This is a genomic window from Bacillus sp. FSL K6-0268 (assembly GCF_038005425.1).
Taxonomy (GTDB): Bacteria; Bacillota; Bacilli; order Bacillales; family Bacillaceae_G; genus Bacillus_A; species Bacillus_A thuringiensis_S.
On record NZ_JBBOTF010000001.1, the window covers coordinates 2,249,191 to 2,306,861 of the forward strand.

Here is a 57,671-nt window from a genome sequence, read left to right on the forward strand (position 1 = left end):
CACCTAACTTCTTTGCTTTCGCTGAATTTTGATGTGTGCGTCTTACTGCCCGGTAAATAGCGGATAAACAAAAAAAGAATGGGGATGATTCCCCCATCCTTTCACACTTCGCCTTCCTTCACAAAATACACTCTCTCATAAGCAGGTCTTAATGTTGATTCCTCTTTTTTATCAATCTCTTTAAAACAAGGGCTCCCTTGTTTTTTCCTACGATCTTCATATTCAGTACGCAATTTCGCTGTACGATTTTGTTGATTTTCAAAACTAGTTTTTGATATTTCTAATTTCACAGCAAAGCCATTTATAAACCTAATAATAAGATTTCCATCTTTTAATTCTTTATTACCTTCAATATAAAAATGAGACAACCAAGCGCACTCTTTTCTAGAGTAAGAATAGGTAGGGAAAAAATAAAGTTGATCTGTAGGACTAATCGCAATCGGTGCTTTATGTGTAATATGAGTTAATTCTTTCGTTCCTTCTTTTCTGCCTAAGAAACTAGAACCATGCTTTCGGCAACTTCTTTCTATAATATCTAGTGGTTTTTGAAATACGAAAAAAGAATCATTCATTTCAACGACTCGCGTAACAATTTTCTTTTCACTTAGAATAACAGGAAGTAAGGCCATCGTATTTTTCGTTACAACATAATTTTCGACATAGCGTTCCACTTTACTTTCCATACTCTATTATCTCCTTTTTTCCATTTATATTAGCAGCTGCATATATAATTTTAGCACCTATGAAAAGAAAACGGATTGCACATTCTACTATTTTACATTAATTTATTATTTATCAAACATTCTTCAAATTTCAAAATAAATATATAAAAATAACAAGATGGCATTGTGCACAAAAAAGCATTTATACTGCTATAAATATTTGAAATCACTTCCTCATTTCACATCATTACAACAATTAACGTAACTACTCAGCTTCCTCACGGAGGCTTTTTTCATTTACTAGTCTGATATGTACTTTTTGTGTGAATACTAGATATATCAGACAAGGAGGTGGTATTTATGTTGAAAAAACAAGAAATTCTAGCTGTCTATCAAAAGGGACCTCAAGCTATTTACGATTTTGTTCATCAATTAGAAAGTCAAATACAGAATTTAAAAGAGCGTATAGAAGAATTAGAAAATCGTTCAAAAAAAAACTCTACAAATAGTCATAAACCACCCTCTACAGATGGTTTTCGTAAGCCTATTACAAAAAGTTTGCGAAAATCATCCCAGCGTCAAACCGGTGGCCAGTTGGGCCACAAAGGACATACACTTCATTTGACAACGACTCCTGACAATATGATTACCTATTCTCCTACGCATTGTATTTGTTGTCACACGTCCTTAAAACATGAACCTGTAAAAGGATACCGCATTCGCCAAGTGTATGATTTACCACCTATCCTGATAGAAGTCACAGAACATAAAGTGGAACAAAAAGAGTGCCCACATTGCCATTCTATCCAAGAATCCCAGTTTCCCTCTACTGTCTCTCGTCCTGTTCAATATGGTCCAAATATAAAAACACTGATTCCTTATTTAACACATTATCAATGCCTTTCTTTGAAACGAACAAAAGAATTCTTTCAAGATTGTTTTGGACATTCGATAAGCGAAGGGACGTTAGTCAATCATACCCATGCTTTTTCTGCTCAATTGCGGCCGTTTCTCGAAGAAGTAAAAGAACAGATTCTGCAGTCTTCTGTTGTCCATTTTGATGAAACCGGTATGCGAGTAGAAAATAAAACACAATGGTTACATACTGCGAGTACACCGGAGGGTTCTTTCCCGTATTAGTTGAAATTGATATAATGACATATAAAATAGGGAAAAGGTATGGGGGATATTCGATGGAAAATATTTTAAGTGTATTAGATTCTAACATTCAATATGTAAAACATGAATTTATCGACGATCAAATTGTTTTTCAAGCTAAAACAAAATATATAAAAGCTATATGCCCATATTGTATGATGGAATCAGACAAAGTACATTCAAAATACTATCGAGTTTTTCAAGATCTTCCTGTTTCAAATTTTGAAACCCTTATTCATCTAGAGCTGCCTAAATTTTTTTGTATAAACGCTAGCTGCTCTTATACGACTTTTAGCATGCCACTTCCTTATATCGAGCCGAAGGCACGCAAAACAAAGCGTTTACAAAAGGAAATTTTGGCTCTTTCTTTAGAAATGAGTTCGATTAACTCTGCTAAAAGGCTCCATCAACAGAAAATTAAAATTAGTAAAAGCACCATTTGCCGTTGGATTAAAAAAAAGAAATCATAATCGATAAAAGTAATATTACCAAGGTCTGTATTGATGATTTCGCTATTAAAAAAGGGCATCGATATGGAACGATTATGGTAAATATTGAAACGCATAAAATCGTCGATTTAATCCCTTCTAGGGATTTAGAAGATGTGACTGTCTGGTTGAAAACATTTCCCCATCTAGAAATCGTTTCTAGAGACGGTTCTGTCACTTTTCGAAATGCAATTACAGCGGCACACCCTACAGCTATTCAAGTTAATGACCGCTTTCATTTAGTAAAAAACGTAATGGATTATATAAAAAAATATTTTCAACGATTACTACCTACTTCTATACAAATTAATAGCCCATTAGTGGACGAAATAAATCCAGCTTACTCTTTGCTTACCAGAAAAGAAAAAATTGTGATCGCGCAAAAATTACAGAAAAAAAAGATACCTATTTCTAGGATTGCAAAAGAATTAGCAATGGACATTCGTACGCTTCAAAAGTATATTCATCTGCCTAAACATCAATTGTCTACTCTTTTCATGACTAAATTTGAAAGGGAAAGATTTGAAAACATACAACGAAAAAAGCAGATAATCAAACAGGTGAAAAAACTTCATTCCGAAGGAATGAGTATCAGAAAAATTGCTGTATACGTACATTTAGATCGACGAACGGTACGAAGGTATATAAAGGAAAATTTACGAACAATCAGTGTACAAACCCGTTCTGGTCGAACTACAAAAATCAATTCTTATTTGGAGCACATGATTACATATATGCAAAAAGGATACTCCTCAAAGAAAATTCATGATCATTTAGTTTTGCAAGGATACACAGGCAGTGTTTCTACAACTCGTTACCATATCCGATTGCTCAAGAAGCAACAGAACATCAAGAAACCATTTTTTCATTCTATTCCTAGACAAAAAATTATTAGATTGATCTTTAATCCAGCAGGGGATCCTGCATTGAAGAGTCAACAGATAGAAGAAATTTTTGAGCTTTATCCATCTGTTCAGGAATTGTTAACTTTGCTATACCAGTTTCAAACTATACTGGCAGAAAAACAGTATGAAAAATTGTCTGAATGGATACTTAAAGCAGAAAAACTTTCTATTCCAGAAGTAGACTCCTTCCTACATGGAATAAAACGAGATTTTGAGTCTGTACTCCATGCTTGTAAATATCCCTATAGTAATGGTTTAGCGGAAGGCAGTGTGAATAAAACAAAGCTCATCAAACGGATTATGTATGGCAGGAATAATTTTGATATTTTGCGAAAAAAGATTCTATTACGAGAGTTCAACTAATACGGGAAAGAACCCACCGGAGGTGACATTTCAACATATTCATGAAAAACGCGGAAAAGAAGCGATGGATGCAGGTGAAATCTTGCCTTCTTTTTCTGGAATTGCTATGCATGATGGGTGGAAACCGTATGATGTGTATACAGATTGTCGTCATGTTTTATGTAATGCCCATCTCTTGCGAGATTTGCAAGGGATTATAGATAGTACCGGAGAAACATGGGCACAACAAATGAAAGAATTCCTTACACAAGCTTTGACAATAAAAAAGCAATACAAGGGAAATATTCCAGAAATAGAGAAAAAGAATCTGTTTGCCGCATACCAGGCCATATTGAAAGGCAAACAGGTGCCTTCTGCAGAACAAAAAAAGAAAAGAAAACAGACGCCTTCTCAAAATTTATGGAATCGCTTTGCTAAGTATGCGGACAGAATTCTAGCGTTCTTAGAAAGTCCAGATATTCCATTTGATAACAATCAAGCGGAGCGAGATATTCGGATGACGAAAGTCAAACAAAAAGTGTCTGGGACGTTTCGAAGTAAGGAAGGTGCAGAATCATTTTGCCACATACGTAGTTTTATGAGCACCATGAAAAAACAAAATCAATCAGTATTACAAGCGATAAGTCAGGTGTTAAAAACCGGAACGGTTCCTTGGAATACCACTCTTTCGTAAGAGAATGTTTCTATTTCATATAGATTCTTTCTCTTATCGGAGTGTGTTCTTTTTCATGTTTTCGAACAGGAAACATGTATTTGGCATGCTTTTTTGTTTAACTAAGCTGAGTAGTTACCAATTAACTTTGTTATAATTAAAATGTAAATCCAATATATGGAGGGCCACTATGGAAGAAAAAGAGATCCAACCATCGATTCAAATGAAAAATAGTAGCGTCATTATCGTGAAAAATTCAGCTAGTATTATATTCGGTTTATTTTTTATTCTGCTATTCTTTGCCAAACCGTTTCGTAAATCAAAATGTACAGAATGTAAAAAACGTGAGAAGAAAAACGTAGCGAAAAAAGAGTAAAAGGCCTTCCTTTTTGGAAAGCCTTTTTACATTTGTAGTATCATTTTATTTATTCTTCTTCACCCTTAGAAAAACAACTATATTTTCTTCCAAGGTTCTCTACATCTTTTTTGATTTGTAATATGATCCTTATATAAAACATGAGAAAGAGTATTTGTACTTGTTACCCGCTTTAAATTTTTACTAAAAAATTTAAATTTGTACATCTTTTTCCATCACTAACAATTCGTCAATTAATTAACTTTGTAATATAAGTTTTGTATATAATGTCATTCAAAAACACAATATATATAAGTAGCTATTTATAATTACATTGCTTTTTATCGAATTCTAAAAAGGAGTTGTATACTATGGATAAAGAAAATCTATTAAGTCAGCAGGTTAATAGCATCCCCTCAGATGCTCTGAATACTCCTAGCAAGGAACAAGAACAACTGTTAGAAACATCATCTCAAAACGTACAAAATTCCAATAACAATACTAACAAAAAAGATGAGACTCAAGGTCTATCTGGAAAAGATTCCCCTATTTCAATAAAGAATACAAACTTATAGTTATTTACTATCATACGCAGCAAATGCTCTTGCTGAACTAATTCTTATACAGAAACTAATACGCATTCCCGATAATTTTTTACCAGTTGTAACATAGAAAAAGAGATTTAGATATAAAAACAGGCTCTGAAAAAAATTTCTGCACAACCTAAAAAAAAAGGATGGCATTAGCCATCCTTTTTTCCATCATCAACTATAAAATTATAGTTTGATTACGTTTTTAGCTTGAGGTCCACGGTTACCGTCTTCGATTTCGAAGCTAACTTTTTGACCTTCTTCTAAAGATTTGAAACCGTCAGTTTCGATTGCTGAGAAGTGTACGAATACGTCGTTTTCGCCTGGAACTTCGATGAAACCGAAACCTTTTTCGTTGTTAAACCATTTTACTTGTCCTGTTACTGCCATAATTATTTCCTCCTAAGAAAATACAAATTTTAAATTTTTTAGTCTTCCTGTCTAAAAAAAGAATCCACACATTATCAAATACGAAACATAAACTAGTTCTCACATACTTTTTCTCGTTCGTTTTCAGCACTTGATAACATATGGATTGCTTAATTTAACTATTCAACTGACATCATCATAGCACATTAAAATAAAATGTACAATCTTTTTCTAAAATGGAATTTCTAATTTTTAGTATTTCTTATAAAATATAATTATCTCTATTCCAAATAAGGAGGAATTTATGAACAACAAAATTCCTAGAAAAACATTAAAAAGAATCGAAGAGGATATTGAAAATAATAATCTTGGAAAAGCAAGAGACAGATTGCACGGCCTCATCTTTACATACCCAAATGAATTACATCTTCGAAAACAACTCGGAGATATTTATTATAATATCCAGAAATGGCTGGACGTTACTGGTATCTAGAGGAGCATAAAACAGATATTATGCATGAATCATGTTTATTATTTGAGAAATCAATGGGAAATAACCCTCATCATATTGCACGCGCTTTAAAGTTTAAAGGCGATTCTAACCATATAAAAGCTTTGTATAAAGATCAACCTTTATCTTCAGTGCAGAAGAAAGTAGCAGAGGAGTTAATTTATGAGTATAAAGAAACATGGCAAGATAAGCTAGTTCCTTTTGGCTGTCTAGCATTCCTTGCTTGCCTTCTCTTTTCTGCCATTGTTGGTCTATTCACTATTTGGAATTGGATTTTTTAATTATAGGGGGAATTTTTACATGTCAAACTACGATAACGAAGAAAAGCTAACAGGCGGAAACGTTTCGAACGTATATCGTTCTGAAAATACTGTTCGTCGAGAGTTAAAGCCAGATAGCGCAAAAATCCATAAGCTATTACAACACTTAGAAAACAAAGGATTTCATTATACTCCAAAGTTTTTAGGTGTAGATGAAGAAGATAGAGAGGTTTTATCCTTTATTGAAGGAGAAGCTGGGAATTATCCTTTAAAAGAATATATGCGATCTAATGATGTATTAAAAGGAATCGCAAAGATGCTCCGCCTTTACCATGATGCTGTAAGTGATTTTCCGTTATTAGATGATTGGAAACCGATGGATCACACGCCAAATAACATTGAGGTTTTATGCCACAATGATTTTGCCATATATAACATTATTTTTAATAATGAGAAGCCAGTAGGGATTATTGATTTCGATGTTGCTGCTCCTGGTCCAAGACTATGGGATATCGCTTATACACTTTATACTTGTGTGCCTTTAAGTAGAGTGTATTATACAGAATCTGGTGAAGCCATTCATTATGAATCATCGCAACATGCAGATCGTATTAAAGAGAGAGTGAAATTATTCGTTCAGTCCTATGGTAAAAATATGGATGAAGATTACTTAGGAATGGTGTTGCTACGATTAGAAGGGTTATGTACATATATGAAACGAAAAGCGCAAGAAGGCGACTTGAATTTCCAAAGAATGATTGATGAAGGACATCTAGAGCATTATGAGAAAGATATGAAGTTTATTCGTAATCATAGGGCTGAGTGGCGTTGATTTAGTAATAAAGAAAAGTTAGTATCGTTTTTTGCCGATAAATTGATATCTCTTTTCGAATCGTTCACAAAATAACAAGGGGCCCCCTTCAAACAGGTGCCCCTTCCTTTTATTTCGTAAACTGTGCTTCTTCTGTAGATCCTTTTAACGCTGTCGTTGATGAAGTTCCGCCTGTAATCACTTGTGCAACTTCATCAAAGTAACCTGTTCCTACTTCGCGTTGATGACGTGTTGCAGAGTAGCCGTGTTTTTCTGCTGCAAATTCAGCTTGTTGTAGTTCAGAGTATGCTGCCATGCCGCGCTCTTTATAGCCACGTGCTAGTTCAAACATACCGTAATTTAATGAATGGAATCCAGCAAGTGTTACGAATTGGAACTTATAACCGTAAGATGCGATTTCCTTTTGGAAGCTCGCAATTGTTTTTTCATCTAGTTTTTGTTTCCAGTTGAATGAAGGTGAACAGTTATATGCAAGTAACTTTCCTGGATGCTCCTTATGAATTGCGTCCGCAAATCGTTTTGCATCTTCTAAATTTGGTTCCGACGTTTCACACCAAACGAGGTCTGCATACGGTGCATACGCTAAACCGCGCGCAATCGCTTGATCAAGACCTGCATTCGTACGGTAAAATCCTTCTGGTGTTCTTTCTCCTGTAATAAATGCTTTATCAACAGGATCGATATCGCTCGTAATTAAATCAGCTGCATCTGCATCTGTTCTTGCAACGATAATTGTTGGCACTCCCATTACATCTGCTGCAAGACGTGCAGAAATTAAATTACGTACCGCTGTTTGCGTTGGTAGTAGTACTTTTCCACCTAAATGGCCACATTTTTTCTCTGAAGATAATTGATCTTCAAAATGCACACCTGATGCACCTGCTTCAATCATACCTTTCATCAGTTCGAATACGTTTAATTGTCCACCAAATCCAGCTTCTGCATCTGCTACAATCGGTACGAAATAGTCTGTATCATCGCTTCCTTCCATATGTTGAATTTGATCCGCACGTTGAAGTGTTTGATTAATTCGTTTCACTACAGCAGGTACGCTGTTCGCTGGATATAAACTTTGGTCTGGATACATATGTCCAGAAAGGTTTGCATCAGCTGCCACTTGCCAACCACTTAAGTAAATCGCTTTTAACCCAGCTTTTACTTGTTGCATCGCTTGATTTCCTGTTAATGCGCCAAGTGCGTTAATATAGTCTTCTGTATGAAGCGATGTCCAAAGCTTCTCAGCACCGCGGCGCGCTAATGTATGTTCAATATCAATTGATCCGCGCAGGCGAATTACATCTTCTGCCGAATATGGACGTGTGATCCCTTTCCAACGCTCATCTAATTCCCAGCTTTCTTGTAATTTCTCGATTCTTTCGTTTTTCATTTATTCCATCCCCTTTTCATTTTTTATAAAATTTCATAACCTGGTAATGTTAAAAATGGTACGAATTCATCATTTCGAACGAGATTTGTAAACAACATTGTCGCCTCTTGGAATCTCCCTTTCTTAAAGGCTTCCTTACCAATCTCTCTTTCTATTTTTGCTAATTCTTCTTCTTTTAGCTCTTCCATTAATTCAAGCGTAATATTACGACCATCATTTAGTTTTCCACCTTCATGACGAATCCATTGCCATACTTGTGCTCTTGAAATTTCAGCAGTTGCCGCATCTTCCATTAAGTTATAAATGGGTGCTGCTCCCCGTCCGCTTAACCAAGATGCAATATATTGAATACCTACGCTAATATTCATGCGAAGGCCCTCTTCTGTAATCGTTCCCACCGGTACCTCTAGTAAATCGTTTTCTGTTACACATATTTCTTCACGTTTTCTGAAAATTTGATTTGGTGTTTTCATAATGTGATTAAATACTTCCATTGCAACCGGTACAAGTCCAGGGTGAGCAACCCAAGTCCCGTCATGACCGTCTAAAGCTTCGCGCTCCTTATCAGCACGCACTTTTTCAAAAGCTGCTTCATTCGCTTCTGGATTATTTTTAATCGGAATTTGTGCCGCCATTCCTCCAATTGCTGGTGCATTACGGCGGTGACACGTTTGAATTACTTTCAAAGAATACGAACGCATAAATGGCGCTGTCATCGTGACTTGTGCTCTATCTGGTAGTAAGAATTTATTATGATTACGGAAACTCTTTAAAAAGCTAAAAATATAATCCCATCTTCCACAGTTTAAGCCAGCAGAATGATCTTTTAGCTCATACAAAATTTCATCCATTTCAAACGAAGCGTGAATCGTTTCCAGTAACACAGTTGCTTTAATCGTTCCATTTGGAATGCCGATATATTTTTGAGCAAATACGAATACATCATTCCATAATCTCGCTTCTAAATAACTTTCCATTTTCGGTAAGTAAAAGTATGGGCCGCTCCCTTTTGCTAAAAGAGCTTTCGCATTATGGAAAAAGTACAAGCCGAAATCTACTAAGCTACCTGACATATTTTCCCCATCAACTTGCATATGCTTTTCCTCTAAATGCCATCCTCTTGGACGTACAATGAGTACAGCTGTTTTCTCATTTAATCTATATTCTTTCCCTTTATCATTTTCATGTGAAATCGTTCCCTTTACTGCATCTCGTAAGTTGATTTGACCTTCCACTGCATTTTCCCAAGTTGGTGAATTCGAATCTTCAAAATCCGCCATAAAAAGATGCGCTCCTGAATTTAAAGCGTTAATGACCATCTTTCTATCTACCGGTCCAGTAATCTCTACGCGGCGATCCTCTAAGTCTTTTGGCAGCTTGGCAATTGTCCAATCCGCTTCACGTATGTGTTTTGTTTCTTCTAGAAACTTCGGAAACTCCCCTGCATCAATTCTCTTTTGTTTTTCTACACGTTTTTGTAAAAGTTCTATGCGGCGCTCATTAAAATTCTCATGTAGTTCCTTCAAAAAACTAAGCACCTCAGGTGTCAATATTTCGTTGTACGCTGGTAACATTTCTCCAACGAGTGTAACCCGTGAAGTTTGCGTCGACATATTAGCATCCCCTTCTTAAACTGTTTTATAACAGATTTGATTTCATGTTTTATATTATATAACAAATCTTCAGAAAAGGAAGTTTTTTTTGAAAATTCACTTCATTTTTTTTCAAAACGCCATTCTTTCGCGCTTTATTTCATACAAAAAAGGCCGCTGTTATACAACAACGACCTTTTTGTATTATTTTTAAATTTCACTTTGACTAGTTAAACTTTATTACTGCCCTTGTTCCATATCATGCAATATTGCTCTATGTAAAAACTGTGCGTATTGTTCTCTCGTTACCTTCATAGACGGACCAAATTTACCTTCTCCGATTCCCATTGTAATACCATTTGTTTGTACTGCACTAATTGCATTCGTTGCCCATGAATTTGCTGAAACATCATTAAAGTTATGAGATCCCTTTGCCTGTAAGTCAAAAGCATTCGTAAGAACTTGTGCCATTTCCGCACGCGTTAACGTCGCCTTCGGTCTAAAGTTTCCATTCTCGTCTCCCTGGAAAATTCCCATTTCCGTTAAAGCCAATATTTCCTCGATAAAGCTTGTTGAATTTTCATCGATATCTCCATATGGGGTTTCATATTCATCTTGTTCTTCCATATCAAACACACGGTAAATTAAAGCTGCAACTTGCTCACGTGTTACATTATCCCCAAAACCGAATATTCCATCGCCATATCCCAAAATAATTTCTTGTTCCGCTAAATCATGAATCGCCTCATATGCCCAATGCCCTTTTGGTACATCTTTAAATACAATTGTATTTGTTTTTTGCAACGGTGCACTTTCCGCTTTTACATTGTTACTCTCTGCTGAGAATAACACCCCACCCATAATTGTTAATGCTGTAGCTGTTTTTAATAATTTTTTGCTCATTACATTTCCTCCCCAATATGTATATGTTTTTTCAAATATACATAACAAATAGTATAGTAACAATATATTTTCCGACACATTTCGTGACGGTTTTGTGAATCATATTACACATCATGTCTTTTTTATGGGGTTGATTATAAAGCTTATGTATAACATTAAAAATACATAAAAACGAATAATAATTCTTTTTTAAACAAACAAAAAAGCACAAATATTTCTATTTGTGCTTTCATATTTCACTCTATCTCCAATCCTCTTTCAAATGATAATTAATAATCGCATTATTAATAAATTGAGCATATTGTTCTCTAGGTACAGGGCGATTTAATTCATACATGCCATTCCCAGTTCCTCTTACAACATTATTAGATTGTAGCGCACTAATTGCATCTTCTGCCCAGTGGCCTTTTGGAATATCTTTAAATGTATGTTTTTGCTTCGTTTCAAAAGTAAATGCTCGTTTTAAAATGACAGCCATTTCCGCTCTAGAGACTGGTGCTTTCGGCCTAAAGTTCCCTTGCCCATCCCCTGTAAAAACACCACGTTTTGTTAACGCCAAAATTTCCTTTTTAAAAGTTGTTGTACTATCAGAAATATCTTTATACGGATTCGCTACTGATCCTTCTTCTTTCATTTCAAGTGTTCTGTAAATAATACCAGCTACTTGTTCACGTGTTGTAAGATCACCAACACCATACTTCCCGTTTCCATACCCTAATATAATTTTATGATATGCTAAATCCATAATAGCGTCATATGCCCAAAACCCGTATGGAACATCTTCAAACACAATCATTTGTGGATACTCTTCCGCTTTTACAGGCGTCACATTCGTCCCTGCAAATATCCCTCCTGCCATTGTCGCAATCATCATTACACCCAATATTTTTTTCTTCATCGTCCTCTCTCCCTATTTCATTCAAATAAAATGAACTTCATTGTTTCAGGAGTACTATTTTTTGGTGAATGTAAGATAAAATGCAAATCTTCTAGAAGAAATATTTCCACTACCTTTCTGCTTTATGCCTCCTTCTTCCTTTTTCAAAAAGGAAGTTGTCACATCTAAGGTGTTATATACTAAAACATTCTACAATCTCTTTATAAACTCCTTTTCACTTTACAACTTCCCTTTATTGGCGCGTAAAGGAGATGCCTAATGAAGGTTACTATATTCATGATTTATATTTCAGAGGTAGCATTCCTCTCCACTGATAACTCGCCTTCTCTTCCCTTGCGAAAAGTTAGCGCCATCCCTACAAATATAAGGATAATCCCTACTACTTGCATACTAGTTGGTCTAAATCCGGTAAAAACAGTATCTAATAATATTGCAACAGCAGGATCTAAAAACACTAATACAGAAATAATTCTCGTCGATAAATGTCTTAAACTGTCAAAAAATAAGTAATATACAAATCTAGTATGTACAGATCATCACCTTGAAAATGCTCGAAATCTAAAAATAGTAGTAATAAAAAAAGCATCCTTTTTTCTTAAAAGAGGATGCTTTTTTATATTTATTAACACTCAAATATGCTACTACTTTTGAAGAGTAAATTGGGCAACTATTTGTTTTAATTTTCCTGCTGCGTTATGCATATGTTCAATTGAAACCGAAATCTCTTGAACAGATTTTTCTTGCTGTTGAATAGACTCTTTTACCCTATCAGTTCGGTCAGATGATCTTTGGGAAATTTGAGCCATGTCTTCTGCAGAAGCCGAGATTTCCTCACTACTCGCTGCAATTTCATCTGTAGACATAGATACCGTTTGAATTTGCTCAGATACTTGCTGTACTTTTTCTGTAATTGTTCCAAATACTTTTTCTGTGTGCATTACTACTTGTGTACCTGCCTGTACCTCATTATCTACTTTCCCCATCATATGTACCGTATGGTTCGTTGTTCCCATAACTTGAGTAATAAGATTCTCAATTTGTTTTGCAGAATCACTAGATTGTTCTGCTAATTTCCGCACTTCATCTGCCACAATTGCAAATCCTCTACCACTTTCACCAGCACGTGCAGCCTCAATTGCGGCGTTTAATGCTAATAAGTTAATCTGAGAGGTAATACCTTGCATAACATCAATGATTTTAACAATTTCTTCTGATTGTTCTTTCATAGTCTCTACTTGTTTCACACCGCTATGTACCGAATTTTGGATTGTATCCATCTGTTGAATCATTTGTTTCATTAATTTGTTACCATTCTCTGCATCTAATGCTGATTGAGCAGACAATTCATTTACAGAGGACGATGTATTGACTATACTCTGCATTCCTTGTGTCAATTCTTCCATCGCACCCGCAGTTTGTTCCATTGCTTGCATTTGACTCTCTGCACCATTTGCAACTTCTTCAATATCCATAGTGATTTTCTTCGCTGCACTACTAGATACTTCTGATGCAGATGCTACTCCGTCTGCATGTTGGAATAAAAGCTGAATATTATTCTCTACTTCTTGCATATTTGTTCTTAGCCCTGCAATCATCTCGTTAAAATTACTTACTAATACACCTAATTCATCCTTAGCATTATAATCACCATGTACAGTTAAATCTCCTTCTTTCGCTCTTTCCATCATACGACTAACCGTTTGTAACGGAGCAACTATAAGCCTACTAATAATATAACTTACTATACATATAACGATTGTAGTAACTACTACAAGAATGATAAAAGTAATAACGGATCGATCAATCATTTTTTGAGAATCTTTAAACACTTGATCAGCTAAGTTTGAAACATACGATTCTAGATCCACTGCATAACCAGCTAACTCTATTCCCTTCGGTTTTAATTCCTTCTGAAATTCATGTACCATTTGTGGCTCGTTTGTTGCCTTCGCCTTTTCAAATAATTTTTTATATGTATCTTTATAACTTGGTAAAGATTTCTTCATCTTCTGAAACAGTTCATCCTCTTGCTTACTTAAATTAAAACCATCATCATATTCTTTTAATAAAGAATCATATTTTTTAAGATCCTTTTCAATATTATCAATTATTCCCTCTTTATTTGCTACTTCATTTTGTGATGCCGTAATTAACTCTAATAAGTTATATTCTAGTGAATTTTGTGTGCGAAGCATTCCTTCTAATAAAATTGCAGAATATTGATAATCATCTACTACAACCTCTGTATCGTGTTTAATCTTATTAATAGAATGAATTGCTACACTGCTCATAATTACCATACCTAAAACTGCTAATGAAATAAGCGATAATAATTTATATTTCACTTTTAAATTTTGTAAAAAATACATTTTTCCACCTTTATTCCTTTATATATAGATTTTTAGAATTTTATAGCTTATTATTTACAAAATCGCAATAAAAAGCAATGATAAATATTCCCAATATCAAACTTATATCTCTATAAAAAAAGAAGTAGCTATCATGCTACTCCTTTTTGCTTTGTTTCTCATATTGTTCAAACGTGTGAATTCTTTCAAAAATTGGTGGGTGGGTGTATAAGAAAAACTTCACTAACGCAGGCGGATTTACTTGGCTTAAACTTGTTTTTGATAAATATTGAAAAGTTTTCACACCAGATTTCCCGTCCTTCGTCATATTTAAAGCATATTGATCTGCCGCTCTTTCTTCTATACGTGAAACGTAGTTTGTTGCTGGTTGTGCTGCAAAAGAGAGTATAGAAGAAATTAAGAAAAATAAAGGTAAAATGGAGAAACATGCCACTTTTGAAATTTGCAATGTATCTCCCCATTTGCGAATACACATATTTATAATACGACTAATTAAAAACATACCTATAAACGATAGCAACACATAACTTGCAACGCCAAAGTATATATGCTTCATAACATAATGTCCCATTTCATGAGCCATGATAAATAATATCTCTTTATCTTTTAACTGCTTAAGCGTTGTATCCCACATTACAATACGGGCGTTAGGACCAATTCCTGTTACGTAAGCATTTAATGCATTCGTTTTTTCTGACATATTTACTTCATATACGTGTTTAGCAGGAATGTCAGCTTTGTCTGCTATCGCTAAAATTTTCGTTTCTAATTCTTTATTTTTCAGCGTTGAGAAGTCGTTATAAAGCGGATCAATAACGACAGGCTGTATGAATGTTAAAAAGATTGTAAATGGAACAGAGAGCGCCCACCCTGCTAGCCACCACCTCTTCGGAAATTTACGGATAAGCCATAATAGAACGGTAACTACAATTAACATAGTCGCATAACTTTCCCAAAAACCGATAACATGATCTTTTATCCAGCTTTGTATACTTTGTGTTGAAATGCCGTAATCAACGGATACTTTCCGGCCAATCCATTGCATCGGTAAGGCAAGCACTGTTGTCAGTAATGATAAATAAAAGAGATAAATCGCAACTTGCAAGACACTTATTTTAGTCGTTTCCTTCGACCATTTCTCAAACTTTCTTGAAATACCTAGCACAAGTACAAATAATAAAATAATCCATTCAAGAGGCGTCGCTAAAAAGTATAGTAAATTTTTCACGCGCGAATAATCTTGGCTTAGCGTAAGCTCTCTAGCACTCATAAACGTTTCTGGATCTGCACTTGTTCCTTTATACATGTCCGGAATAAGTTCATGATTCCATCCAAATAAATACCAATATATAAGTAACGCAAATCCAACGTACAAAAAAAGCGACCAACCAATAACCTTCCTCACGCTATTCCCTCCTCTATGCTGCCTGTCTATTATTATTGTAAGTTCGTACACGCTAAATTAGAACAAGCTTATTATGTGAATTGCTCTGGATCTTTTTATTTACATAAAAAAACTCTTCTACATAAGAAGAGTTTTACCTATCTTTAAACACTTTCTTCGGTTCATAATCCGGAAGCACTTACAAACCAACGCCTTTTACATATCAAATATACTCATAGTCTTGAAAGAATAGCGTCGTTATAATAAAGCGAAACTTTAATCAGTGGGGTCTTACTGCCCGACAAATAGCGGGATAATCTTAAAAAATCCGATTAAAACTAGTACGTACCCTACTTGCTTTTTAGATAACATAAAGAGCCTCTTTAAGGAAGTACATCTATTAATAAACTAAAATCTTGTAAAGAGAAGGAACTATATTTCATAATACCCTGTACAGCTAAAAGTAAAATAAGACCGATCACACACATATAGTTAACGCTTTCTTCACTCTTTTTTTCAGTAACGACTCCACCACTTATACATAAAATCCCCAACAAATGGAGCGCTAAATACATGAAAAAGTAAGCTTCCTCCCAGCGCAAAATAACATTCACTGTCGTTATTAACACTAGACTAAGTAAAATCAAATAAAAAAACTTATTTGATGATATCGTTTCATTCATATAATTTTATACATCCCTTTCAAATTTAGAATTAATGATGTTTCAAAGCTATAAAGTAAATGATTGTTTTCATACTATAAAACAAAAGGAAAGCCACTATTACTTTCTCGAATACTTTATGAACCCACATATACTTCTCTCCATTTTTTCTGAAGATGCGCTTCATCATTTCTTCTACAATTAGACCAAATATTAGTACAACTCCTAATACAATAAGAAGAGAAATAATATTTTCTTTTAAATGATTACTAGAAAACAAATACTACAGGTTGAATCCAATTACAAAAGCTTTTATCACACATATCTGCAATAGACGTAGCATCTATAATTTCTTTTAATATTTTTTCAACCGTCTTCTTCATCTTATTTACTCCCGACTACATCTGAAAAGCTCTTTTCCTGCTCTGCATATATAACTGGCACTTCTTTACTCCAATACTTGCGATTAACAAATAAAAAGATAAGTACTAAGTTTAATCCCGTTATAAATATAATAAGTCCAGGAAAGAATGTCGTATAATTTGAGAAGTCTGCAAAACTCATAATTTTTTCTCTACTTATTAAAAAAGACGCGCCCATTACAAATGCATTGTTTAACATATGTATTGCAATTGGCATGAGTAAACTTTCCGTACGAATATATACGATTGACAATACGATGCTGAATATGGCTGCACCGAGGAAATCAACATGTAACAATGCAAACAATATTGCTACAACGATGGTCGCTATGCTCGTTCCCCATTTTGTTGCAAAGCGTTGAAGTAAAAATCCGCGAAAAACAAACTCCCCGATAATTGGTGCGATGAATACAACCCTAATGACTTGATATACATATCCCCCAGTACTATCTATAATCGGTTCATGCAATGCATTCATAATAAAGTCTGGTGTGATCCATGCAAAACTATACATATACAAAATAAGATACCCGTAACTAAATATGCATAACATAACCGTAATGTATAAAACTTGCACCAAGTTAAATGTTTCATTTTTATTAACAAACAATGAAAATGAAATGCGATGCTTTTTATACTCATAAAAAATCCATACCATCGGAAGGATATAGAATATAAGGATATTTATAAAAGAAGAATTTTGTATATGAAATATACTTGTTAGCAAATCGCCACTACTTCTCGCTATTAAAATTAATAGTGCAAATACAATTAAAAAATATCTAGCTCGCATCACTTGAAACGGATTCACACTCATCTCCTCCCCTATGTTACTTTTATCATATCATTTGATTCTTAATTTTTTGCGAAAGAAAACCTTAAAATTTCCTTAAAAATTCCATAAGTTACAAAAGGATGATATGATATTCGAGAAAATTAGGAGGGATTTTTATGTACCAAGCAAATATTTTACTCGTTGATGATGAAACAGCAATTTTACAATTACTAACTACCATTCTTGAAAAAGAAGGTTTTTCTCATATTACAACTGCAACATCAGCTGAAATAGCTTTATCTCTAACTAAGGAAAACAATTACGATTTAATTATTTTAGATGTAATGCTTCCTGGACAATCTGGTTTTGATATTTGTCCAATCATTCGCCAACAAACAGATTGTCCCATTTTCTTCCTATCAGCAAAAGCATCTGATTTAGATAAAATATCTGGATTTTCATACGGTGCGGATGATTATATTACGAAGCCCTTTAATCCATTAGAAGTAGTAGCACGCATGAAAGCACAGCTTCGGAGACATATGAAACAAGCAGTACCGCACGAACAAAAATCACACTCGATTTCATTTGGAAGATTTGAAATTGATCAACACTCTGCAGAACTGACAGTGGATGGTCACATTGTCGAATGTTCCGCTCAACTCTTTCAACTACTACTCTTCTTTTGCGAGAATCCGAACTACGTATTTTCGAAAGAGGAAATATACGAAAAAGTTTGGGGAGCACCTGCCTATAATGGCGATGACAACACTGTTATGGTCCACATTCGAAAACTACGTGAAAAAATTGAACACGATCCAAGTAAACCAGAATATATAAAAACTGTTCGCGGCCTTGGTTATAAGTTCGTTACAAAGTAGGGTGAAGATATGAATTTTAATAAACGACTTATTATTCAATTTATCATGCAACACGTTTTTGTTTTAGTTACATTACTTATCGCTGTAGTTGCTGCTTTTACTTATTTAATTTTTCTTCTTACTAGTACTTTATATGAACCTAACATTCCAGATTCTGATAGTTTTACGATTTCAAGATACATCTCTTCAGAAGATGGGCATATTTCATTACAATCTGAAGTGCAAGATTTAATAAAGGAGAAAAATGATTGGCTCCAAGTTGTAGATGAAAACGGAAAAATCCTCTACCACTTTAATACACCAAATGATGTTCCGAATGCTTATACGAAGACATCTTTAGTCGCATATATACAACATCATATCGAAAGTAATTATAAATTTACATATTGGGAAATTGAATTAGAAGAAAAGAAAGTACTTGTTATTTATGGTGGTATGTTAAAAAGCAATGCTTTACTAACAGCAATTCAAAAGGAGCATTCCTCTTTAACAATGGATTCGTTCACATTAACAGATCAAGAAAAACAGTTACTGTCTAAAGAAAAAGCAGCACTTCAAATATTTAATCAAAATGGCGAAGAGGTTTTTTCTTATACAACCGGAAAGAAAAAAACATTTTCAGCAATACAAATCGCCCTTAATGAAAAAGAACCTTGGAATCATAAAGAAAACACCTCTAGCTTTTACGATGCAAATAGTGGCAACCTTCTCGTTGTAACTGCAAAAAATGATCACTACTACCCAGATGACGAAATTGAAGATGTATTTACTAAGAAGTTTCTCATTGGATGCGGATTAATCCTTCTTATCGTATTTGTTTATTTAGTCATTCTTTCTATTTGGTATGGTAATAAATTCGGGAAACCGTTATTACATGCGATGCGCTGGCTTAAAAATATCGCTGGTGGAAAGTATGAAGAACCTATTAGTAAAAAAGGAAAGCCTGTCAGGTTCCGGCGATCTGGTAAAGAAAAATGGTCATTCCGTTTGTTTAGAGATGTGACAAGTTCACTAGAACACCTTTCTATTACACTCAAGAAAAATGATGCGATGAGGCAAGTACTTCAGCAAACACGAGAAGAATGGATTACCGGTCTAACGCATGATTTAAAAACACCACTTAGCTCTATATATGGCTACGCATTATTACTAGAATCGAATCAATACAACTGGACCGATCGTGATATTCAACAATTTGGTAGTGTTATGAAAGAGAAATCTCAATATATGACGACATTAATTGATGATTTAAGCTTAACGTATCAATTAAAAAATAATAGCCTTCCTGCACAGCACGTAAACGTTGAAATCAATCAGTTCGTCCAAAAAGTATTATTGCAATTTATTAATAATCCAACACTTCAAAATCAAAATATTGAATTCGTACCGAGCTCAAATAAAATTCAATATTTCATTGAAGAAAAATGGTTCCAGCGTATTATCGAAAACTTACTCGTAAATGCTGTAAAACATAATAACGAAACAACTACTGTCATCGTAAAACTATCACAAAACGCCAATTCCTTTATACTCTCCATTTCGGATGACGGAAAAGGAATGGATGAAAAAACGAAAGAACTTCTATTTGAACGATATTACCGCGGAACAAACACAGAAGAAAGCAACATCGGAACTGGACTTGGCCTAGCCATTACAAAACAGCTCGTTCATGCTCATAACGGGACAATTTCCGTTGATAGTGCACTCGGAAAAGGAACGACGATTATTCTTGTGTTTCCGTTTCGTTCGTAGGAAAGACGCTATGTGGCGTCTTTTTTCTTTTCTAGAAGAATTTTGCGGTAATTGAAATTATGTGGATCGTTTTTTTGAGGTGTTTTAGCGGTATATGAAATTATATCAGCGATTTTTTGAATATATCAGCGATTTCCGAAATATATCGACTTACCGACAAAAATTGACAATACTAACCTACTTCCTCTACTACTATACAAAGTAAAAATGACCTTTCATAACTCACTATGAAAGGTCACTCCATATTTCAGCTATTTCCCTACTAACACAAACACATTCTCATCAGGTGCTTCCATCACTGCAACATGTCCTGATTCTGTTGGAAATGGTTCGCGAATCCACTTTACATCTTTATTATCTTTTAAACTTTCATACGTTTGTTGTACATCTTCTACTAATACTTCGACTTCCGTAAAATTAATATCCGGATGATTGCTTATTACTAACTCCGAACTTTTCTCATCTGGAAACTTCAATCCTATTAACGTCCAAATAACCCCTTCCTCTAATTCTCTTTCTATCATCCAGTTTTGCTTCATTCCCATTTCTTTATAGAAAGAAACTGATCTTTCTATATCTTTCGTATGTATAGATACACATTCTAGTTTTTTGAACATTTTCCTATTTCCCCCTTCATGAAAAAGCGAACCATCTCCCAATGATTCGCTCTTACCCTATTATTTTTTCTTCACCGGTATCCAAAGCTCTACTTGTGCAAACTCACTCTTATCTTCGTGGCAACGCTCATCGTACAGTTCAAACTCTGTAACTCCGCAATGTTCATATCCTGAATGCGGGAACCATTCTGAGAATACTGCATTCCAAGTTTGGTGAATAGACGATACCATTTCTTCATGAGGAACTTTCGGCGTTGTAAATACTGCATATGTTGCTGCCGGGAAAGTACGCTTTGCAATTTCATTTGGTACATTTTCAAAATCTGTAACTTCCATTCCGATAATATAAGTGAAGTCTCCTGTTTCTAAATTAAAATCAGTACATAATCCAAGCTCTACCCATTGGCTCGTATCTTTACGATTCGGAATCGTTGTCCCAAGATCTTTTTGTAAATATTCTTGCCAAAATACTGGAATGTCTTGATGGTTTTTCCCTTCTTTACTTGTCGTCTTCAATTCATAACCCGCCACTAAAAATTCTGGTTTATTTACAATACGATATTCCATTTGTATGCCCCCTAAATACGGATTTAATTTTCTTTGCTTTACATTCACTCTGTAATACATCGGTGTTTCGATTTCTTGTTTTCGATATTCACTCGGTGTCATTTTAAATAATTTTTTAAAGGCTCTCGTGAACGTTTCGTGAGATTGAAAGCCATGTTCAAACGCGATATCAATAACTTTTTCATCCGTATGAGAAAGTTGATAAGCTGCCCGGGCTAACCTCCTCTTTCGAACATACTCCATTACTGTATCACCTACTAATGCCTGAAATACACGGTGAAAATGCGACTCAGAAAAACCTGCAATGCGAGCTAAATTACGCAGCGTTTGTTTTTCCATTACATCTTCCTCAATATAATCAATTGACCTTTGAATTTGTGTTTCATAGCTTTCCATCTCTGTTCACCCGCCTTATATGTATTATGATAAAAGAGAACGCAATCCAATTCTTGACGTTTTTTACTATAATTCCATAAAAAATTGTAACTTTTTTATATGTATTTCGTTGTTATGTATGAAGGGAGGGAAATTAGTGAAACGCAAACAATCATTAGAAGATATTTATTCAGATCATATGCGTGATTTATTTCGCTATCTTCTCTCCCTAACCGGAGATTCTCACTGTGCGGAAGATCTCATGCAAGAAACCTTTTATCGCATGCTCGTCCATATTGATTATTACAAAGGCGAAGAAATTAGGCCGTGGTTATTTACAATTGCCTACAACGCCTTTATCGATTGGTATCGAAAAGAAAAAAAATATAAAACAACTACAGTGGAAGAATTCCATTTACCAAACGCGCCAAGTACAGAACATGAATATTTCGTAAAATTTGAGATCGCTAGTTGGTTAGAAAGTTTATCTTCTCTTCCGCTCGAAAGACGAAATGTCCTGCTACTACGAGATTACTATGGATTCTCGTATAAAGAAATAGCAGAAATGACCGGTCTCTCATTAGTGAAAGTGAAAATTGAATTACACAGGGGACGGAAAGAAATGAAAAGCATAAAGGAGTGATACGGATGGGGTGTACAGAATTTAAAAAACTATGGAAGAAGTATGAAAATGGAACGCTCACGCATGATGAACAAGAACTGTTAGAAAGTCATATTGAGTCATGTGAAGAGTGTGAAGCTTACTTAGATGAGCTGTTAACAAAAACAGAACCAATTAAGAAAAAGTTACCTCCAAAAGATCTTAAAGTTCCTTTTTGGAGGATTAAGTGGAAACATCGTTTACAAACGTTTGGTTTTATATTATCAATTTGCATCGTTATCTATATAATCGGCGGGGTATTATCAGCCTTTTATTTTCAAGCTAATAATGATAAAAGGCTAGAAGAAATTAGAGAGGTTCCTTCGCTTGCACTTGAAGCAACGATCCCAAATAGCCGTGTTATGGGGGGCGGAACAAGTGTAGAAGCTTTTTTCCGTACGAATAGCCAATTTGATTTAGTACGAACCGTCGGTAAAAAAGAAATGCCCCTCGGTACAATAGAAACAAAAAGCTTCTTATCATCTGTAGATGTTACGAAGCGAACTTGGATGAATCCGTTCTATCAACCAAAACTCTTCTTTGTTCACCCAAAAACAGAGCAGGGTGATTATTTAAAGGATTCATCAAAAAAAGTATGGGATACACTTGCAAAAGTACATGATGGAACCGTTGCAGAAGTAGCAATTTCTTTTGATAAAGCTTACACTTTAAAAGAATTAGAACCGCTTTTATATAGCATATTTGAAGCACAAGAACTCCCTCCAACTCCTGTATGGTACGCTTTAGATACAGGACAAGAAAGAAAAAATGTAGATGACTATATCCTACATGGCGGAGAAGCTATAGGATTTCCAGAACATGTAAGATTCCTCGATAATGAAACTGACGGGCAGAAAACGCAAGAAGACAAAGTAACCGAAATGATGCGCGTCCTTTCTATCCATAAAAAAACGGTAAGCAAAATAGCAGCACTTTCTGAGAAAGAACTAAATTTAGATAAACGTTATCAATATGTAAAAGATAACGGTGTAAAAGTATACGGAATTGTTATTACTGGCCCGTCGAAAGAGTTATTAAAATTACAAAACTCCCCGCACATACGTTATGCGACTCTTGGAGATATTGAGATTTGGAATTGGTTTGATAATTAATAAAAAAGTCGCTAAGAAATTAGTAACATCCTACTTTCTTAGCGACTCTTTCAACATAGTACAAACTGCATATATATTTTATATTTCACTAACCGAATCCGTAAATAAAGCATGGAATACGTTAACTTCTCCCATACGTAAACATTCCGTTTCAATATCAGATATTGCCGTTCTAGCAACCTCACGCTCTACTCTTACAAATCCTTTTGTATGCATTCGTTTTTCAAATTCACAAATGGTATCCATTTCTACATCGATTGTTTCAAAAGTCCATTCCCTTACATCTTCATCATATTTTGTTTTTAATACGTAGTAATAATAATATTTATCAAGTAAGCTAACAAAAACTCCTAAGTCAAGACGCTCACCTCTTGATTTTCGTATCCAATCAATATCATCATTTAACATCGGTTCTCTTCCATTTAACAACACGTTATATTCTAAACAATTATATAGGTTTAAATCTGTACAATCTGATACATGGTAATCACAAAATGTTGACTCGATTAAAGACAAAACTTCCTTTTGAGAACTTTCGTTTTCTATAAATGTTTCTTTTAGCTCTACAAATCGTTTATGCTCTTTAGATTCTTCGTACAATTCTTCTTCTTTCATAATATTTTTTGGAAAGAATTTGTAAACTATTTCTTTTAATTCATTCATCATTTCAGGCTTTGCCGTTTTAACCATTTTGTAAATCCCCCTATATAAAAAAGAATTCTCACCTCAATAAAGAATCATACCTCAAATATGTTATTAATTAACAATTAAATTATATTAAAATAAACAATATGATTCAATTCTGGTTTTTTAAAATTTTTATGTTATAATAGCTAACTCCGAACATTATATGTATCATAATATAAGAATCACAACAAAAAACGACAAAATTCTTTAAATTACCTTGAAAAATATAAAAATATATATATAAAGACCGAAAGATTCTAAAGCATCCATTAAAAATATTTATTATTTTTTACACATTAAAAATTAGTACTTTTTTCACAAATTATTATCAAGGGAAAACTTTACAATTTTTATTTTTTACCATAAAAGGTATCTTTATGATAAAATGAAATAGTATCGTAAAAATGTAATATATTCCCATACGAACAACCCTTTAAAAGAAAAAGGTGTCATCATAATTGATGACACCTTTTTCTTTTAAATCAATTTCACATATATCCCTCTCACCGCTTTTTCATAAGCAATATCATTCATCTGTCTTATGCTTTCTGACACAACAGACGAGTGAATAACTTCATCTTCACAAAGTAACGGCGGATCAATAAGACGCACTTTATTTTTCTGATGTAAATCATAATCGTTTCTATCTTCTTTTACTTTTATATTTGGATGAACTTTGCTTAATAAAACTTCTACTTCGGGGTCATTACATTGCTGTAATTTCGAAATAAGCTCATCATCTTCAAGAAGAAAATCATCTGCATGAATAATCCTTTTATGAAGAGCTACCTTTAACGTTTTCGCTAACATATCATTTCCGTAAATATTCATTGGTTGCATAAAGAAATCAATTACTTCTTTGTAATACGTTTCTGTAAACCACTCTGCCATTTCGATACTTTGAAGAACCATCTTCCCTTCTACAGCGATGACATCCTCTAAAAAACTGTGAACTTCTTCTAAAGAAATATAACCATATGTATACATATCTCGTAATGTATAATCCACTCGATCTGCGCATAATTCGGGCGCTGATTTTTCCAGTAACGTCCACTTCGAATCATCTAATAAAATATCTTCATAGTTATAACCATGCTTCGCAAGGATCGCTGGAATTTCTGAGTTTTTCACAACAGAACTAAATATCTCTTCATGATAACTTTCATCTTTATTATCAAAAACGTAATCAATCACGTGGGAAAAAGCAGTATGTGATACGTCATGTAGTAAACCAGCAATCTGTTCTTCTACTGAACCACCTAGTTTTTTCACTAATAACATAACACCCACTGAATGCTCAAAGCGAGTTACATTCCATTTCTCGTTCATTAAGTAACTTGTGCCTGCTTGATGAATTCCCTTTAGTCTTTGCATAGACTTACTTGAAATTAATTCTTCTACTACTTGATCCACTTCAAATTCTCCGTATAGTACATCTGATATGATCACTTACAATCCCCCTTTATTTTGATCGAGTCTTATAATCGTATCTCTTTTATGAAATTAGCACCAACATAAATATTTATTGTTATTTGTTTTTATTTAAAAAAATAGAGAGCCATCAGCTCTCTATTTCATAACCCCTATTCAAATGTAACTTCTACCTGCACAATCTCCGACCTACTTCCAAGTCGAAGCGGCGGTCCCCAGAATCCGAAACCAGAAGAAACAATCGCGTGGAATGCACCTTTTTGTGCGTATCCCCAGTCTAATTCGTACATTCTTCTCGTTACAATATGGTTCGGTGCCATTTGTCCGCGGTGCGTGTGGCCGGATAATAGTAAATCGACGCCAGCATCCGCTGCTTGTTTCAACTCAAATGGTTGATGATCCATTGCGATAACTGGCATCGATTTATCTACCGTACTCATTAATTGTTCAAAACTTTGGCGATCTCGCTCTGTTTTATCTCTTCTTCCAACGAGATAAAAGTCACCTTCAATTGTAATTACTTCATCTAAAAGAATACGAATATCAATCTTATCCATCTCTTGTAAAAACTCTGGAACCGCTCTACCGTAGTATTCATGGTTTCCTAAAACACCATATACGCCTAATGGTGCTTTCATTTGTTTCATGATTGGTCCCATATTCTTTTGAATGAACACACCTGGATGATCATCGATAATATCACCTGGCAGTAAAATAATATCAGGTTCCATCTCATTTACATGACGAACAAGTCTTTTTAAATGCGAAACGCCAGACAGTTTACCGAAATGCATATCAGAAGCCATCGCAATGCGTAAACTTTTACGCCCCTCTACCTTTTTCGGTATGTGCACCTCGTACTTTCTTACTACCGGACTATACGCATTAAATACTCCATACGCAAAGATAAAGATAAATGCAGCTATCACAGCCGTTCCTGTCCAAATAATTGCCGCTTCTTTCTCCACTGAAAACTGTAAAAGAAAGACCATAATATTAGCTAATGGCAACAACATAAGCGCATATTGTATGACCGCAAACCAAATCGAACCTATCGTTCGCAGAAATGGCAGAAACTTAAACACTTGCACGAGAATGTACGCATATGAAATAAATGCAACTATGAAAGCATAATATCCCCAAGATTCCCAGCCAAATACCGCATGAAGCCAAACCCATCCGTTCCAGCCAATGTAAAACATAAGTAGTGTGTATATAATTAATATGGTAAATATATTGAGATAACGAAGATTCTTCACAGCCAGCCTCCTTATTGATTTCTTCTATTATAACTTGTTATGCACTTATAACGTAAATATTAAGCACTTCGCTCATCATAGTAAAAACCTATAGTTGTTAGACTTGTATCTAACAACTATAGGCACCATTTATATCAACATTGTTTTTACAAATGCTCTTTATAAAAACTTGTTAATTTTTCAACTGCAATTCTTACTGGTTCTGGTTGGTCGTATAAATCGTAATGACTCGCACCTTCCACAACAAGTAAATCTTTTTTCTCTGAAGCTGCTTTCTCATACAGCTCATGACCATCTTTATAAGAACCGAATGCGCCTTGCTTGCTACCGACAATAATTTGCAGCGGCTGCGTTAATAACGTATCTGCTAAATGGAACGCATCAAAACCAATTACCGATCCCATGCTCGTAAAGTTTAGCTTATTTGGAGAGTTAACACTTTGCCCTCGTGGCGTTGTGTAATACTCAACTGCTTCTACAATATCTATATCGGTCATACCCGCTGCTACTAACTCTTCCTGATTTTTAGGAATCCAATTTGTAATCAGTTCCTCTGCTCCGCGTGCTTCAGCAGTACGTTGTTTACCAATCGCCTCTAACACCCCAATTGGATCAGCTTCACGATTTAATCGGCCAATATTTGCACCAACAACTGTGCCAACCGCTTTAATGCGGCGCTCTGTCATCGCAGCATTTACTGCATAACCACCGCCTGCACACACGCCTAACACACCGATACGTTCTTCATCTATATAAGGAAGGGTAGTTACATAATCTACTGCTGAGCGAATATCCTCAACTCGCGCAGCTGGCTCTTCAATATACCTCGGCGCACCTTCACTTTCACCTTGATATGATGCATCAAACGCAAGCGTTACATATCCTTGTTCCGCTAACTTCTCGGCATACAATCCTGCTGTTTGATCTTTACAGCTACTACCTGGATGCACACAAACAATCGCTGCATTTTGTTTCTTTTCCTCAGCACCTTCAGGAATGTTCAAAATACCTGCAACTTGTAAACCTCTTGCATAAAATCTTACATTTTTCTTCGTAACTGCCATATATAAAACCACCCTTATCTTATTTTTAATTTTACACTTGTGAGAGTTATTACTCACGTGTATATTTATAATAAAGCGAGCAACCACTTGTTTCAATGACCACATTTACGCATTTGGGTGATAATACACACGTAACGAAATATGTGTATCAACAACGGAGGAACACCATATGGAGAAAATCGATAGAAGAATTATAAAATCACAAAACGCCATTCAATCCACATTTATAGAGATGTTAATTACAGATGGTTTTGACGAAATTACAGTAAAAAACATTACAGAAAAAGCAAACATCGGACGAAAAACTTTTTACTTACACTATCTAGATAAGTACAATTTATTAGATAAAATTGTGGATGATCATTTAGACCAACTAAAAGAAATATGCTATGAGAAACAAAACAAAGGTTATATAGAAGGAACTGTTATATGGTTTGAATACTTCAAAGAGCACAAACCATTTTTCGCGGCACTATTTAGAAGTAACAGTACATTATCATTTCAAAAAAAATTACTAACTTTCATCATGGGTGAAATAGAAAAAAAATTAAACACAAACACATCAGTAAATAAAAACATCGATAAACATATCGTCTTAAAATTTTTAGGAACAGCTGTAATGGGCATTTTGGAATCGTACGTATTGGATGAAATTGATAGTGATGTTGCGTTTGTTGCGACGCAAGTTGGGGAGTTGATGAGGAGGAATATATAAACAATACAGCGGCGATTCCCTTGAGAAGGATTCATAAAATTTCACTATCCAAAACTCACCTATGCAATTATGCATAACTATCCCTTCCGTTTTATTTTCATGTTACGATATAAACGAAATACGACATATATCGACAAAGATAAAAGGAAGTGATTGTATGAAACGCTCTAAAACGTATTTAAAATGTTTAGCATTATCCGCTGTTGTTGCTAGTAGCGCTTTAGCACTTTCAACACCTGCTGCTTACGCTCAAACGACGTCACAAGTTGTAACAGATATCGGGCAAAATGCAAAAACACATACGAGCTATAATACATTTAATAATGATCAAACTGATAATATGACAATGTCTTTAAAGGTAACTTTTATCGATGATCCGAGCGCTGATAAACAGATTGCCGTTATTAATACAACTGGTAGTTTTCTAAAAGCAAATCCTACTATAAGTAGTGCGCCTATTGATAACTACCCAATCCCTGGCGCTAGTGCAACATTACGCTACCCTTCACAATATGATATTGCCTTTAATCTTCAAGATAACAGCGCCCGTTTCTTTAACGTAGCACCTACAAATGCTGTAGAAGAAACGACTGTAACCTCTAGTGTATCTTATCAACTTGGCGGTTCTGTTAAAGCTTCTGCAACGCCAAATGGACCTAGCGCTGAAGCGGGTGCAACTGGCCAAGTAACTTGGTCTGACTCTGTAAGCTATAAACAAACAAGTTATAAAACAAACTTAATTGACCAAACAAATAAAAACGTAAAATGGAATGTATTCTTTAACGGATATAACAATCAAAACTGGGGTATTTACACACGTGATTCCTACCATTCTTTATACGGAAACCAACTGTTCATGTACTCTCGCACATACTTATATGAATCTGATGCAAAAGGTAATTTAATACCGATGGATCAACTTCCAGCATTAACAAATAGCGGTTTCTCTCCTGGTATGATCGCTGTTGTTATCTCTGAAAAAAATACAGACCAATCTAACCTACAAGTCGCTTATACAAAGCACGCCGACGACTACCAACTTCGTCCAGGCTACACATTCGGAACTGCAAACTGGGTTGGAAACAACGTAAAAGATGTTGATCAAAAAACATTTAATAAATCGTTTACATTAGATTGGAAGAATAAGAAATTAGTAGAGAAAAAATAGATAAAGAAAACCGAACCGCCATTTAGATGGTGGTTCGGTTTTTATTTAAATTACAAACTCTTTCACTTCACATTAAAATAAAACTTTCAATACTACAGAACAAACTTAAGTGCTCTGCATGGAAGTTTGTATGATTAGACATTCTTTACATAGATAAAAATATAAAAAACTCTCTCCTATTTGAAAAGTTATTCCTCCTGTAAGTTCTCCTTCATTCCCATAATCTTCTCCGGTCAACATAGCCACATAGTTCATACTTTTTGAACAACAAGGACACGTTGCCTCTATAGAATCTTCTATGTATAGGGGTGCTCCAAGTATTCTACAAATATAATCTCTTCCCATCGCATCAAAAGCTTGGTCATTTTCATCTTCATCACAAGGGACATCATAATTCTCCATCGTTACTAATTTCATATCATACTTCGGCAGAGGAACTGGTATCTTATCAATTAATTCATACTTCCAATTAAACATCTCACTTTGAGTAATGGTATGTATAGAACGTTCTATTATATTTATTTTGAAATTTTGCATATCTTCATATAAGGAACAATTTAAACAAGTAATTAATGGCAACTCCTTTAATTCTTCTGTCTTAAGTTCCTCTAATCTCGAATCATTCAAATCAAAGGTAAATATTTGATGTGCTTGTTCATTACATTGCGGACATATAGGAACTTTCCAAGTGTCTCCACCAAAATAATGACCATATCCCTCTTCTCCGCAAATAACTCTAAACCCTAATTTTTTCATACATTTGCCTCCACTTTATAAATTGTAAGTTCAGTATACTTCATATGTAATCATCTATTACTATCTGTCTCGTATAATAGATGAATGTTTTCTCTATCATACTTATTGTTACAAATAGAATGTTAATTCATTTCACATTAACTTAATAACAGTAATTCAAGTACATATTTTTACAATAAAAAAGACTATCTAAAATTTAATTTAGAATAGTCCTTCTTTATCGTAATGAGCAGTCAAGTAATACATGCCAATATCATCCATTCAAAACACGTCGACGATTACCAACCCTTTGCACTATCTCAATAATATTAAAAAAACTAGATTGATTATTAAAATCAACCCAGTTTTTTTAAAATCACAAACTTCCCCCTACATCGTAAGGTAACATTTTATTTATAATCTTTACTGTACACAACTATAATTCGACTTAAAATTTTATTTTTTTACTTTTATCAGGAAGTTTAGAAAACGGATCATCTCCGTTCTCATAACCTTCTGGGCCCCAATATTCTTCTGGTATATTCCCTTCCTCAAAAACGTTTCGCAAAGTCCTTATTGCCTCATACCAAGTAGGGAAAATTTGAAAAGCAAATGGTGAGTACCCCTCTTCATTCCAAACCGCCCAACTATTATCCGGTAATTTAGTAATATACCAATCTAAATCAGGCGGTTGTATGAATATATGAAAAGTATCTGCCTTTGCCTCACTCCAGGTGCAGTACCCTAAACGATCAGCAAAAACATCCATATCGTTACTGAAATACTTATTCACAAACTTCTTTATAAATTTCATCTAACACTCCCCTGTTTTACATATATACTATTGTCCATCGATTTATAAAATTTCTCCCTTTGTATACTTCATATTAAAATATACACTCGCTTATTTCTTCTTAAATTTTCCCTTTAATTTCTGATATGCTAATGTTATTCCCCACCTTTTCACATTATCTCCTCCTAAACGATACAACTTACCTTTATTCCTAGGATGGTTCAATGTCCAAACATTTCTTTGAATGTGAATACCATGCCCATGATGATTAGGATGAAGTTCAATGGATCTAATAGGAGGTGTTTTAGGTGTTTGATATCTAATCCCAAAATGTCCAGGGTTTGCTCTAACACCTTTTATTCTCCCTACTTCCAAAACCTTATATCCTTTTTTTGCCGCGTATGCAGCGCCAAGTTTCCCAACTCCTCCTAGTGCAACTCCTGTCACTGCTCCTCTTAGTGCTGATTTCCCTACACCTTTCCAAGAATACCCTTTTTTTCGATTCTTCCATAAGTAAGTACCAACATCCCAAGCAGCTCCACCTAATGCACCAGCTACCCACCAAGCGGCATGGCCATCCGGATCCACCATCATCACCGGATTATTATCTGCATACGTATAACCATTCATTGTAACCGGATCATCTTCATCACCTGGATCAGGATCTACCGATAAGAACACACCATGATCTGGGTTATAATAACGTGCAATCAGATAATACATACCAATTTCTTTATCATACATGTATCCAGCATATCCAAATGGATTATCTGCTGCGATGCCCTTCGTATCACTCTTTAATACGTTATCCCATGAATCATATTCATACGTTGCTACAACTTCTCTATTTTGATCTGTCATCGCAATGACATCACCACGAGGGTTGTAGTGGTAGTATAACGTTTGTCCTTTTGATTTCATCGCTAGACGCGCGCCACTTGTTGCGTATACATATTGACGAAGAACATTTCCACTACCATCCGTCTCGTACAACGGATTAATACTATCTCCATCATAGAAATAACGTGTTACTTGACCATTTACACTCTTTTCAATACGACGGTTATTCTCATCATATTTATAAGTTGCGAATGCATTGCTCTCACCTTGTTTTGTAATAGCTACAAGTTGGTCATCTTCATTCCATGTATATTTGTACTTTCCATCAGATGTACGATTTCCATTCGCATCATACGTTAACGATTCGTTTCCGAATTTTACAAGCTGATTTCCTTCATTGAATGTTGCCGCTATAGATTTTGTTTCTTTTCCATTCTCTACAACTTTCACACTTGTACGGTTTCCAAATCCATCATATGTGTATGATTTAGTTGTTCCGTTTGGTAGTGCTTCATTTAATAATTGGTTAATCGGGTCATATACAAAGTTTGTTTCTGTTACTTTTCCGCCCGTACCTTCATGTTTAATCTTCGTATTGAAGTTTAAAGATAAATACATTTAACAATTGATAAAATAAAACAAGGGCTTTTTTGGAATCATCGATTAAACTTGCAATTTAGTTGAAGAAGGCACAAACTGATGATGCGGAAAAACGTAGTATATAGAAGACTATGTAAGGAGTTTTTCATATGATTGATAACAGAATTTCGAAAGATTATGACCATGAAATAGATGATTCTTTAAAAGAAATTACAGATACAACCATCTTACTTAATTTTCAAAAAGCGATTGTAAGTTTATATCCTCATCTAATACCAATTCATGCTTTTGCCTATGACGCATGGGATGATATTGTAATGCCATTGTTTTATGAAATGGTATATAAAACCTTTGCTTTTAAATACGGGATAGATATTAACTTTAAAGAAACTCATACCTATATGTTTTCGCTTAATAGTTATAAAGGGATACATCACATCGAGTGTGTTCCAAAGTGCACGACATTTAAGATTTATATTAACGAAGAATGGATTGAAATGGATAATAAAAGTTTGAAAGAAAATGTATTTGTATTTAAGTCATTTGGGGATGGATTGCATTTTCTAACTGGTGGAATTGAAATTGCAGATGCTTATCGTGTAGGATTTGACCTTGTTGAGGTTGATATTGTTTCTACCATAACAGGTCTTCCATCTAAAACAAGTATTTTTATTGATAAAGAGCATGTAGACTTTGTGTTTGTTGCAGAAACATATGATACAAATATCCAAAATTAAAAATTTCATGTAAGAAAGTAGGAAGAATATCTTCATTACTACTAGTACCAAATAGTTATTTGAACACGCTCCGCTATTATATATACAAACTTCCTACTACATTTCATATGAGAAAAAGTTATTACGATAAACAAAGAAAAGGTCTCCTAAAATATATTTTAGGAGACCTTTTCTTCATTACACTTGCATCGCTTTCTCTCTCAATGCTCTTCTTAACAATTTACCCGTCGTATTCTTCGGTAATTCTATTAAAAACTCAATGCTTTTCGGCACTTTATATTTCGCTAAATGTAACGTACAGTAATGCATTAGTTCTTCTTCTGTTACGTTTGCTTGCTTCAAAACGACGTACGCTCGCACAGCTTCTCCTAAGTTTTCATCAGGAACACCGATTACAACAACTTCAGCTACTGATTGGTGCGTATATAATACTTCTTCTACTTCACGAGGATATACGTTATAACCGCCAACTAGGACGATATCTTTTTTACGATCAACGATATAGAAGTAACCTTCTTCATCCATTTTCGCTAAGTCACCTGTATATAGCCAGCCGTCTTTCAATGTCGCAGCTGTATCTTCTGGTGCATTATAGTATCCTTTCATAACGTTAGGTCCGCGAACGATTAATTCGCCGACTGCGCCGACAGGTACTTCTTCCCCAAGTTCATTTACAATTTTATTTTCTACATGCCAAATATTTGTGCCAATTGATCCTGGTTTACGAGGACGATCTAGCGGGTTGAAACAAGTAACTGGTGATGCTTCTGATAAACCGTATCCTTCTGAAACAATAACGTTAAAACGTTTTTCAAAGTTTTGCAGAAGAGCAACAGGCATCGATGCACCACCGGAAATACAAAGGCGAAGCGTCTTCACATCTTCTGCGCTTGCTTCTTCAAATAAATATAAATAATTGTACATCGTCGGTACGCCAGCAAAGATCGTTGGTTCGTACGTACGACAAATACGGAATACTTCTTTCGGACTAAATTTCGGTAACATTAAAATCGTTGCTCCGTTCACAATCGGTGCATTTACCGCAACTGTTAAACAGAATACATGGAACATTGGCAGTGCCGCAACGACGCGATCGTCAGCAGTAAATTGTAAATAAGACGCAACATCATTCGCATTACTATATAAATTTTTATGTGTGAGCATAGCGCCTTTCGGTTTTCCAGTTGTACCTGAAGTGTATAGGATAACCGCTACATCCTCTTCATCTAGTTCAGGGCCTTCGTATTGTAAATCTCCAGCCCCCACAAAACTAGTAAACGTTTTCATTTTTTCGGTTTCTGTATGGTTAAAATCTGATGAGGTTTCGCATATGATGATGTTTTCTAATGAAGGAAGTCTTGTTGTAAGAGATTGTATAACAGGTAGAAGGACGTCGAGTACGATGATTGTTTTTACATCTCCATTTTGTAAAATGTAATGCATTTCGTCTGCTGTATAAATTGGATTAACTGGAATAACAGTTGCTCCGGCTTTCATTGTTCCGTATAAACCGACCAAAAAATGTGGTGAGTTCCCAACAACTAATGCGACATTGTCCCCTTTTCCAATGCCCATTTCTGCTAAATTGCTAGAAAACCTTGTGACCATTTTGTTTAATTGGTCATATGAGACCGACTGATCCATAAATATATAAGCCGGTTTTTCCCCCTTCTTTTTTGCCGTTTCAGCCAAAGATTGAACGAGATTCACAAAAACCCCACCTTTATAAAATTTAGAATATTTAAAAATTCTAAATTAATTATATTAAAAGAAAATTAAAGTGGCAAGTGATATTCTATTAACTGCATATAGACAGATCACCTTCTCTTAGTTTAATTTGGAAAAATAAGGGGATTTTATTTACAAGTAATTTATAACACTAGACCAAAAATCATTTTAGGATAATATGCACTCATCTTTTTTCTAAGATTTTCAAGTTCCTCTTTATTTAAGCTCGTATACTCCCCATACAAATTCAAAACGTCCGCTCCATTTTCATGAAAATATACGGTAACATATAACGTCGGTAACCCTTTGTTGTTTTCATCTATTGATAAGACGACATCTGGCGTTTTATTAACAGTGCTGAATGTTTCATTTCTTTTCCACTTCTTATTTTGAAACATGTCTTGTATATCATGTATCTTTCGTTTGTTATCTGTATGCGTAAAATATATAACATTATCCTCCGCTGGTTTTCCGATAGACAAAATTGTACGACTTGAGGGCGATCCACTGTTACACGCTGTCATTCCGATGACAAAGCTGAGTAATAATACAACGTACATTACCCTTTTCATATCAATCCGCCTCCTTTTGAATATATATATTCCTTTATAAGAGGCAGATGTCCTGTGATTTTATGGTGAATGAAATTATATAAGCGATTTTTCGAATATATCGACTTACCGAAAAAACGCGACAATCTACGCAAAAAAAGAGGCTGCCCGTTATGGCAGCCTCCCTCATTTTTAGAAGAATAAATGTAAGAAATCTTCAGTTGTAATGTTACCGAAGTAGCGTGCGATATCTACGCCTTCTAAAGCTGCAGTGAATGTATCTTTATCGAACTGAACGCCTGTTAGACGCTCTTCGATATCATGAACATCTAGTGAACCGAAGAAGTCGCCGTAAATTTTGCATTCTGTTACTGTTCCTTTTTTCACTTCCAGACGAACGTCAACTTGTCCAACTGGGAAGCGGTGTGAATGTTGTAAGTTGAACTTCGGTGATTTTCCGTAGTTCCAGTCCCAATTGCGGTAGCGCTCTTCAGAAAGTTTATGGATTTCTTTCCAATCCTCTTCTGTTAATTCATACGTTGGGATTTCTGTTTCTCCTTCGAAAATTGTTTCTAGAAGAAGTTGTCTAAACTCTTCTGTCGTCATTTCTTCGTTTAGGAACTCTGTAATGTTCGCAACGCGGCTACGGATTGATTTAATTCCTTTTGATTGGATCTTATCCATTTTTACTTTCAGTGCTGATACGACGTGATCGATTTCAGAGTCAAATAGTAACGTACCGTGACTGAACATACGACCTTTCGTTGAGAACTGCGCGTTACCTGAAATTTTTCTTCCTTCAGCTAAAATGTCGTTACGACCACTTAGTTCTGCATTTACACCTAATTTACCAAGCGCTTTCGTTACAGGCTCTGTGAATTTTTTGAAGTTGCTGAAACTATCTCCATCATCTTTCGTGATAAAGCTGAAGTTTAAGTTTCCTAAATCATGATATACTGCGCCTCCGCCTGATAGACGACGAACGACATGAATACCTTTTTCTTTTACGTAATCTGCATTAATTTCTTCTACTGTGTTTTGGTTTTTACCAATGATAATCGAAGGTTCGTTAATGTAGAACAGTAAATATGTTTCGTTAATATCTAAATTTTTCACACAATATTCTTCAATCGCTAAGTTTATTCTAGGATCTGTAATTCCTTTATTATCAATAAATAACATCGTATCACCTCATGAGTTCCATACGTAGCCACTATGCGCTAGCGTAATATGGCCACTGAAAATTTGTTTTGCTTCTGTTACTAAATTAGATGGGTTTCCTGTATGCGGTAAGTGCGTTAATAAAAGTTCTTTTACATTCGCATCTTTTGCAATACTTGCTACTTCTGCACTATTCATATGCCCTGCTTTTGCAGCCTCTTGATGTGCATACATATTACACTCACAAATGAAAAGATCAGCATCTTTCGTGAATGGAATGAATTCAGGAATATAACTTGAATCAGCGCTGTATACTACAGCACCATCTCCAGCTGTAATACGCATCGCAAAGCATGTAACAGGATGAACAGTTTTTAAGAACGAAATCGAGAACGGTCCAACTTGAAGTGTTTCTTCTGGATTGTACGCGATTCCTTTCGTATGTGGTTCATGTGTTAAAGAATGGAATCCATTCTCGTCAAACGTATGACCGTATATTGGTAATTCCGGTAGTTGCCTTGTTGTTGCACTCGTAATTAATCTCGCATATTGCAATACCCCAATGTCCGCAACATGATCGTGATGATAGTGTGACAGTACAACTGCATCTATATGAGATGGTGTTATATATTTTTGAAGCTGTGCTAGTACACCACTACCACAGTCTACAAGTAAACGAAAACCATCGTGTTCAAACAAATACCCCGACGTTGCTTCTCCCGCTTCTGGAAATCCGCCCCAAAAGCCGACAACAGTCATTTTCATATGTATCCATCCTTTCTAAAACCGAGTAGGAATGCATGTTTCACTTACATTCTACATTGTTAACTATAATCCATTTCCTAAACTTTTTCATTAATTTTCAATTTTGTTATAAAACAGTTGTTGACTTTTATTTTTTGTACTAATACAATAATAGTAAGAAATGGAAATGGAGGGATTGACATGATTGATCAACCAATGGAGTTTTTCAGAAATTTACCGACGAAAACTTGTGCGCACTGTGGGAAAGAAATTGATGAGCAACACGAAGCATACCATAACAAATGTGATGACTGCGTTCACGAAGAATAGTAGTTTATGAACATAAAAAAACCTAGCAGACATAGTCTACTAGGCTAATAACATCGTATCCTTCTTCATCGTTGAACCTTTCACCAAGAGCTCCAGTTCAAACTCATACAATTCTTTTTGTCGATAATTTTTCGTATGGATTTTATCCATCATCAGGTCGACAACTTTTCGGGCCATCTCATCGATTGGCTGTTCAATTGTCGTAATACCTGGCTCTGTAATCTGTGATAATATTTGATTATCAAAACCGATAACAGCGAGATCATCTGGAATGCTCCAGTTATGGTGCTTCGCCTCTGAGATAATTCCAGCTGCTACCTCATCGCCTCCTGCCAAAATCGCGGTAGGATTTTTTTTGTCCTTTAATACTTCATGGAATATTCGTTTTCCATCCTCCCAAGAGAAAGCGTTTTCAAGAAAATCAATCGCTTCTACTTGGCGGCTCTTCTCAGTTATTGCACGTAAAAAGCCCATTTTTCGCTGCTGGCTAACTAATTTGGTTTCGTTACCACGGCAAAAAATAAGATTGCGATATCCTTGATCTAACACATGCTTCGCAGCTATGTATGCTCCTTGCGCATGATCAAACTTCACTGTTGGAATATTTGCTTCCTCAATATATTCATTACATAACACGATTGGACCGTGCTGTAAGTATGGCTCTACATCTTCCCACGGATTTTCTAGTGAACATAGAATAATCCCATCTACTTGTTTCGTAGATAATAATTGTAAATACTCCATCTCTTTTTCAGGTAAATATCTTGTTTGACAAATAATCAGTTTATATTTATGTTCAGAAGCTGCAATCTCGATTGCTTCAATAAATCTACTGAAAAAAGGATTTGTAATCCTTGGAACTAGCACCGCAATTGTTTCCGTTTTTTGTTTACGAAGCCTTCTCGCCGCAGAATTAGGAACAAAGCCTAAATGCTTCATTGCTAATTGAACCCTTTTTTTCTTCTCATCTGAAACATATGGATGATTATTAATCACCCTAGAAACCGTTGTCCTTGATAACCCCGCTAATTTCGCCACGTCCTCTATAGTCGACACGAAATTCTCCCCCTTTGCATGAAAACGTTTTCTTAAATTGATTATATAGTATATTATTGGAAACTGCAATATCGGTTGTTATGATTTTACTATATTAATATTATACATAGGTAAAAGTCTGTTAATGGAGGGGCAATATACTGCTTTTAGACATTTACGGTAGGTACATTCCTTTTCTTAATACCATATATCCTTTATTCAATATAAAAGCCCATCAATACGTCGTCTCCATATGATCCATCTTCATACTTTATTTGCTTTCGTTGTCTCCCTTCTTCTACAAAACCCATACGTTTGTACACTTTAATTGCCCGATCATTAACAGAAACTACACCTAAGCAAATTTTCTCTAAACCTTTCTGCTCTTTAGCCCAACTAATAAGAAATTCAATTAATTTCGTGCCGATGCCTTGATTACAATACGCCTCTTTAATCCCCATTCCCATTGTGCCTGCGTGTTGTAACCGTTCTAGTTCATATCGGTTGAAAAGTAAAAAGCCAACTACCTTCCTATCTACTTCATACACGATATAGAGATTACCTTTCTCATTGCTTTTCCGTATCTTTTCTCTTTCTGCATTACTATCATTCGGTAACTTCTTTGGGGATACTATGAAAAATTTTGTAGTAGTTTCCGATAATATAATTTCTTTTCTAATATTCATAATTGCTTCTGCATCAGTCTCTTTTACTAACCGTATCATTGAATCACCTCGTACTTTTTCTTTTTAAAAATAATATTAAAACTACAAAACGTCCAATATGCAATATTACATATTGAGAATCTTTTTACTCTTGATACAATATTCATAAATCAAAATAAAAGGAATGTATGGAATGAACCCAATCTTAACAGATGCAAAACAACTATTACATAAAGAAGAAAAAATTTTATCTACTTTAAAATGTTCACTTACTGGCTATATGATTACGCATAAAGTCCCGTATCCTGGCATGTTACTTGCTACTAATCAAAGACTTCTCTTTTTTAGCCAATATAAAAACACATTCATTGCCGAATTTGATTATGAAAAAATTCTATCCATAGAAACGAAGAGAAGAATCTTTGACAAAAAAATAATATTTTACTATGAAGATGAATATATAACGCTTGGATACATTACAAGTTCGAATGTTGAAGCGTTCATAGACTTACTACAAAGAAACAGCAAGACTAGCACAGGCTTATAATCAGCGGGGATCCCCTCGCTGATTCATTATTTTAACTCCTCCCACTTCGTCCAAACTTCTCTCCCGTTTATACGGTACATACTATCCTCTCTATCCATAAACCTATGTACAATAAATTCACGTCTAATTGTACAAAAATCATCATGATATTGTTTTATAAATGTATTAATTTCTTTTTCTGTATATTGATTTTCAGCATTTAACTTGCTAATTAAATGCTCTAACAATACTAATTTTTTCTTCTTTTGACCTGGAATCGATTTTAAACGATTCTCTTTATCAAAAAAGTTACGAATGGTCGTATCACGGAATTTTATCTCACTTTCAGTCATTTTTTATCCTCCATCGGTTTTTATACAATAAAATTTATCGTTTATCTTTACTATCCTTCTTCATTCTTTCACTTACAACATCCATAAAGTAATATCCACTAATTAGCACATAGTAAAATAAAAGTATCCCTAGTATATCTTTCATACTCGTATATTCTTTTTTCTGAAACAAGATAGGTGAAAGAGAGAAAACGAGAAAGAAGATTAATGGATATAAGATAAAATAGTAAGTAGGATTGCCTTTCATCATATCAACTCCTCTACCCTATGTTTCTCTGTAAATTGTTGTAATTCCTTTTCTTTCGTTTCTATAGCTTTTAGAAAGATTTATAGATGAACCAAGGAAAAGATGCCCTCTATTAAAATAAAAAAGCACCAAAAAGGTGCTTTTTTTACGCTTCAACCGATTGATTTTCAGCAACATTTTTAAATTGTCGTTTGTGCATCAAAGTTAAGGAGGCGATTGTTCCAAGTGATAATACAACGATAAAGATCATGAGCATTCCTATGTTTTGCCACATGAAGTTAAAGTCTCCGCTTGATACGACTGCTTTCAATCCTGATACAGAGTATGTCATCGGTAACCAAGCATTAAATGGTTGTAAAAACTTCGGAATTAACTCTAACGGGAATGTTCCAGCACTTGTTGTAAGCTGAATAATTAATGTGATGATGGCGATGAAACGCCCTGCATCACCGAATGCTGTTACTAAACATTGAATTAATGCAATAAACGCTAAACTTGTAACGATGCTAAAGAGTATGAAGTACGGAATACTTTGTACTTCTACACCTAATCCGAACAGTAATATAACATCTGCTACTATCGCTTGAATAATACCGACTGATAGTAACACGCCGAACTTACTAATAAACCAACTAAATCCTGATTTTGGAACGCCAACTGTATCACGTAATGGATATACGATTGATAATAGTAATGCCCCAACGAATAAACCGAGTGATAAGAAATACGGTGTAAATCCAGTTCCGTAGTTAGGAACTTCCGCCATTTTCTCCGTCTTCACCTTTACAGGACTTGCAAACATATCATACGTTTTATCCGTCCCTTTTACTTCACCAGTTTTTTCTGCTCCTTCGCCCAGTTTCTCAGCAAGTTCGCCTGAACCGTCGTTTACTTTCACGAGGCCATCTGTTACTTTTCCTGATCCATCTGCTAGTTTATTTACGCCGTCGATTAGCTGGATTGAGCCTGTTGACATTTGATTTAGGCCACCATTTAGAGTACCTAAGCCAGTTGTTACTTGGCTTGAACCGTCTGTTAATTGCGTTATTCCTCCTGACATTTGATTTGCTCCCGCGGATAATGTACCTAAGCCGCCTGTTACTTTGCTTGAGCCGTCCGCTAATTGAGTTACTCCATCAATTAATTGATCTGACCCCTTATTTAATTTATTTACACCTACTTTGGCATTATTTAATCCTTCACCAAATCCGTGAAACTTACTTACAAATTGGTTTTGCGCATTCATTAATTTCGTAATACCATCCGTTAAAGTATTAATCCCACCTGAATTCGGTAGTTTGTTTTGCATTTCACTTGCCTTTTGATTTATTTCACCTTTTAGTTGATTTACTTCTTCGTTTAGTGTCTTTGTTCCACCCGATACTACAGCAACTTTTTGTTGAACTGTCGCTGTACTTTTTGCCGCATTTGTTATATACGGTTGTAACTGCTCTTGATATTCTTTTGGTAAACTCTCAATTTGCTTTTGTAAATTAGCTACATCTTGCGCTGCATTTTTGGCATCTCCTGCTGTTGATTGAGTAAATCCATTTAACTGATTTACGTTTTTTTCAGCTCCGTCTATTTTCTCATTTACTTTATTTAATATTGTAGGAACTTTCGCCTGCATTTCTTCTAAACCTGCAGCGGAACTTTTCACTTTACTATCTAATTCTTGCAAACCCTTTTCAATTTTTTGAGAAACCCCCTCTAATTGACTTTGTCCTCCAACAAGCTGTTCCATACCAGCTGCTAATTCATTCGTTCCTGTTTTTAATTCACCTGATTTATTTACTAACGTATTCAAACCCGCTGTTACTTTCTGAGATCCATCTTGCAATTTCCCTATACCCGTCTGCATCTCACCTGTTTTGCTATTTAACGTATTTAAACCATTTGTTACTTTGCCTGATCCATCTACTAATTTATTAGATCCATCTGCTAATTTCTGAGCTCCATCCTTCATCTCTCCAGACTTCCCTTGAAGTGTATGAAGGCCATCCGTCACTTTACTGGAACCATCATGCAGCTCACTTGATCCGTCGTGTAGTTTATTTGCTCCTTCCGCCCCATCTGCTAATCCTTTTGAGACGTCTTGAATAGAATCAAACATTTTCTCTGCATATGTTTTCGTTAACGTACTTGATACTTCACCTTTAATTTTTTCAATGGCTGTTCCGCCAATTTGTGAAGATAAGAAGTTTAAGCTTTCGTTTGGAATGTATTCTAAATTTAATGGTTTTGGATCATCTTTTAATAACGTTGTAGCGTTACTTGAGAAGTCATCTGGAATGCGTACTAACATGTAATACTTTCTACCTTCCATTCCTTTTTCCGCTTCTTTTTCACTTACAAATTCCCATTTGAAACTTGTATTATCTTTTAAGTTATCAACGAGCCCTTTTCCGACCTCAATTGGTTTCCCATCAAATACTGCACCTTTATCTAAATTGACTACCGCAACTGGTAAATCATCTAACTGTTTATACGGATCCCAAAAGGCCCATAAAAACATACCTGCATATAAAATTGGCACGAATAAAACCGCGATAATTGGAATTAATATTTTTTTACTTTTTATAATTTCAGTAAACTCTTTACGAAGTAACTGATTCCATTTCATCATTTCTCCCCCTTTTCTAAATGACCACATTGTTCATTTGGTCATTTTCACTCAAACAAAAAGGCTATACTTGTTCATACATATGCCTTATCCCCGAATTTATTACTATGCAACTTTTTCTCATTATAATTATAATTTTTCTATAACTCCTCCTCAAATTAAATATATGACCTCATTATTAATTTGGTCATTTTTTTATAAAATTAAAAGGATCATCTTAGTTTGACAATCCTTTTAGTAAATAAAGTTCAAATAACTCTGCAATTTTTTCTTTTTCTAGCGGTTCATGATTTTTTTCCCAATCAAAAATAAGCGATACATATAGACGAAGCATAATAAATGCTGTAATTTCTGGATCACATTTGCTAATTTCACCTTTTTCAATCGCAATCTTTAAATACGATTGAATAACAGAAACAATTTCCACATCAACTTGTTGCATGACTTCTTGTACTTCTTTCGTTCCCATATCGCGCTCTTCTTGAATTAATTTAATCATGAGCTGATGTTCTTTTCTAAATTCCAAGATGCTATATAATGCTCTATGTACATTTTCAAAAAATGAAACATCTGAACGAATTGCACTTTCTGCAACTTGCTTCATTTCTGTAATTAAATTAGAAATAATTTCACCAAATAGCTCTTCTTTATTTTTGAAAAAAGTATAAATCGTTCCTTTTCCTACATTCGCTAACTTCGCTACTTGATCCATCGTTGTTGCTTTATAACCGAACGCTGAAAAAGACTTTGTTGCAGCTTCAATAATAGAACGTTTTCGATCTATCGCCACATCTTCACCTCCAAAAATGACCAATTGGATAATATAGTCAATCAGTACACCTTTGATATTACCACACGCTTACATTCTAGACAAGTTCTCTTTTTTATTATTTCCAGTATAAAAAAATTCCAGTCAGTGTATATCATACTGTCCATAGTTTATCAGAAGAAAAGAGAAAAGGAAAAGGTGTTCTTAAGATATATGATTAAACCTTACTTCACAACAACAAAATTCCTCTTTTTCAAATAATCAAATAAAAAAACAAGAAAATCTTTACAATTAATAGTAATATAGAAAATAGACAAGTTTATCAAAATAGTGGAGGCTTTTTCAGTCATGATGCGTGCGCTTCGTTTAAATATAAAGCAAGCTTTTTGTAATCGTGTTTCTTTAATTATTATGTTTAGTGGACTAGCTCTTATTTTTATTTACCATTATTATTATGTAATTCGTTACATTGGGGATGGAACGGATGCGTTTGTAACAACAGCTTTTAAATGGATTGGATTTCGCGACAATGAAATGGATGTTTATTTATTATTAATGCCCGTTATTGCTAGTTTCCCCTTTAGTACAAGTTACAATTCGGATAAATCAGATGGTTTTAAACCGTTTGTAAGTAAAGGGATTTCTTTGTTCCCTTATTCAGTAACGAAATATATCGTTACATTCTTTTGTGGCGGACTTCTTTATACATTTCCATTCATCTTATCGTTATTATTTTGCAAATTAACCATTCCAGACGGAGAACCGACGGCTGGTTCAGGCATTATAAATGATAATGGGATGTTTGCAAACTTATATTACGAATCTCCCCTCACTTACATTACTGTATATATCGGAATTAATTTTTTATTTGCAGGTTTAATGGCCCTTTTAGGACTTGCAGCATCTGCGTGGTCACAAAAGGACTATATGGCGATTCTCTTCCCATTTGCAGTTGCCTCCATTCCATACGTCCTGCTAAATACGATATTCCCTACAATAGGCGGAGCGCCTTTTCATTTATATGACCCAAAACAACCGTTGCATGGCATGTCGCCGTATATTTTAACGATGCAATGCACTTTTTTCCTTCTCGTTAGTTTATTCATGTACATACAAGGAGTAAAGCGTGATAGAAAAAAATATAGAAGAAGGTTGCAAAGAAGAGAGCGGTGTAGAAAGGCTTTTCAAGTATAATAAAACCCTAATTTCCTTACTATATTGGAAATTAGGGTTTTATTTACTATTCATTTACGGTGTACCAGCCAATCCCCATAAAATAACAACCGCTACAAAATAAATTGCTTTAATCGCCACTACTAAACATAATGAAGCAATTGCATATTTACTTAATTCTCTTCTTGCACCTATTAAAGTGAAAATAACCGCCAAACTAAATGTTATATAAGAAGTTGCTGTATGTATTAAGTTATACGTAATGTCTAAATTACTTGTAAGTCCTGTTATATCAGCTACAAACTGAAGCATGACGATCGTACTAAAAAAAATTGCAAACTGATTCATTAATTTTCCATTTATTCGTGCTTGCATCGCTGCCCTCCTAACGACTGAATATTCAATTAATTTTATCATCAGATTACAAAAAAAGGAATCATCTCTTTATACTATTGATGCAGAAACAAAAAAGAACGCTCAGTCACCTAAGCGTTCCTTTCTTTAAGAAGCTTTCTTCAAATCAATTTGAGCAAGTACTGGGTCATGATCGCTTACACGTCCGTGCTCTTTCATTATGTTTGAGTTTAAGTGCACTGGATCTACAATTGTGTGCGGTGCGATGTTGTTTGTTACTAAAATATGATCTAACACTTGTGCATTTCCTTCGTGAATGTACGTGTAACGATTCTCTTTCGGCACTGTGTTTAACATATTCTTTAAGTTTGTTCCTTCTAGTGCTTTTAGTGGTTTAGCAAACTCAAAATCGTTCATATCTCCTAACACAACAACTGGTGCATTTGTGTTCTTTTTCTGAATTCCTTGTACAAATTGATTTACTTCTTGTGCTAACTGAATTCGTTTGTCTTCACTTTTTAATACGAGCGGTTGCACTTTTCCAAATGGCGTTGCATCCCCTATTTTTGAGTTTAAGTGATTTGCAACGACAACAACGTTTTGTCCTTGGAACGTAAATTCTGCCGCTAACGGTTTACGTGTACTTTCAAATAATGAACTTTCGTCTCCAATGCGAACCACATTTTTATCAAGTAACTTCGGTACTGCTGCTAATTTCACGCGTGATGGGTTGTAGAAGAAACCGACGCGAATATTCGCTCCTGGTGCTCCTCCGTCTAGATTATTGTTTGGAGCAATTTCTACATACTCATACTTCGGTCCACGAATTTCTAGAACTGCATCAATGATACGTTTTGCGCTCAATGACGCATCTGTTGTACCGTCATTAATTGATCCGTTATTATCTTGCATTTCCTCTACACCGATAATATCTGGCATTTTTAAATTGTATTTAATAGAATACGCTAACGCTTTTACCTTTTCATCTGTTGTTTCTTTTTTATTCGCCGAGAAATTTTCAATGTTATATGTAGCAACTGTTAACTTATCAAGACGAGGCTGAATATTTGCCCCTACTTGCTTAAATCCACCATCCACTACAGCTGGCAATTCTGTTATTGGCGAAATACGGAAAGAACCGTAATCATATCCTACTACCCCTGTTATATCTCCAGTGAAAGTATCTCCTACTTTTGCTACATAATCGCGAGGCACTTTTACAGAAAGACGCTCTGGGTTTAATTGATTTTCATCTAATAGAGGTGTGCCATATTGTGTTACTATTTTATCTCCACCATTTTTTACTGTTACATATAAATTTCCGTTTTTCTGAGGTGCAATAATTTTTGGTGTTGGCATCGTAACACGCATACCTTCTATACTTTCATAGAAGTCGATTGCATCTTCATTTGGATCAAATAAACCAAATGCATCATTATCAATAATCTGATCCGGGATTTTCACACCGTTTTCCCCAAGTACAATCGGTGCTGGTAAAGATTGATCTTTTGCGATTACAACAACGCGACTCCCCTTAATTTCTGTCGTCGTTAAGTCTGTTTCAAATCGCTCTGCATATCCTGGTCCAACATATTCTTCTACTACTCCATCAACTTGAATAAGATCTCCTACTGCTACATTCGCATCTTTTTTGTATACGTACATACCTTCTGAAGTAGCTGGATCATTATCTAGCTGATTGTCTTCTATATAAAAGCCGTTTTTATCAAGCGCTGTGACAACGCCTTCCACATTGTATACTTTCTTCCCGTTGTAAGGAGACATATGTGATTTTCCTTGAATGTCATGAATACGAACCTGTTCATTATTTACGATAATAAACGAAAACGTCGAAATTGCTGAAGAAGTAAGCCCTTCTTTTTCTGCGATTGCTTTCACTACACTATTTTCATTCACTACAATTTGTCCATTATAACGAACGCTTTTATTAGTAGGATTAGAGCCATCTAACGTATAGTAGATTGTTGCCCCTTCTGTATTCGTCGTTAATGTTACCGCTGTTCCTTTAGCAACTTCTCCACCGTTCGGTGAAGCTACTACATCGCTAACACGGTTTTGGCCTTCACCTTGAAACTTATAAGCTGTTACTGATTTTAAACCTGGGTTACTAAAATATAATTCAAGAGTCCCAGTCAAACTAACTTTCTTCCCGATATTTTCAGGATGATCTTTTACATTCACTGCCGTTCTCACATCACCTTTTGGCAACTGAACAGGCATGATTTTGTCTGGATTCGTTTCGTTTGGCGAATCTGCAATTGCTACGTTTGTATCATCAAACTTAGCTGGATCCTTCGTATATTTAGAAGAACTTTGCGTATATCCAACAATGTACCCTTCCACTATCCCCTTCGTTTTCCCTTGCTGCTTAAATACTTGAATTGCTTTTTCTACTGACATAGAAGCAGTTTCTTCTGCTTGCGCTAAAGTTCCAGTAAATGAAAGCAATAGCAAGAATGATAAAAAGACACTTAACAATTTCTTCACAGCCATTTTCCTCTCCATATTTCATATTTTCTCAGCATTTCTATCATAACAAATGATTCGTTATATAGAACTATTTTTCGACAAATTTTACAAAAGATTTATTTAATTTACAAGCTTTCAACCTATAATACAAAATAATAATTTTACACCTTCTACAAATGCACTCTATAATGTTAGAGAGAGAAAACAGAAAATATCGACATTTGATTGGCATGTAAAATGGATTCATTTGAATAGGAGTGATTGGATGGAAGTGCAAACAGAAACATACCGCGCAGCTATGAATGGAACATTAGAACGTCATTTTTCAGATATGATTGCTGTTATACCAACTAGAATTACAATTGAGCAGTTAAAACAGCGGCTAGAGACTATCGCTACTAAAGTTGATGAGTTAAAAATTGTTTATAGTGATGAGACAAGCCTTATTTTTGAGTTACATATGGATGAAGCAATCATACCGTATGAACTGCATATTGATGAGGCGAATGACCCAGAAGAATACAAAATGTACAATAGACAAGATTCTACAATCGTAGATCGTAATTTTGAAGATGCGGCTTTCGGCACTGAAATTTTCACTCGTACGCTATTTGTAGGCGATGTACTGGACTGCTTTTTCCAGCAGTTACAGTTTTTATGGAATCTCGCCCCAGATTTGTTATTTGTAATCGATTCAAGTGCAGCAATGAAAGTGATATCTAGAAGCTATATTGAATATCACGTTGAAAATGAATTATTACCTGACATTCCTGACTTGTACGTTATTCATTCTGTTTATGAAGACGATAAAGATGATGAGCCTACGCAATATTGGTTTCATACACACGGTCTTTTAAGAGCAGGCGTAACTGAAATAGAGTTAATTATTCCAAATCGCATTTCTTCCTACTACGGCATTAGCGATCTCTTTCAAACATTTGCTAATAATGCGGTTGAAAATGGACAAGTCCCTATGAATGAGCCTATCGTTATCGCGCATAGTCAGCAAGGTTCTATACATACAGTCGCTGTTCCGTGGGAAAAAGGATTATCTTATATAGGGCATAAAACGAGTATGGACCAATTATCTTCAATCGAGGATGAAGAAGTGAAACTACAACCAATAGATGCACAAAATACATTCTTAGGCGGAATGGATGCCCGAGATGAATACCATCAATCTCCATCCGTTCTCTTATTCAAATTTAATACTTCAGAAGAATATATTGAAAGTTTTTTCAAAGAACACGAGGAAGCTACAGGGCTCATGTTCTATAAAACAAATAGTGAAACCAATCGTATGGCTTACAATGCGAAAAATACTTTCGGGTATTTCAGCAACATTTTTCACATTGAACAATCAAATGAAGATTTTCGTTTCCTTGCTAAGTTTGGTGTCTCCTACGAAGAAGGAAAAAGTGAACATATGTGGTTTGAAATGCAAAACATTACGGAAGATTTCATTCAAGGAATACTCATTAATGAACCATATTTTATAGAAGATATGAGTGAAGGAAATAGTTATCATTTAGATTTTGATAACTTAACAGAGTGGGTTATTTATGCAGGAGATGCCGTTATAAAGCCAAATAACTTATATATGTTTATTGGCGAATAAGTATTTTATACAATAAACGAAACGCCTTCAATATAATTGAAGGCGTTTCGTTTATTGTGCGATTAATTCAGCATCTATTACTTTCTCCAAATGAGATAATACACGCTTTGCAGCTTCCTCACCTTGATTAATACAATCTGGAAGTCCAGCACCAGCATAGGAGCTACCTGCCAAGTATATACCAGGCAACTCTTTCTGCATAAATGTTGTGAGCTTTTTCATTCGCTCATTATGGCCTACTGTATATTGAGGCATCGCTTCTTTCCAGCGGCTTACGATTGTAAATTCTGGATCCTCTGTAATATCCATCGTTTTTCTTAAATCTTCTAGTACGAGCTGAACGAGTTCTTCTTCAGTTTGTTCTACAACCGCTTCATCACCAGCACGTCCAACGTAACAGCGAAGGAGTGTTTTTCCTTCTGGCGTTGTATGTGGCCATTTTTTATGCGTCCACGTACACGCTGTAATCGTGTAATCGCTATTTCGTGATACGACAAATCCTGTACCATTAATATCGCGCCGGATTGCTGACTTTTGGAAAGCAAGTGCCACATTCGCAACGGATGTGGCCGGAATATTACGGAAGAAACGAAACTGCTTGTACTGAGCAAACATGGACGGCAATACTTTATGCGAAGTTGCCACTACGATGGCGTCCGCTTCTATTTCTTTTCCATTACTAAGAGTAATTGTATAACCATCACCCTGTTTTGCAACTTTTTCAATGCGAGTTCCCTTTATTATCGTACCTTCATGCATCTTTACTTCGAGAGATTCTACGATAGATTCTAAACCTGTTTTCACTGTTTGGAAGATTCCTTTTTTCGGTTTAGCTTTCTCTTCTTTCGGAGCGAGCGTACGCATACCGAGTGAAATACTGCGATGTTTCTGCTCAATCTGATACATTTGCGGGAATGTTGACATTAAGCTCATTTCATCAATATCCCCTGCATAAATACCCGATAGTAACGGTTCTATTAAGTTTTCAACCACTTCGTTTCCGAGGCGATGTCTGAAAAATTGTCCGAGTGATTGGTCAGATACTGGCTTTGACCTCGGCATTAATAGATCAAAACCAGCTCTTAGTTTACCAATTGGGGAGAACAGCCCGGAAAATAGAAACGGCGTAATTTGCGTTGGAATTCCCATCATTGATCCGCTCGGCATTTTATGTAACCGATTGTTTACGAGGATAAATGATTGACCGGCTTGATTATTTACAAGTTCATCGCCAAGACCTAATTCTTTCACTAATCTAGCTGCACTTTCTTTTCGTGCTAAGAAAGAATCCGGTCCGCGTTCAATTGTAAATCCATCTTTTCGAACGGTTTGAATTTTTCCGCCAAGTTTACCCGATGCTTCTATAAGTAATGTATCAATCGGCAAGTTTTTTTCATGAATATTTTTTTGTAAGTTATACATTGCTGTTAATCCCGTTATGCCTCCGCCGACGATCACAACTTTTTTCCTCAAGCAGGCTCCCCCTTTCTTCTTACAGTACAGATTCTTTTTTCTTTAATACAACATCTGTTAAACAATCAATAAATGCGTCCGATGCATTTGGCATTTCTGGACGATAATATTTCGCACCAATTTCATCCGTTACAACTTTACACTCAAAGTCGTTGTCATATAAAACTTCTAAATGTTCAGCAACAAATCCAACTGGTGCATATACGAATGAAGTATAACCGTGCCTTTCATTTAGTTCTCTCGTTAAATCTTGTACATCTGGACCAATCCAAGGATCTGGTGTGTTTCCTGCACTTTGCCAGCCTACTGCATAGTTTGCTACTTCAGCTCCGCGCGCGATATAATCAGCTGTTTCATTTAATTGATCTGGATATGGATCGCCCATTGCAATAATTTTCTCTGGTAAGCTATGTGCAGATACGATTAATACTGCTTTTTCACGCTCTGCATCTGACATACCGTTATATATACCTTTCACTGCATCAACCCAGTACTGGATGAATTTCGGCTCTTTATACCAGCTATCGATGCCGTGAATTATTAAGTTCCCAAGTTTCTCAGCTTCTTCTTGTGCTCGTCCAACGTATGATTTCACGCTAAACGTAGAATAGTGAGGTGCAAGAACAAGTGCGATTGCATCTTGTATTCCGTCGTTATGCATATCTTTCACCGCATCTTCAATAAACGGTTCAATATGTTTTAAACCAAGATACATATGGTACTCTACTTCATCTTGCACTTCATTTAAACGCTTCTCTAACTTCTTAGCTTGCTCTAATGTAATAGTAGCTAAAGGAGAAATACCACCAATTGCACGGTAACGCTCTGTTAAATCTTCCAGCATTTCAGGACTTGGCTTTCTTCCTCTGCGAATATGTGTATAGTAACGTTCAATATCTTCTTCTTTATATGGCGTTCCATATGCCATTACAAGCAAACCAATTTTCTTTTTCATACAGCAATTCTCCTTTACTTCGCTAACTGCCCTTTAGAGTATTCATGAATAAATGTAGTTAAACGTTTTAATGTATCTGGATTTACTTCTGGGAATACACCGTGTCCTAAGTTAAAGATATAACCAGGCTCTTTCATCCCTTGATCTAAAATACCTTTTACATGTTCTTCAATAACAGACCATGGCGCAAGTAAGAATGAAGGGTCCATATTTCCTTGTACCGCCTTATGAACGCCGCGTGCACGTGCTTCTTCAATTGGTAAACGCCAGTCTAAGCCGACTACATCAAGCGGTAAATCGTGCCACTCATTCACTAAGTGTGCAGCTCCTACGCCGTGCATAATCATCGGTACACCCATAGGGCGAACTTCTGCAAAAATACGCTCCATTGCTGGTTTAATAAATACGCGGTAATCTGCTACATTTACTGTTCCAACCCAAGAATCGAAAATTTGAACTGCTTTTGCTCCTGCGTTAATTTGCGCTTTTAAATATGTAATAACCATATCTGCTAGCTTATCCATTAAAGCAAACCAAGCTTTTGGCTCTGCATACATGAACGCTTTCGTATTATGGTAGTTACGAGATGGACCGCCTTCAATCATATAGCTCGCTAATGTAAATGGAGCTCCTGAAAAACCGATTAACGGTACGTCTAACATTTCTGTCGTTAATAAACGAATTGTATCTAGTATGTACGGTACATCATCTTCTGGATTGATTTCCCCTAGTTTTTCTACGTCTTGTAAAGAACGGATTGGGTTATCGATAACTGGGCCAATACCTGATTTAATTTCTACATCCACACCAATTGCAGGTAGTGGTGACATAATATCTTTATAAAGAATTGCTGCGTCTACGTTATATTGATCAACCGGCAATTTTGTAACGTAAGCACATAACTCTGGATTGTGTGTAATTTCAAATAAAGAATACTTTTCTTTAATCTTTCTATATTCCGGCTGTGAACGACCTGCTTGACGCATATACCATGCTGGTACATAATCGGTACGTTCCCCCCTACATGCTTTTAAAAATGTCTCATTTATAGTTCTTACCAAGACCCTTGCTCCCTTCCTTACCAATGCTTCGAATACGTTCGATATTTATCTTTTTTTACTATACAGCTTGTAAAAACAAAATGCATAATATTATGTACGTTGTTCATTAAATTGACACAAACATTCGTAAAAACGCTTACTATTTTCACAACATTCTTATTATAACACAGAGAAAAACTATGGTTTAGCTACTTTTGACTTTTCTCCTTCGCGATTCGTTTGTGAATTATATGGTACAACGTAAAAGCTCGGTTTTGAAAATATGTTAACGAACTTTTCCTCATATTCTCCAGCACCATTTACAGTGCTAACATGCGTATGAATTCCGTTCTCCACTCTATAGATTCGGTACATAATTCTGTTATCTGGAAGTGGCGTCCAACTTAATTTTGCTTTAAATAAACCGAAAGGGCTAAATGATAGTTTCATTTTTACATCTTCAATTTTGCGCAGCCGAATCGGAGCACCGATTGTTTCCACACCTTCAGGCTTCATAAACTTCTCTTTATGTTCTACATTAGCCTTCGTTAAAATTTTCTTAAACAATTTTGTCGCAGATGCACTTTCTCCTTGCAACTGATGTTCCTTATCCGTACGGTCATAACCAATCCAAACAGCGCCTACTAAGTTCGGTGTATAGCCGACGAACCACATATCTCTTGCTCCCTTATCGTCATTTGGCAATGAAGTTGTACCCGTTTTTCCAGCTAGCGCACCGTTATATACACCTGCTCTCGCTGTCCCCTCCTTCACAACTCCTTCTAACATTTTCGTCATATACCATGCCGTCTGTTTCGAAAAAATTTTCGTCTCTACTCTCGGTGATTCCCCAATGACTGCACCGTGTCTATTTAATACTTTATCAATAACGTGCGGCTCGATAATATTTCCATTTGCTAAAAATGAACGATACATTTTTACAAGATCAAATGTTGAAACGCCATTTTTCAATCCGCCAAGCGCTGTACTTAAACCAGCATCTGCAATATGGACATTTCCTTTTTCTAAATATTGCTTTCCTTCTTCTACCCCTAACTCATTTAATAAAGAAACTGCCGGTACGTTTGCCGACTCTAAAATCGCATCATACATCGTCATTTCTTTTGAATACTCATGATTATAATTTCGAGGTTCATACCCTTCAAAAGAATTTCTTTCATTCGTTAATAAAGAATACGGATTATACTTTTTCGTTTCTAGTGCTGGTGCATAAACGATAAGTGGTTTTAAAACAGATCCGGGCTGCCTTTTGGCAAAAACACGATTAAATCCTCTCGGGACGTACTTTCTTCCCCCAATCGCTGCTTTAATCCCTCCCGTATGATTATCCATTAATAAAAATGCACCTTGTGCCCCTTCTTCTTTCCCAGGAAAATTCCTTGCATCTTGAAACTGGTTATACGCTACCTTTTGAATTTTTTCATCCATAGGTACGACAAACGTATATCCTCCGCGAAGTACTTCTTGATGAGACAATCCGTATAAACGAGCTGCTTCATCTATGACCATATCAATATACGGCATATATGCGAGCTCATTTTCGTCTAAGTTTTTATATAAAGCAATCGTCTTTCCTTGATAACGTACGCTATCTTCGGCAGTCAAATAGCCTTGTTTATGCATAAGTGACAATACTAGATCGCGGCGTTCCTTACTCTTCTCTGCAGAATAGTACGGTGAATATCCGTTTGGTGACTTCGGAAGGCCTGCAAGCATTGCCCCTTCCTCTACTGTTAAATCCTCAACATTTTTATTAAAATACAGCTTTGCTGCTGCTTGAATACCGTAAGCCCCATGACCAAAATAAATATGATTCATATACATTTCAAGAATTTGTTGCTTCGTATATTTTTGCTCTAATTGAAGAGAAATTGCGACTTCCTTCAATTTGCGCGTAAATGTTTTTTCACGAGTTAAAAAGACATTTTTAGCGAGTTGCTGCGTAATGGTACTACCGCCCTCTAGCTTTTCTCCAGCTAACGTATCTTTATAAAGAGCACGGAATATAGACGGATAATCAATTCCTTGATGCTCATAAAAACGAGAATCTTCCACCGCAACAAACGCCTGCTGCACATACTTCGGAATTTGCTCGATCGGTACGAGCTCCCTATTTTCTACGTATAATTTCGTAATTTCTTTCCCTTTCTGGTCAACGATACGTGATGAAGAGTGGAAAACGAGCTGCTTTTCATCCATCATATAGCCACCAGCTAACACGATAAGTTTATAGAGTACAATCGCTACTATAAACGTTGCGACGCCACCTAATAAAGTCCACTTTACTTTCTTCATACATCGGCCTTCTTTCCAAATGATGGTACATTTATTATTTGAAAAAGAAGTATCTTTATGTATATAATCTTCGAAGTTTTTTAAGAGAGTTGATATAATAGAAACAAACTATTAAGGGGGCATTAAAATGAAGGCTATTATTTCATACGAAACACCTCTAGAACAAGCACATTTCACTGCAAAAAATGATGAGAAAAATATGTTTTATAAAGAAAATACAGAAGAATCTGTAGAAGGCTCACTTCAGTATGACGTACTAGATGCTGTCGGTGAATTTAAAGGACAACCTGGCTATATCGTTTGTAACAATATTTCTGTAACAGACGAAGGTCGCCCAGTATTTGAAAACCGTTTTAAAAACCGTGCAGGCCTTATTGAAAACGAACCAGGATTCCAAGCGATCCGTGTTCTACGCCCATTAAGTAACGATACATATGTCATCTTAACGATGTGGGAAACGGAGCAAAACTTTAAAGACTGGACAGAATCACGTTCATTCGAAAACGCTCATAAAAAACGTCCTGCACAAGCAGAAGGACAAGCACAGGCGCATCCACATGCTGAACAGCAAAAGAGTATTTTCTCTCGTCCGTCGTTCGTGACTACTTTTGATGTGTTAGTTTAATTAGAAAGTAATACAACACTATCAGTACGTGAAATTATATTAACGATTTTTCGAATATATCTATCATATCTTTGAATATATCAACGATTTTTTCAATTTATCTATCACATCTTGAAATATATCAACGATTTTTCGAATATATCTATCACATCTTGAAATATATCAACGATTCGACTAAAGGTATCCATTTAATAACAAAAAGGAAACACCACTACACATCGGTGTTTCCTTTTTCTTTGTACCAATTATATATACGAAGCGAATCTTTTTTTCTCATATGCTTTACTTCATAACCGCGCCCGGCTACCGCTACAAGAGTTGTACATAATTCATCTTTTCTTTGAAAATACGATTGATTATAACCTACTGCTTGAACATGTCTTCTTCGCATTATTCCTGTATATTTCGAAAAATTACGATATACAACCGTTAGTTGATTTTCTCTTAATTCATAACCACCACTTTTATATCTAGCATACGCAAGTAACGAAAACACGATAAATAACGGTAAAATAACAAACAACGCAATATATTGTTTAAAATATATACTCACGCTGGCAATTAGAACTGTGAGTATGATACTTATTAACCAGCCCATAATGAAATAACGACGCAACGCTGTTTTTGGTAAGTGAACGATCTCCGCTTCGATTTCATAAGGTAACTCTAAATATGTGAGCAGGTGCTGTACATCTTTTTTCTTCATAAATGGATGCAACATTACTTCGTTACTTGCTGCTCCAATACTTTGAATTGCTTCCACTTCAACAGCACAATAGCCAAACGGCTGGCGAAGCATACCTTCTTTTACAGTAATCGCTTGAATGCGGTGCAATTTTAAGACAAACTCTTTCTTTTCAAATAATCCTTGAACGATACGAATCTCTTCCCCTTTTCGCCCAATTTTAAAGTTTGCATATTTCAACACATATCCAGCCGTGGAAATAATCCATGAAATTGCCATTAAAATTAATGCAATTACAATTAGTTTATAAACACCGTTTCCCATCACATACGCTTCTACTTTACTTGTGAATCCTTCAGGAAGAACAAAATTCAAACTTTGTGTAAAGAAGTACTAGTCCAGAGAACACTAGTCCGAACCGACCAGATGTAATCGCTGCGGCTAAAACCTCTTTCGCTGTTAACTGATAAACCGTCTTGCTTTCTTCCTCTTCTATTTCTTCTTTTACAGTAGTTTTTTTCTTATGTAATACAGAGATTAAATGTTTTGCCTCGTCTTCTTTAATACCAGCCAACATCACTTCTGGTTCATTACCACCACCGGCTACTTCTATATTTAACTTCATGAGTCCGAGCATTTGATAAATGAAGTTAGAAGACGTACTAATATTTTGTACACG

51 protein-coding genes and 8 pseudogenes (1 of these 59 running past the window's edge) are annotated in these 57,671 nt (G+C 35.3%); 20 read left to right on the forward strand and 39 right to left on the reverse strand.

Annotated elements, in window-relative coordinates; translation table 11 throughout:
* Positions 1 to 101: 101 nt before the first annotated feature.
* Positions 102 to 683, reverse strand: a complete 582-nt coding sequence (locus MHI28_RS11550; RefSeq protein WP_000444446.1) for a competence protein ComK — start codon at positions 681 to 683, stop codon at positions 102 to 104.
* 339 nt (positions 684 to 1,022) lie between these two features.
* Here MHI28_RS11550 and MHI28_RS11555 point away from each other — a divergent pair.
* The 6 genes and pseudogenes from MHI28_RS11555 to MHI28_RS11580 form a co-directional block, all read left to right on the forward strand.
* Positions 1,023 to 1,784 (forward strand): annotated as a pseudogene (locus tag MHI28_RS11555) (DUF6444 domain-containing protein); the annotation flags it as partial.
* A 71-nt stretch (positions 1,785 to 1,855) separates the two neighbouring features.
* Entirely contained in the window at positions 1,856 to 2,290 is a 435-nt protein-coding gene (locus tag MHI28_RS11560) for a transposase family protein (protein ID WP_075717486.1), read from the forward strand.
* Between the two features lie 14 nt (positions 2,291 to 2,304).
* Positions 2,305 to 3,576 carry an ISL3 family transposase gene (locus MHI28_RS11565; RefSeq protein ID WP_269800728.1) on the forward strand — a complete coding sequence of 424 codons (1,272 nt, stop codon included), beginning with the start codon at positions 2,305 to 2,307 and terminating at the stop codon, positions 3,574 to 3,576.
* A gap of 16 nt (positions 3,577 to 3,592) precedes the next feature.
* Positions 3,593 to 4,249, forward strand: a pseudogene (gene tnpC, locus MHI28_RS11570) (IS66 family transposase); the annotation flags it as partial.
* A 169-nt stretch (positions 4,250 to 4,418) separates the two neighbouring features.
* Complete coding sequence (locus MHI28_RS11575; protein WP_000391375.1) at positions 4,419 to 4,604, forward strand: hypothetical protein; 186 nt, start codon at positions 4,419 to 4,421, stop codon at positions 4,602 to 4,604.
* A 350-nt stretch (positions 4,605 to 4,954) separates the two neighbouring features.
* Positions 4,955 to 5,158: a hypothetical protein gene (locus tag MHI28_RS11580; protein WP_000356915.1), complete on the forward strand. Its 204-nt coding sequence runs from the start codon at positions 4,955 to 4,957 to the stop codon at positions 5,156 to 5,158.
* Between the two features lie 201 nt (positions 5,159 to 5,359).
* Here the strand turns inward: MHI28_RS11580 and cspA are convergent, their stop codons facing one another.
* Entirely contained in the window at positions 5,360 to 5,563 is a 204-nt protein-coding gene (cspA, locus tag MHI28_RS11585) for an RNA chaperone/antiterminator CspA (RefSeq protein ID WP_000301518.1), read from the reverse strand.
* A gap of 283 nt (positions 5,564 to 5,846) precedes the next feature.
* Between cspA and MHI28_RS11590 the strand changes: the two are divergent.
* Positions 5,847 to 6,334, forward strand: a pseudogene (locus tag MHI28_RS11590) (DUF6584 family protein).
* 19 nt (positions 6,335 to 6,353) lie between these two features.
* On the forward strand, positions 6,354 to 7,145 hold the full coding sequence (locus tag MHI28_RS11595) for a phosphotransferase (RefSeq protein ID WP_000073811.1): 792 nt from the start codon (positions 6,354 to 6,356) through the stop codon (positions 7,143 to 7,145).
* 109 nt (positions 7,146 to 7,254) lie between these two features.
* Here MHI28_RS11595 and aceA read toward each other — a convergent pair whose 3' ends face one another.
* The 11 genes and pseudogenes from aceA to MHI28_RS11645 form a co-directional block, all read right to left on the reverse strand.
* Positions 7,255 to 8,532 carry an isocitrate lyase gene (gene aceA / locus MHI28_RS11600; protein WP_000787346.1) on the reverse strand — a complete coding sequence of 426 codons (1,278 nt, stop codon included), beginning with the start codon at positions 8,530 to 8,532 and terminating at the stop codon, positions 7,255 to 7,257.
* A 23-nt stretch (positions 8,533 to 8,555) separates the two neighbouring features.
* Positions 8,556 to 10,145 (reverse strand): malate synthase A, encoded by a 1,590-nt coding sequence (gene aceB, locus MHI28_RS11605; RefSeq protein ID WP_000107342.1) that lies wholly within the window; start codon positions 10,143 to 10,145, stop codon positions 8,556 to 8,558.
* 219 nt (positions 10,146 to 10,364) lie between these two features.
* Entirely contained in the window at positions 10,365 to 11,027 is a 663-nt protein-coding gene (locus tag MHI28_RS11610; RefSeq protein WP_340827974.1) for an S-layer homology domain-containing protein, read from the reverse strand.
* A 241-nt stretch (positions 11,028 to 11,268) separates the two neighbouring features.
* On the reverse strand, positions 11,269 to 11,925 hold the full coding sequence (locus tag MHI28_RS11615; protein ID WP_000727105.1) for an S-layer homology domain-containing protein: 657 nt from the start codon (positions 11,923 to 11,925) through the stop codon (positions 11,269 to 11,271).
* A 281-nt stretch (positions 11,926 to 12,206) separates the two neighbouring features.
* Positions 12,207 to 12,508 (reverse strand): annotated as a pseudogene (locus tag MHI28_RS11620) (EamA family transporter); the annotation flags it as partial.
* Positions 12,509 to 12,566: 58 nt separating this feature from the next.
* Positions 12,567 to 13,520, reverse strand: a complete 954-nt coding sequence (locus tag MHI28_RS36130; protein ID WP_414638674.1) for a methyl-accepting chemotaxis protein — start codon at positions 13,518 to 13,520, stop codon at positions 12,567 to 12,569.
* Positions 13,515 to 14,294: pseudogene (locus MHI28_RS36135) on the reverse strand (MCP four helix bundle domain-containing protein); the annotation flags it as partial. The gene MHI28_RS36130 and the pseudogene MHI28_RS36135, both read right to left, overlap by 6 nt.
* A gap of 136 nt (positions 14,295 to 14,430) precedes the next feature.
* Positions 14,431 to 15,699 (reverse strand): M48 family metallopeptidase, encoded by a 1,269-nt coding sequence (locus MHI28_RS11630; protein ID WP_001233325.1) that lies wholly within the window; start codon positions 15,697 to 15,699, stop codon positions 14,431 to 14,433.
* 362 nt (positions 15,700 to 16,061) lie between these two features.
* Positions 16,062 to 16,361: a DUF2101 family protein gene (locus MHI28_RS11635; protein ID WP_001006051.1), complete on the reverse strand. Its 300-nt coding sequence runs from the start codon at positions 16,359 to 16,361 to the stop codon at positions 16,062 to 16,064.
* A 31-nt stretch (positions 16,362 to 16,392) separates the two neighbouring features.
* A pseudogene (locus tag MHI28_RS11640) lies at positions 16,393 to 16,723 on the reverse strand (hypothetical protein).
* A 1-nt stretch (position 16,724) separates the two neighbouring features.
* Positions 16,725 to 17,573, reverse strand: a complete 849-nt coding sequence (locus MHI28_RS11645; RefSeq protein WP_001067982.1) for a CPBP family intramembrane glutamic endopeptidase — start codon at positions 17,571 to 17,573, stop codon at positions 16,725 to 16,727.
* Positions 17,574 to 17,713: 140 nt separating this feature from the next.
* Between MHI28_RS11645 and MHI28_RS11650 the strand changes: the two genes are divergently transcribed.
* Both MHI28_RS11650 and MHI28_RS11655 read left to right on the forward strand, forming a co-directional pair.
* Entirely contained in the window at positions 17,714 to 18,418 is a 705-nt protein-coding gene (locus MHI28_RS11650; RefSeq protein WP_000283858.1) for a response regulator transcription factor, read from the forward strand.
* Positions 18,419 to 18,427: 9 nt separating this feature from the next.
* Complete coding sequence (locus tag MHI28_RS11655; RefSeq protein WP_001010455.1) at positions 18,428 to 20,170, forward strand: sensor histidine kinase; 1,743 nt, start codon at positions 18,428 to 18,430, stop codon at positions 20,168 to 20,170.
* 251 nt (positions 20,171 to 20,421) lie between these two features.
* On the opposite strand, the gene MHI28_RS11660 is transcribed toward MHI28_RS11655, so the two are convergent.
* Positions 20,422 to 20,787, reverse strand: a complete 366-nt coding sequence (locus MHI28_RS11660) for a VOC family protein (protein ID WP_000473644.1) — start codon at positions 20,785 to 20,787, stop codon at positions 20,422 to 20,424.
* 60 nt (positions 20,788 to 20,847) lie between these two features.
* Entirely contained in the window at positions 20,848 to 21,750 is a 903-nt protein-coding gene (locus tag MHI28_RS11665) for an AraC family transcriptional regulator (RefSeq protein ID WP_000446840.1), read from the reverse strand.
* Between the two features lie 136 nt (positions 21,751 to 21,886).
* Between MHI28_RS11665 and MHI28_RS11670 the strand changes: the two genes are divergently transcribed.
* Positions 21,887 to 22,372: an RNA polymerase sigma factor gene (locus MHI28_RS11670; RefSeq protein WP_086413196.1), complete on the forward strand. Its 486-nt coding sequence runs from the start codon at positions 21,887 to 21,889 to the stop codon at positions 22,370 to 22,372.
* A gap of 5 nt (positions 22,373 to 22,377) precedes the next feature.
* Positions 22,378 to 23,502: an anti-sigma factor gene (locus MHI28_RS11675; RefSeq protein ID WP_029442105.1), complete on the forward strand. Its 1,125-nt coding sequence runs from the start codon at positions 22,378 to 22,380 to the stop codon at positions 23,500 to 23,502.
* 78 nt (positions 23,503 to 23,580) lie between these two features.
* Here the strand turns inward: MHI28_RS11675 and MHI28_RS11680 are convergent, their stop codons facing one another.
* From MHI28_RS11680 to MHI28_RS11695, 4 genes are all read right to left on the reverse strand, one after another.
* A complete protein-coding gene (locus MHI28_RS11680) occupies positions 23,581 to 24,192 on the reverse strand; it encodes a hypothetical protein (protein WP_000241090.1) in 612 nt (203 codons plus the stop codon).
* 474 nt (positions 24,193 to 24,666) lie between these two features.
* Positions 24,667 to 25,638, reverse strand: a complete 972-nt coding sequence (locus MHI28_RS11685; RefSeq protein ID WP_340827977.1) for an HD domain-containing protein — start codon at positions 25,636 to 25,638, stop codon at positions 24,667 to 24,669.
* A gap of 134 nt (positions 25,639 to 25,772) precedes the next feature.
* Positions 25,773 to 26,879 (reverse strand): metallophosphoesterase, encoded by a 1,107-nt coding sequence (locus MHI28_RS11690; RefSeq protein ID WP_016097883.1) that lies wholly within the window; start codon positions 26,877 to 26,879, stop codon positions 25,773 to 25,775.
* A 146-nt stretch (positions 26,880 to 27,025) separates the two neighbouring features.
* Complete coding sequence (locus MHI28_RS11695) at positions 27,026 to 27,943, reverse strand: alpha/beta hydrolase (protein ID WP_000301546.1); 918 nt, start codon at positions 27,941 to 27,943, stop codon at positions 27,026 to 27,028.
* 169 nt (positions 27,944 to 28,112) lie between these two features.
* On the opposite strand from MHI28_RS11695, the gene MHI28_RS11700 reads away from it, so the two are divergent.
* Together MHI28_RS11700 and cytK2 are read left to right on the forward strand one after the other, a co-directional pair.
* Positions 28,113 to 28,658, forward strand: a complete 546-nt coding sequence (locus tag MHI28_RS11700; RefSeq protein WP_000411007.1) for a TetR/AcrR family transcriptional regulator — start codon at positions 28,113 to 28,115, stop codon at positions 28,656 to 28,658.
* Positions 28,659 to 28,815: 157 nt separating this feature from the next.
* Entirely contained in the window at positions 28,816 to 29,826 is a 1,011-nt protein-coding gene (gene cytK2 / locus MHI28_RS11705; protein ID WP_000830634.1) for a beta-channel forming cytolysin CytK2, read from the forward strand.
* Between the two features lie 105 nt (positions 29,827 to 29,931).
* On the opposite strand, the gene MHI28_RS11710 is transcribed toward cytK2, so the two are convergent.
* The 3 genes and pseudogenes from MHI28_RS11710 to MHI28_RS11720 all read right to left on the reverse strand — a co-directional run.
* Complete coding sequence (locus MHI28_RS11710; RefSeq protein ID WP_044783513.1) at positions 29,932 to 30,582, reverse strand: hypothetical protein; 651 nt, start codon at positions 30,580 to 30,582, stop codon at positions 29,932 to 29,934.
* A 427-nt stretch (positions 30,583 to 31,009) separates the two neighbouring features.
* Complete coding sequence (locus MHI28_RS11715) at positions 31,010 to 31,375, reverse strand: hypothetical protein (protein ID WP_086413194.1); 366 nt, start codon at positions 31,373 to 31,375, stop codon at positions 31,010 to 31,012.
* A 90-nt stretch (positions 31,376 to 31,465) separates the two neighbouring features.
* Positions 31,466 to 32,788, reverse strand: a pseudogene (locus MHI28_RS11720) (RHS repeat domain-containing protein); the annotation flags it as partial.
* Between the two features lie 155 nt (positions 32,789 to 32,943).
* On the opposite strand from MHI28_RS11720, the gene MHI28_RS11725 reads away from it, so the two are divergent.
* Positions 32,944 to 33,531, forward strand: a complete 588-nt coding sequence (locus MHI28_RS11725; protein ID WP_000566763.1) for a hypothetical protein — start codon at positions 32,944 to 32,946, stop codon at positions 33,529 to 33,531.
* Between the two features lie 177 nt (positions 33,532 to 33,708).
* On the opposite strand, the gene MHI28_RS11730 is transcribed toward MHI28_RS11725, so the two are convergent.
* From MHI28_RS11730 to MHI28_RS11745, 4 genes are all read right to left on the reverse strand, one after another.
* Positions 33,709 to 35,241, reverse strand: a complete 1,533-nt coding sequence (locus tag MHI28_RS11730; protein WP_001055198.1) for a fatty acid--CoA ligase family protein — start codon at positions 35,239 to 35,241, stop codon at positions 33,709 to 33,711.
* Between the two features lie 161 nt (positions 35,242 to 35,402).
* Positions 35,403 to 35,831, reverse strand: coding sequence for a hypothetical protein (locus MHI28_RS11735; protein ID WP_000832634.1), 429 nt, complete (start codon positions 35,829 to 35,831; stop codon positions 35,403 to 35,405).
* Positions 35,832 to 36,002: 171 nt separating this feature from the next.
* Positions 36,003 to 36,992 carry a lipoate--protein ligase gene (locus MHI28_RS11740; protein ID WP_000897261.1) on the reverse strand — a complete coding sequence of 330 codons (990 nt, stop codon included), beginning with the start codon at positions 36,990 to 36,992 and terminating at the stop codon, positions 36,003 to 36,005.
* A gap of 9 nt (positions 36,993 to 37,001) precedes the next feature.
* On the reverse strand, positions 37,002 to 37,736 hold the full coding sequence (locus MHI28_RS11745) for an MBL fold metallo-hydrolase (protein ID WP_000784691.1): 735 nt from the start codon (positions 37,734 to 37,736) through the stop codon (positions 37,002 to 37,004).
* A 180-nt stretch (positions 37,737 to 37,916) separates the two neighbouring features.
* Between MHI28_RS11745 and yhfH the strand changes: the two genes are divergently transcribed.
* The gene (yhfH, locus tag MHI28_RS11750) at positions 37,917 to 38,045 is read left to right on the forward strand and encodes a protein YhfH (RefSeq protein WP_000567010.1); all 129 of its coding nucleotides are present in this window, start codon (positions 37,917 to 37,919) and stop codon (positions 38,043 to 38,045) included.
* 39 nt (positions 38,046 to 38,084) lie between these two features.
* Here the strand turns inward: yhfH and MHI28_RS11755 are convergent, their stop codons facing one another.
* Positions 38,085 to 39,101: a LacI family DNA-binding transcriptional regulator gene (locus MHI28_RS11755; RefSeq protein ID WP_000103710.1), complete on the reverse strand. Its 1,017-nt coding sequence runs from the start codon at positions 39,099 to 39,101 to the stop codon at positions 38,085 to 38,087.
* Positions 39,102 to 39,295: 194 nt separating this feature from the next.
* Positions 39,296 to 39,805: a GNAT family N-acetyltransferase gene (locus MHI28_RS11760; RefSeq protein ID WP_000620471.1), complete on the reverse strand. Its 510-nt coding sequence runs from the start codon at positions 39,803 to 39,805 to the stop codon at positions 39,296 to 39,298.
* 133 nt (positions 39,806 to 39,938) lie between these two features.
* On the opposite strand from MHI28_RS11760, the gene MHI28_RS11765 reads away from it, so the two are divergent.
* Positions 39,939 to 40,292 (forward strand): PH domain-containing protein, encoded by a 354-nt coding sequence (locus MHI28_RS11765; RefSeq protein WP_001068229.1) that lies wholly within the window; start codon positions 39,939 to 39,941, stop codon positions 40,290 to 40,292.
* A gap of 26 nt (positions 40,293 to 40,318) precedes the next feature.
* Here MHI28_RS11765 and MHI28_RS11770 read toward each other — a convergent pair whose 3' ends face one another.
* The 4 genes from MHI28_RS11770 to MHI28_RS11785 form a co-directional block, all read right to left on the reverse strand.
* Positions 40,319 to 40,624, reverse strand: a complete 306-nt coding sequence (locus MHI28_RS11770; protein WP_340827978.1) for a DUF2087 domain-containing protein — start codon at positions 40,622 to 40,624, stop codon at positions 40,319 to 40,321.
* A gap of 34 nt (positions 40,625 to 40,658) precedes the next feature.
* Positions 40,659 to 40,874 (reverse strand): hypothetical protein, encoded by a 216-nt coding sequence (locus MHI28_RS11775; protein WP_002083046.1) that lies wholly within the window; start codon positions 40,872 to 40,874, stop codon positions 40,659 to 40,661.
* Positions 40,875 to 41,016: 142 nt separating this feature from the next.
* Positions 41,017 to 43,494, reverse strand: coding sequence for a YhgE/Pip domain-containing protein (locus MHI28_RS11780; RefSeq protein ID WP_340827979.1), 2,478 nt, complete (start codon positions 43,492 to 43,494; stop codon positions 41,017 to 41,019).
* 217 nt (positions 43,495 to 43,711) lie between these two features.
* Positions 43,712 to 44,284, reverse strand: a complete 573-nt coding sequence (locus MHI28_RS11785; protein ID WP_000963381.1) for a TetR/AcrR family transcriptional regulator — start codon at positions 44,282 to 44,284, stop codon at positions 43,712 to 43,714.
* A gap of 327 nt (positions 44,285 to 44,611) precedes the next feature.
* Here MHI28_RS11785 and MHI28_RS11790 point away from each other — a divergent pair, with 327 nt between their 5' ends.
* Entirely contained in the window at positions 44,612 to 45,457 is an 846-nt protein-coding gene (locus tag MHI28_RS11790) for a hypothetical protein (protein ID WP_000984163.1), read from the forward strand.
* A 54-nt stretch (positions 45,458 to 45,511) separates the two neighbouring features.
* Here the strand turns inward: MHI28_RS11790 and MHI28_RS11795 are convergent, their stop codons facing one another.
* Together MHI28_RS11795 and MHI28_RS11800 are read right to left on the reverse strand one after the other, a co-directional pair.
* Positions 45,512 to 45,811: a hypothetical protein gene (locus MHI28_RS11795; RefSeq protein WP_001148894.1), complete on the reverse strand. Its 300-nt coding sequence runs from the start codon at positions 45,809 to 45,811 to the stop codon at positions 45,512 to 45,514.
* A 126-nt stretch (positions 45,812 to 45,937) separates the two neighbouring features.
* Positions 45,938 to 48,304, reverse strand: coding sequence for a DUF6359 domain-containing protein (locus MHI28_RS11800; protein WP_000279291.1), 2,367 nt, complete (start codon positions 48,302 to 48,304; stop codon positions 45,938 to 45,940).
* A 241-nt stretch (positions 48,305 to 48,545) separates the two neighbouring features.
* Between MHI28_RS11800 and MHI28_RS11805 the strand changes: the two genes are divergently transcribed.
* Positions 48,546 to 49,898 (forward strand): DUF4026 domain-containing protein, encoded by a 1,353-nt coding sequence (locus tag MHI28_RS11805; RefSeq protein WP_000453727.1) that lies wholly within the window; start codon positions 48,546 to 48,548, stop codon positions 49,896 to 49,898.
* A 51-nt stretch (positions 49,899 to 49,949) separates the two neighbouring features.
* On the opposite strand, the gene hemY is transcribed toward MHI28_RS11805, so the two are convergent.
* The 4 genes from hemY to MHI28_RS11825 all read right to left on the reverse strand — a co-directional run bounded on the left by hemY (position 49,950) and on the right by MHI28_RS11825 (position 55,682).
* Positions 49,950 to 51,371 carry a protoporphyrinogen oxidase gene (hemY, locus tag MHI28_RS11810; protein ID WP_001228109.1) on the reverse strand — a complete coding sequence of 474 codons (1,422 nt, stop codon included), beginning with the start codon at positions 51,369 to 51,371 and terminating at the stop codon, positions 49,950 to 49,952.
* A 19-nt stretch (positions 51,372 to 51,390) separates the two neighbouring features.
* Positions 51,391 to 52,326, reverse strand: coding sequence for a ferrochelatase (gene hemH, locus MHI28_RS11815; protein WP_000726772.1), 936 nt, complete (start codon positions 52,324 to 52,326; stop codon positions 51,391 to 51,393).
* Positions 52,327 to 52,340: 14 nt separating this feature from the next.
* Positions 52,341 to 53,387: a uroporphyrinogen decarboxylase gene (gene hemE, locus MHI28_RS11820; RefSeq protein ID WP_000252608.1), complete on the reverse strand. Its 1,047-nt coding sequence runs from the start codon at positions 53,385 to 53,387 to the stop codon at positions 52,341 to 52,343.
* A gap of 177 nt (positions 53,388 to 53,564) precedes the next feature.
* Positions 53,565 to 55,682, reverse strand: coding sequence for a transglycosylase domain-containing protein (locus MHI28_RS11825; protein WP_000756276.1), 2,118 nt, complete (start codon positions 55,680 to 55,682; stop codon positions 53,565 to 53,567).
* Between the two features lie 127 nt (positions 55,683 to 55,809).
* On the opposite strand from MHI28_RS11825, the gene hmoB reads away from it, so the two are divergent.
* A complete protein-coding gene (gene hmoB, locus MHI28_RS11830) occupies positions 55,810 to 56,307 on the forward strand; it encodes a heme-degrading monooxygenase HmoB (protein ID WP_000644060.1) in 498 nt (165 codons plus the stop codon).
* Between the two features lie 211 nt (positions 56,308 to 56,518).
* Here the strand turns inward: hmoB and MHI28_RS11835 are convergent.
* Positions 56,519 to 57,671 (reverse strand): annotated as a pseudogene (locus MHI28_RS11835) (PH domain-containing protein); it runs 264 nt beyond the window's last position.

Excerpts from the sequence above, each read along its gene's own strand:
- MHI28_RS11550 (WP_000444446.1), bottom strand. The coding sequence starts at position 683 with ATGGAAAGTAAAGTGGAACGCTATGTCGAAAATTATGTTGTAACGAAA.
- MHI28_RS11560 (WP_075717486.1), top strand. The coding sequence starts at position 1,856 with ATGGAAAATATTTTAAGTGTATTAGATTCTAACATTCAATATGTAAAA.
- MHI28_RS11575 (WP_000391375.1), top strand. The coding sequence starts at position 4,419 with ATGGAAGAAAAAGAGATCCAACCATCGATTCAAATGAAAAATAGTAGC.
- MHI28_RS11580 (WP_000356915.1), top strand. The coding sequence starts at position 4,955 with ATGGATAAAGAAAATCTATTAAGTCAGCAGGTTAATAGCATCCCCTCA.
- cspA (WP_000301518.1), bottom strand. The coding sequence starts at position 5,563 with ATGGCAGTAACAGGACAAGTAAAATGGTTTAACAACGAAAAAGGTTTC.
- MHI28_RS11595 (WP_000073811.1), top strand. The coding sequence starts at position 6,354 with ATGTCAAACTACGATAACGAAGAAAAGCTAACAGGCGGAAACGTTTCG.
- aceA (WP_000787346.1), bottom strand. The coding sequence starts at position 8,532 with ATGAAAAACGAAAGAATCGAGAAATTACAAGAAAGCTGGGAATTAGAT.
- aceB (WP_000107342.1), bottom strand. The coding sequence starts at position 10,145 with ATGTCGACGCAAACTTCACGGGTTACACTCGTTGGAGAAATGTTACCA.
- MHI28_RS11610 (WP_340827974.1), bottom strand. The coding sequence starts at position 11,027 with ATGAGCAAAAAATTATTAAAAACAGCTACAGCATTAACAATTATGGGT.
- MHI28_RS11615 (WP_000727105.1), bottom strand. The coding sequence starts at position 11,925 with ATGAAGAAAAAAATATTGGGTGTAATGATGATTGCGACAATGGCAGGA.
- MHI28_RS36130 (WP_414638674.1), bottom strand. The coding sequence starts at position 13,520 with ATGATTGCAGGGCTAAGAACAAATATGCAAGAAGTAGAGAATAATATT.
- MHI28_RS11635 (WP_001006051.1), bottom strand. The coding sequence starts at position 16,361 with ATGAATGAAACGATATCATCAAATAAGTTTTTTTATTTGATTTTACTT.
- MHI28_RS11650 (WP_000283858.1), top strand. The coding sequence starts at position 17,714 with ATGTACCAAGCAAATATTTTACTCGTTGATGATGAAACAGCAATTTTA.
- MHI28_RS11655 (WP_001010455.1), top strand. The coding sequence starts at position 18,428 with ATGAATTTTAATAAACGACTTATTATTCAATTTATCATGCAACACGTT.
- MHI28_RS11660 (WP_000473644.1), bottom strand. The coding sequence starts at position 20,787 with ATGTTCAAAAAACTAGAATGTGTATCTATACATACGAAAGATATAGAA.
- MHI28_RS11665 (WP_000446840.1), bottom strand. The coding sequence starts at position 21,750 with ATGGAAAGCTATGAAACACAAATTCAAAGGTCAATTGATTATATTGAG.
- MHI28_RS11675 (WP_029442105.1), top strand. The coding sequence starts at position 22,378 with ATGGGGTGTACAGAATTTAAAAAACTATGGAAGAAGTATGAAAATGGA.
- MHI28_RS11680 (WP_000241090.1), bottom strand. The coding sequence starts at position 24,192 with ATGGTTAAAACGGCAAAGCCTGAAATGATGAATGAATTAAAAGAAATA.
- MHI28_RS11695 (WP_000301546.1), bottom strand. The coding sequence starts at position 27,943 with ATGGCAGTTACGAAGAAAAATGTAAGATTTTATGCAAGAGGTTTACAA.
- MHI28_RS11700 (WP_000411007.1), top strand. The coding sequence starts at position 28,113 with ATGGAGAAAATCGATAGAAGAATTATAAAATCACAAAACGCCATTCAA.
- cytK2 (WP_000830634.1), top strand. The coding sequence starts at position 28,816 with ATGAAACGCTCTAAAACGTATTTAAAATGTTTAGCATTATCCGCTGTT.
- MHI28_RS11710 (WP_044783513.1), bottom strand. The coding sequence starts at position 30,582 with ATGAAAAAATTAGGGTTTAGAGTTATTTGCGGAGAAGAGGGATATGGT.
- MHI28_RS11715 (WP_086413194.1), bottom strand. The coding sequence starts at position 31,375 with ATGAAATTTATAAAGAAGTTTGTGAATAAGTATTTCAGTAACGATATG.
- MHI28_RS11725 (WP_000566763.1), top strand. The coding sequence starts at position 32,944 with ATGATTGATAACAGAATTTCGAAAGATTATGACCATGAAATAGATGAT.
- MHI28_RS11735 (WP_000832634.1), bottom strand. The coding sequence starts at position 35,831 with ATGAAAAGGGTAATGTACGTTGTATTATTACTCAGCTTTGTCATCGGA.
- MHI28_RS11740 (WP_000897261.1), bottom strand. The coding sequence starts at position 36,992 with ATGTTATTTATTGATAATAAAGGAATTACAGATCCTAGAATAAACTTA.
- MHI28_RS11745 (WP_000784691.1), bottom strand. The coding sequence starts at position 37,736 with ATGAAAATGACTGTTGTCGGCTTTTGGGGCGGATTTCCAGAAGCGGGA.
- yhfH (WP_000567010.1), top strand. The coding sequence starts at position 37,917 with ATGATTGATCAACCAATGGAGTTTTTCAGAAATTTACCGACGAAAACT.
- MHI28_RS11760 (WP_000620471.1), bottom strand. The coding sequence starts at position 39,805 with ATGATACGGTTAGTAAAAGAGACTGATGCAGAAGCAATTATGAATATT.
- MHI28_RS11765 (WP_001068229.1), top strand. The coding sequence starts at position 39,939 with ATGAACCCAATCTTAACAGATGCAAAACAACTATTACATAAAGAAGAA.
- MHI28_RS11770 (WP_340827978.1), bottom strand. The coding sequence starts at position 40,624 with ATGACTGAAAGTGAGATAAAATTCCGTGATACGACCATTCGTAACTTT.
- MHI28_RS11775 (WP_002083046.1), bottom strand. The coding sequence starts at position 40,874 with ATGATGAAAGGCAATCCTACTTACTATTTTATCTTATATCCATTAATC.
- MHI28_RS11780 (WP_340827979.1), bottom strand. The coding sequence starts at position 43,494 with ATGAAATGGAATCAGTTACTTCGTAAAGAGTTTACTGAAATTATAAAA.
- MHI28_RS11790 (WP_000984163.1), top strand. The coding sequence starts at position 44,612 with ATGATGCGTGCGCTTCGTTTAAATATAAAGCAAGCTTTTTGTAATCGT.
- MHI28_RS11795 (WP_001148894.1), bottom strand. The coding sequence starts at position 45,811 with ATGCAAGCACGAATAAATGGAAAATTAATGAATCAGTTTGCAATTTTT.
- MHI28_RS11800 (WP_000279291.1), bottom strand. The coding sequence starts at position 48,304 with ATGGCTGTGAAGAAATTGTTAAGTGTCTTTTTATCATTCTTGCTATTG.
- MHI28_RS11805 (WP_000453727.1), top strand. The coding sequence starts at position 48,546 with ATGGAAGTGCAAACAGAAACATACCGCGCAGCTATGAATGGAACATTA.
- hemH (WP_000726772.1), bottom strand. The coding sequence starts at position 52,326 with ATGAAAAAGAAAATTGGTTTGCTTGTAATGGCATATGGAACGCCATAT.
- MHI28_RS11825 (WP_000756276.1), bottom strand. The coding sequence starts at position 55,682 with ATGAAGAAAGTAAAGTGGACTTTATTAGGTGGCGTCGCAACGTTTATA.
- hmoB (WP_000644060.1), top strand. The coding sequence starts at position 55,810 with ATGAAGGCTATTATTTCATACGAAACACCTCTAGAACAAGCACATTTC.